The sequence below is a fragment of the Streptococcus infantis genome (assembly GCF_015546995.1).
Taxonomy (GTDB): Bacteria; Bacillota; Bacilli; order Lactobacillales; family Streptococcaceae; genus Streptococcus; species Streptococcus infantis_J.
In genome coordinates, this window is record NZ_JADMUH010000016.1 from 1 (window position 1) to 43,848 (window position 43,848).

General features: G+C 39.7%; 41 protein-coding genes and 3 pseudogenes. 40 read left to right on the forward strand and 4 right to left on the reverse strand.

Annotation, left to right across the window (positions count from 1 at the left end):
* Nucleotides 1–132 precede the first annotated feature (132 nt).
* The 7 genes and pseudogenes from I1J71_RS08715 to pyrE form a co-directional block, all read left to right on the forward strand.
* A pseudogene (locus I1J71_RS08715) lies at nt 133–280 on the forward strand (YSIRK-type signal peptide-containing protein); the annotation flags it as partial.
* A gap of 251 nt (nt 281–531) precedes the next feature.
* Nucleotides 532–7,056 (forward strand): annotated as a pseudogene (locus I1J71_RS06310) (SIALI-17 repeat-containing surface protein); the annotation flags it as partial.
* Nucleotides 7,057–7,316: 260 nt separating this feature from the next.
* Nucleotides 7,317–8,669, forward strand: a complete 1,353-nt coding sequence (murD, locus tag I1J71_RS06315; protein ID WP_036755420.1) for a UDP-N-acetylmuramoyl-L-alanine--D-glutamate ligase — start codon at nt 7,317–7,319, stop codon at nt 8,667–8,669.
* A gap of 1 nt (nt 8,670) precedes the next feature.
* Complete coding sequence (locus tag I1J71_RS06320) at nt 8,671–9,729, forward strand: UDP-N-acetylglucosamine--N-acetylmuramyl-(pentapeptide) pyrophosphoryl-undecaprenol N-acetylglucosamine transferase (protein WP_195184140.1); 1,059 nt, start codon at nt 8,671–8,673, stop codon at nt 9,727–9,729.
* Nucleotides 9,730–9,738: 9 nt separating this feature from the next.
* Entirely contained in the window at nt 9,739–11,004 is a 1,266-nt protein-coding gene (locus tag I1J71_RS06325; protein WP_006148103.1) for a cell division protein FtsQ/DivIB, read from the forward strand.
* Between the two features lie 207 nt (nt 11,005–11,211).
* Nucleotides 11,212–11,913 (forward strand): orotidine-5'-phosphate decarboxylase, encoded by a 702-nt coding sequence (pyrF, locus tag I1J71_RS06330; RefSeq protein WP_195184141.1) that lies wholly within the window; start codon nt 11,212–11,214, stop codon nt 11,911–11,913.
* A gap of 30 nt (nt 11,914–11,943) precedes the next feature.
* Nucleotides 11,944–12,576: an orotate phosphoribosyltransferase gene (gene pyrE / locus I1J71_RS06335; RefSeq protein WP_006148105.1), complete on the forward strand. Its 633-nt coding sequence runs from the start codon at nt 11,944–11,946 to the stop codon at nt 12,574–12,576.
* 208 nt (nt 12,577–12,784) lie between these two features.
* On the opposite strand, the gene I1J71_RS06340 is transcribed toward pyrE, so the two are convergent.
* Nucleotides 12,785–12,976, reverse strand: a complete 192-nt coding sequence (locus tag I1J71_RS06340) for a helix-turn-helix domain-containing protein (RefSeq protein WP_006155562.1) — start codon at nt 12,974–12,976, stop codon at nt 12,785–12,787.
* Nucleotides 12,977–13,108: 132 nt separating this feature from the next.
* On the opposite strand from I1J71_RS06340, the gene I1J71_RS06345 reads away from it, so the two are divergent.
* The 10 genes from I1J71_RS06345 (at nt 13,109) to I1J71_RS06390 (ending at nt 23,211) form a co-directional block, all read left to right on the forward strand.
* Nucleotides 13,109–14,014 (forward strand): hypothetical protein, encoded by a 906-nt coding sequence (locus tag I1J71_RS06345; RefSeq protein ID WP_006155569.1) that lies wholly within the window; start codon nt 13,109–13,111, stop codon nt 14,012–14,014.
* Between the two features lie 27 nt (nt 14,015–14,041).
* Nucleotides 14,042–14,473 (forward strand): hypothetical protein, encoded by a 432-nt coding sequence (locus I1J71_RS06350; RefSeq protein WP_195184142.1) that lies wholly within the window; start codon nt 14,042–14,044, stop codon nt 14,471–14,473.
* A gap of 416 nt (nt 14,474–14,889) precedes the next feature.
* Nucleotides 14,890–15,285 carry a CopY/TcrY family copper transport repressor gene (locus I1J71_RS06355; protein ID WP_006155565.1) on the forward strand — a complete coding sequence of 132 codons (396 nt, stop codon included), beginning with the start codon at nt 14,890–14,892 and terminating at the stop codon, nt 15,283–15,285.
* A 10-nt stretch (nt 15,286–15,295) separates the two neighbouring features.
* Nucleotides 15,296–15,667, forward strand: a complete 372-nt coding sequence (locus I1J71_RS06360) for a cupredoxin domain-containing protein (protein WP_195184143.1) — start codon at nt 15,296–15,298, stop codon at nt 15,665–15,667.
* A gap of 9 nt (nt 15,668–15,676) precedes the next feature.
* Nucleotides 15,677–17,899 carry a heavy metal translocating P-type ATPase gene (locus I1J71_RS06365; protein ID WP_195184144.1) on the forward strand — a complete coding sequence of 741 codons (2,223 nt, stop codon included), beginning with the start codon at nt 15,677–15,679 and terminating at the stop codon, nt 17,897–17,899.
* 332 nt (nt 17,900–18,231) lie between these two features.
* A complete protein-coding gene (spxB, locus tag I1J71_RS06370; protein ID WP_195184145.1) occupies nt 18,232–20,007 on the forward strand; it encodes a pyruvate oxidase in 1,776 nt (591 codons plus the stop codon).
* A 109-nt stretch (nt 20,008–20,116) separates the two neighbouring features.
* Entirely contained in the window at nt 20,117–20,464 is a 348-nt protein-coding gene (locus I1J71_RS06375; protein WP_195184146.1) for a VOC family protein, read from the forward strand.
* Nucleotides 20,465–20,612: 148 nt separating this feature from the next.
* Entirely contained in the window at nt 20,613–21,191 is a 579-nt protein-coding gene (locus tag I1J71_RS06380; RefSeq protein ID WP_195184147.1) for a DUF3592 domain-containing protein, read from the forward strand.
* Between the two features lie 139 nt (nt 21,192–21,330).
* A complete protein-coding gene (manA, locus tag I1J71_RS06385) occupies nt 21,331–22,275 on the forward strand; it encodes a mannose-6-phosphate isomerase, class I (RefSeq protein WP_195184148.1) in 945 nt (314 codons plus the stop codon).
* 195 nt (nt 22,276–22,470) lie between these two features.
* Nucleotides 22,471–23,211 carry a MerR family transcriptional regulator gene (locus I1J71_RS06390; protein WP_195184149.1) on the forward strand — a complete coding sequence of 247 codons (741 nt, stop codon included), beginning with the start codon at nt 22,471–22,473 and terminating at the stop codon, nt 23,209–23,211.
* Between the two features lie 41 nt (nt 23,212–23,252).
* On the opposite strand, the gene I1J71_RS06395 is transcribed toward I1J71_RS06390, so the two are convergent.
* Both I1J71_RS06395 and I1J71_RS06400 read right to left on the reverse strand, forming a co-directional pair.
* The gene (locus I1J71_RS06395) at nt 23,253–24,428 is read right to left on the reverse strand and encodes an NAD(P)/FAD-dependent oxidoreductase (RefSeq protein ID WP_195184150.1); all 1,176 of its coding nucleotides are present in this window, start codon (nt 24,426–24,428) and stop codon (nt 23,253–23,255) included.
* A gap of 56 nt (nt 24,429–24,484) precedes the next feature.
* Nucleotides 24,485–25,330, reverse strand: a complete 846-nt coding sequence (locus tag I1J71_RS06400) for a DegV family protein (protein WP_195184151.1) — start codon at nt 25,328–25,330, stop codon at nt 24,485–24,487.
* A 124-nt stretch (nt 25,331–25,454) separates the two neighbouring features.
* On the opposite strand from I1J71_RS06400, the gene I1J71_RS06405 reads away from it, so the two are divergent.
* From I1J71_RS06405 to I1J71_RS06505, 22 genes and pseudogenes are all read left to right on the forward strand, one after another.
* Nucleotides 25,455–26,012, forward strand: a complete 558-nt coding sequence (locus I1J71_RS06405) for a TetR/AcrR family transcriptional regulator (RefSeq protein WP_016466600.1) — start codon at nt 25,455–25,457, stop codon at nt 26,010–26,012.
* Nucleotides 26,013–26,030: 18 nt separating this feature from the next.
* Complete coding sequence (locus tag I1J71_RS06410) at nt 26,031–26,498, forward strand: deoxycytidylate deaminase (protein ID WP_195184152.1); 468 nt, start codon at nt 26,031–26,033, stop codon at nt 26,496–26,498.
* 89 nt (nt 26,499–26,587) lie between these two features.
* Nucleotides 26,588–27,217 (forward strand): uracil phosphoribosyltransferase, encoded by a 630-nt coding sequence (upp, locus tag I1J71_RS06415; protein WP_004252365.1) that lies wholly within the window; start codon nt 26,588–26,590, stop codon nt 27,215–27,217.
* 160 nt (nt 27,218–27,377) lie between these two features.
* Nucleotides 27,378–27,968, forward strand: a complete 591-nt coding sequence (clpP, locus tag I1J71_RS06420; protein ID WP_006148124.1) for an ATP-dependent Clp protease proteolytic subunit ClpP — start codon at nt 27,378–27,380, stop codon at nt 27,966–27,968.
* Between the two features lie 75 nt (nt 27,969–28,043).
* The gene (locus tag I1J71_RS06425) at nt 28,044–28,313 is read left to right on the forward strand and encodes a YlbG family protein (RefSeq protein ID WP_004252368.1); all 270 of its coding nucleotides are present in this window, start codon (nt 28,044–28,046) and stop codon (nt 28,311–28,313) included.
* An 87-nt stretch (nt 28,314–28,400) separates the two neighbouring features.
* Entirely contained in the window at nt 28,401–29,561 is a 1,161-nt protein-coding gene (locus I1J71_RS06430; protein ID WP_195184153.1) for an ABC transporter substrate-binding protein, read from the forward strand.
* A 114-nt stretch (nt 29,562–29,675) separates the two neighbouring features.
* Complete coding sequence (locus I1J71_RS06435; RefSeq protein WP_004252371.1) at nt 29,676–30,545, forward strand: branched-chain amino acid ABC transporter permease; 870 nt, start codon at nt 29,676–29,678, stop codon at nt 30,543–30,545.
* A gap of 3 nt (nt 30,546–30,548) precedes the next feature.
* On the forward strand, nt 30,549–31,505 hold the full coding sequence (locus I1J71_RS06440) for a branched-chain amino acid ABC transporter permease (RefSeq protein ID WP_195184154.1): 957 nt from the start codon (nt 30,549–30,551) through the stop codon (nt 31,503–31,505).
* Nucleotides 31,505–32,269: an ABC transporter ATP-binding protein gene (locus I1J71_RS06445; protein WP_195184155.1), complete on the forward strand. Its 765-nt coding sequence runs from the start codon at nt 31,505–31,507 to the stop codon at nt 32,267–32,269. Before I1J71_RS06440 ends, I1J71_RS06445 begins: the two co-directional genes overlap by 1 nt.
* A complete protein-coding gene (locus tag I1J71_RS06450; RefSeq protein WP_006151996.1) occupies nt 32,269–32,979 on the forward strand; it encodes an ABC transporter ATP-binding protein in 711 nt (236 codons plus the stop codon). Before I1J71_RS06445 ends, I1J71_RS06450 begins: the two co-directional genes overlap by 1 nt.
* A 261-nt stretch (nt 32,980–33,240) precedes the next feature.
* On the forward strand, nt 33,241–33,897 hold the full coding sequence (locus I1J71_RS06455; protein ID WP_006148127.1) for a CBS domain-containing protein: 657 nt from the start codon (nt 33,241–33,243) through the stop codon (nt 33,895–33,897).
* Nucleotides 33,898–34,026: 129 nt separating this feature from the next.
* A complete protein-coding gene (gene rpsF, locus I1J71_RS06460; protein ID WP_002896497.1) occupies nt 34,027–34,317 on the forward strand; it encodes a 30S ribosomal protein S6 in 291 nt (96 codons plus the stop codon).
* Nucleotides 34,318–34,328: 11 nt separating this feature from the next.
* Entirely contained in the window at nt 34,329–34,799 is a 471-nt protein-coding gene (gene ssbA / locus I1J71_RS06465; protein ID WP_016466131.1) for a single-stranded DNA-binding protein SsbA, read from the forward strand.
* Nucleotides 34,800–34,830: 31 nt separating this feature from the next.
* Nucleotides 34,831–35,070 (forward strand): 30S ribosomal protein S18, encoded by a 240-nt coding sequence (gene rpsR / locus I1J71_RS06470; protein ID WP_000068664.1) that lies wholly within the window; start codon nt 34,831–34,833, stop codon nt 35,068–35,070.
* A gap of 262 nt (nt 35,071–35,332) precedes the next feature.
* Nucleotides 35,333–35,401: pseudogene (locus I1J71_RS08610) on the forward strand (GNAT family N-acetyltransferase); the annotation flags it as partial.
* 80 nt (nt 35,402–35,481) lie between these two features.
* Nucleotides 35,482–36,882, forward strand: coding sequence for a bifunctional Cof-type HAD-IIB family hydrolase/peptidylprolyl isomerase (locus I1J71_RS06475; RefSeq protein WP_195184156.1), 1,401 nt, complete (start codon nt 35,482–35,484; stop codon nt 36,880–36,882).
* Between the two features lies 1 nt (nt 36,883).
* Entirely contained in the window at nt 36,884–37,246 is a 363-nt protein-coding gene (locus I1J71_RS06480; protein WP_004252382.1) for a S1 RNA-binding domain-containing protein, read from the forward strand.
* 49 nt (nt 37,247–37,295) lie between these two features.
* Nucleotides 37,296–38,045: a tRNA1(Val) (adenine(37)-N6)-methyltransferase gene (locus I1J71_RS06485; protein WP_195184157.1), complete on the forward strand. Its 750-nt coding sequence runs from the start codon at nt 37,296–37,298 to the stop codon at nt 38,043–38,045.
* Nucleotides 38,035–38,319: a GIY-YIG nuclease family protein gene (locus I1J71_RS06490; protein WP_195184158.1), complete on the forward strand. Its 285-nt coding sequence runs from the start codon at nt 38,035–38,037 to the stop codon at nt 38,317–38,319. Before I1J71_RS06485 ends, I1J71_RS06490 begins: the two co-directional genes overlap by 11 nt.
* An 84-nt stretch (nt 38,320–38,403) precedes the next feature.
* The gene (locus tag I1J71_RS06495; protein WP_195184159.1) at nt 38,404–39,339 is read left to right on the forward strand and encodes a manganese-dependent inorganic pyrophosphatase; all 936 of its coding nucleotides are present in this window, start codon (nt 38,404–38,406) and stop codon (nt 39,337–39,339) included.
* Between the two features lie 63 nt (nt 39,340–39,402).
* Complete coding sequence (locus I1J71_RS06500; RefSeq protein ID WP_195184160.1) at nt 39,403–39,915, forward strand: YiiX/YebB-like N1pC/P60 family cysteine hydrolase; 513 nt, start codon at nt 39,403–39,405, stop codon at nt 39,913–39,915.
* Entirely contained in the window at nt 39,899–40,549 is a 651-nt protein-coding gene (locus I1J71_RS06505; protein ID WP_195184161.1) for a DUF1803 domain-containing protein, read from the forward strand. Before I1J71_RS06500 ends, I1J71_RS06505 begins: the two co-directional genes overlap by 17 nt.
* A 38-nt stretch (nt 40,550–40,587) precedes the next feature.
* Here I1J71_RS06505 and I1J71_RS06510 read toward each other — a convergent pair whose 3' ends face one another.
* Nucleotides 40,588–42,033: a UDP-N-acetylmuramoyl-L-alanyl-D-glutamate--L-lysine ligase gene (locus I1J71_RS06510; RefSeq protein WP_195184162.1), complete on the reverse strand. Its 1,446-nt coding sequence runs from the start codon at nt 42,031–42,033 to the stop codon at nt 40,588–40,590.
* A 105-nt stretch (nt 42,034–42,138) separates the two neighbouring features.
* Here I1J71_RS06510 and I1J71_RS06515 point away from each other — a divergent pair, with 105 nt between their 5' ends.
* Complete coding sequence (locus I1J71_RS06515; RefSeq protein WP_195184163.1) at nt 42,139–43,761, forward strand: putative polysaccharide biosynthesis protein; 1,623 nt, start codon at nt 42,139–42,141, stop codon at nt 43,759–43,761.
* The last annotated feature ends 87 nt before the right edge of the window (nt 43,762–43,848 follow it).

Sequence of the window (43,848 nt, forward strand, 5' to 3'; positions counted from 1 at the left end):
AATCAAAAGTATGATTTTTACAGTCATAGTATTGAAGTTTCCTATATTATTTTATAAAATAGAAGTAATAATTACAAAAAAGTATAGCGCTTTCAATAAAAATGGAAGCGGTTACTTAACAAGGAGAACCCTATGGGAAAAGATTATTGGAATCGCAAAAGTATCTATAGCATCCGTAAATTTACGGTAGGAACATGCTCAGTGCTTATCGGGACATGCTCTGTTTTATTTGGAGCAAATCTAGCAGGTGTAAATTCTGTATCTGCGGATGAGACACCAGTCGCTGTTGCTACAGAAAAAGTGGAGAAAGAAACTCCTAAAGAGGAAGCTGTAGATTCAAAAGCTTCTGAACAACCTGTAACAACAGAAACTGTTAAAAGTGAAGCAGTAGAAACTAAGTATGAAGTAGAGAAAAAAGTGGAAGCCCCAACTACTGAGACTACTCCTGAGAAAAAAGAAACCTCTGATGTTGAAAAGCAAGCTCCAGCTGTGACTCAGGATCAATCTGCTCAAACAGAAAAACCAGAGCTCAAACCTGCAACTAATGATGAGGTAAAACAGTTGATTGAGGATAGAAAAGTAGAATTCAACCAAAACTGGCATTTCAAGCTCAATGCCAATGCTAAAGATGCGGTCAAGCCAGATGCCGATGTTTCTAGTTGGAAGAAATTAGACCTTCCTCATGACTGGAGTATCTACAATGACTTTGACCATGACTCACCTGCCCAAAACGAAGGTGGGCAACTCAATGGTGGTGATGCTTGGTATCGTAAGACCTTTAAACTTGATGAAGAAGACCTCAATAAGAATGTACGCATCACGTTTGATGGTGTTTACATGGATTCTCAGGTTTATGTAAATGGACAGCTAGTTGGTCACTATCCAAATGGTTACAACCAATTCTCATATGACATCACTGACTATCTCTATAAAGACGGTCGCGAGAATGTCGTAGCAGTGCATGCCATCAACAAACAACCAAGTAGCCGTTGGTACTCAGGAAGTGGGATTTACCGTGATGTTACCCTTCAAGTCACAGATAAGGTCCATACTGAGAAAAATGGAACAACTATCTTAACACCAGATCTTGAAAAACAACAGAATGGCAAGGTTGATACTCATGTAACAAGTAAGATTGTCAATACTGATGATAAAGATCATGAAATTCTTGCTGAGTATCAAATCATTGAACGTAATGGTCAAGCTGTAACGGATCTAGTTCGTACTGCTAGTCAAGTATTGAAAGCACATCAATCAGCCAGCTTGAATGCTATTTTACAAGTTGACAAACCAAAACTTTGGACAGTTCATAGCGACAAACCAGCTCTTTACGAATTAGTGACTCGTGTTTATCGTGATGGTCAATTGGTCGATGCAAAGAAGGACTTGTTTGGTTACCGTTACTATAACTGGACACCAAATGAAGGCTTCTCTTTGAATGGTGAACGCATTAAATTCCATGGGGTTTCTCTTCACCATGACCATGGAGCTCTTGGAGCTGAAGAAAACTATAAGGCAGAATATCGTCGTCTTAAACAAATGAAGGATATGGGAGTAAACTCTATCCGTACAACTCATAACCCAGCTAGTGAGCAGACTTTGCAGATTGCTGCTGAGCTTGGTTTGTTGGTCCAAGAAGAAGCCTTCGATACTTGGTATGGTGGTAAGAAACAGTATGACTACGGTCGCTTCTTTGATAAAGATGCTACTCACCCAGAAGCTAAAAAAGGTGAAAAATGGTCTGATTTTGACCTTCGTACCATGGTTGAACGAGGAAAGAACAACCCTGCTATCGTTATGTGGTCTATCGGTAATGAAATCGGTGAAGCAGACGGGAAACCTCGTTCTCTAGCAACAGTTAAACGCTTGGTTCAAGTTATCAAAGCTGTTGATAAGACACGCTATGTCACTATGGGAGCAGATAAGTTCCGTTTTGGTGATGGTAGTGGTGACCATGAAAAGATTGCCAATGAACTTGACGCGGTTGGATTTAACTATTCAGAAGACAACTACAAGAAACTTCGTGCGAAACATCCAAATTGGTTGATTTACGGTTCTGAAACTTCCTCAGCTACTCGTACACGTGGAAGTTATTTCCGTCCAGAACGTGAATTGGTCCACAGCAATCAGGCTTACCGTAATTACGAGCAATCAGACTACGGTAATGACCGTGTTGGTTGGGGTAAAACAGCTACAGCATCTTGGACTTTTGACCGTGACAATGCAGGTTATGCAGGTCAGTTCATCTGGACAGGTACGGACTATATCGGTGAACCGACTCCATGGCACAACCAAAACCAAACTCCAGTTAAGAGTTCTTACTTTGGTATCGTAGATACAGCTGGTATTCCAAAGAATGATTACTACTTGTACCAAAGCCAATGGGTTTCTGCTGAGAAGAAACCAATGGTTCACTTGCTTCCTCACTGGAACTGGGAAAATCCTACCCTAAAAGAGAATGTAGCGGATGCAGATGGTAATATTCCAGTCCGTGCCTATTCTAATGCGGCAAGTGTAGAACTATTCTTGAATGGTAATACTCTAGGCAAGAAGACATTTACTAAAAAACAAACAAGTGATGGACGTACTTACCAAGAAGGTGCCAACGCTAATGAACTTTACCTTGAATGGAAGGTTGCTTTTGAACCTGGTACTTTAGAAGCAGTAGCTCGTGACGAAGCTGGTAATATCATTGCTCGTGATAAGATTGTGACCGCTGGAGAACCTGCAGGGGTTCGTTTGGTCAAAGAAGAAAATGCTATCGCAGCTGACGGAAAAGACCTCACTTATATCTATTACGAAATTGTTGACAGTAAAGGTAACGTAGTTCCTACAGCCAATAATCTTGTTCGCTTCCAGTTGCATGGACAAGGTCAGATTGTCGGTGTGGATAACGGGGAACAAGCCAGCCGTGAACGTTACAAAGAACAAGCAGATGGTTCATGGATTCGCAAAGCCTTTAATGGTAAGGGTGTTGTGATTGTCAAATCAACTGAGCAAGCAGGTAAATTCACTTTGACTGCCCACTCTGATTTCTTGAAATCTGGTCAAACAACTATCTTCACAGGTAAGAAAGACCAAGAGGAAAAAACTGTTTTAGGTACAGAAGTTCCTAAAGTTCGTACAGTAATCGGTCAAGCAGCGAAAATGCCTTCAAAAGTAGGATTTATCTACAGTGATGGCAGTTGTGCAAAACTTCCGGTAGAATGGTCCGCAGTTGATGTCAACCAACCTGGTATTTTTACTGTTAAAGGTGTGGCAGAAGGAAGAGATGTAGAAGCGCGTGTTGAAGTCTTGGCACTCCAAGCAGAATTACCTGTAGTTAAGAGAATTGCACCAACTACAGATTTGAGTACGGTTGACCCATCTGTTAGCTATGTATTGTCGGATGGTACTCTAGGAAGCTATGACGTTGATAGGTGGGAAGTTGCAGCTGAAGATCAAGCTAAATTAACTATCCCAGGCTCTCGTATTCAAGCTAAAGGAATTTCAGGTGATGATGAAATCGCTGCTACATTCGTAGTTGCCGAAGGTCAAGCATCTTCACCAGTAGTACCGACTGTAACTGTTGCAGACCAGCCTGTAGAAGGGCTCTCAACTGACCAACCAGTTCTATATCATAAACTTGCCTATGGAGCTACTTTGCCTGAAGTCAAAGCTTTAGCTGAAAATGCGCAAGTTACTGTTATTCAAGCTAACGAAGCAAATGGTATGCGTGCTAGTATTTATGTTCAACCAAATGATGGTGGAGCACTTCAGACTTATGCTATCCAATTCTTACAAGAAGCTCCTCAGATTGAACGTTTAAGCCTAGAAGTTGAAAATGCAGACGCACTGAAAGAAGACCAAACAGTTGGTATCAAAGTCTTGGCTCATTATCAAGATGGAACTCAGGCCGTATTAAAAGCTGATAAGGTAACCTTCTCAACATCAGGTGAAGGAGACGTAGCTGTTCGTAAAGGTATGCTTGAATTGCACGAACCAGGTCAAGTAACTCTGAAAGCTCAATTTGAAGGAGCTGAAGGTCAGATTGACTTGAACATTCAAGCAAATACTGAAAGCAAAGTTGTCCAGGCCATTCGTCCAGTAAGTGTCGTGACAGGTTTGAACCAAGAACCAAGTCTACCTGATACAGTAACTGTAGAGTACGATAAAGGTTTTCCAAAAGTTCACAAGGTAACTTGGCAAGGAGTTGCTAAGGAAGACCTTGCTAAATACCACAGCTTTGATGTTCTAGGTAAAGTAGAAGGAATTGAAAACAAAGCTCATGCTAAAGTTTCTGTAGAAGGTATCATTGCAGTCGAAGAAGTGACTACAACAACTCCAGTTTCAGAAGCTCCTCAATTACCAGAAAGTGTTCGTACTTACCACTCAAACGGCCAAGTATCTTCAGCTAAAGTGACTTGGGATGCTATTGACCCAAGCCAATATGCAACTGAAGGTAGCTTTACCGTTACAGGGCATGTCGAAGGGACTCAGTTACCAACGAAACTTCATGTGCGTGTTTCTGCTCAGACAGAAACTGGTGCTAACATTTCTGACCAGTGGACAGGTTCAGAGTTGCCACTTGCCTTTGCATCAGACTCAAATCCAAGTGACTCAGTAGCCAATGTCAATGACAAACTAATCTCATTTAATGATCAACCGGCAAACCGCTGGACAAACTGGAAACGTACAAGTGAAGCATCAGTAGGAATCCTCTTTGGTGATTCTGGTATCCTGTCTAAACGTTCGGTTGACAATCTCAATGTTGCTTTCCACGAAGACCACGGTGTCGGTGCACCTAAGTCTTATGTCATCGAATACTATGTAGGAAAAGATGTTCCAACAGTTCCTAAGAACCCAAGCTTTGTAGCTAGTGAAGACCACGTCTTTAACGATGACAATAACTGGAAACGAGTGACAAATCTTAAAGCTCCAGATCAAGTAAGAGCTGGAGAAATGACTCACTTTAGCTTTGATAAAGTCAATACCTATGCGGTTCGTATCCGTATGGTTAGACCAGATGGTAAATGGGGTACTTCCATTACAGAAATTCAAATCTTCTCTAAACAAGTAGCTGCAGCTAAGAAAGCTCAAGCTCAAATCCAAGTAGATGGAAAAGATTTGCCAAACTTTAACCCTGGCTTGACTGACTATTATCTAGAAGCTAAAGAAGACCAAGCACCAACTGTAACAGCAAGTGTATCAGATAATGGTATTGCTACAGTGATTCCAAGCGTTCGTGAAGGGGATCCAGTTCGTGTTGTCGTTAAGGCTGAAAACGGAGATATTCTAGGTGAATACCGTCTCCACTTTACAAATGATAAAGACTTGCTAGCAAGTAAACCTGTTGTTGCTGTGAAATCATCACGCTTGGTTGCTAAGGACCATACACTTGAGTTACCTGCGAAAGTCGCTGTTTACTTCACAGGTAAAGATGGATATGAAGTCAAAGACTTGGCAGTTGAATGGGATGAAGTTCCAGCTGAAAATCTAGCGAATGCAGGTGAATTTACAGTTCGTGGTCGTGTTTTAGGTACTGATTTAACTGCTGAAGTGGCAGTACGTGTGACTGATAAACTCGGTGAAAACCTATCAGACAACCCAGACTTCGATGACGATAGCAACCGTTCATTTGCTTCTGCAACCAATGATATTGATCCAAATTCTCATGATCGTGTGGACTATGTTAACGATGGTTCTGATGATGAAACCCGTCGTTGGACCAACTGGTCTCCAGCTCCATCTGATAATCCAGAAGTTTCAGTAGGGGTTATCTTTAGAGAAGCTGGCAAGATTGTTGAACGTACAGTCGCTGAAGGAAGCATTCGATTCTTCTCAGATGGTGGTACAGATGCACCTTCTAAACTAGTCTTAGAGCGCTATGTGGGACCAGAATTTGACTCACCAGAATACTACTCTAACTACCAACCATACGATCCAGAACATCCATTCAACACTACTTCTAACTGGGAGAAGGTTGAATACCGTGCGGATCAAGAGATTCAAGCAGGTACTGATATCCATGTAACCTTTGCCCCAGTTAAAGCTAAAGCTATGAGATGGCGCATGGATAGAAAAGCTGATACCAAGGGTGTAGCTATTACAGAAATGGCCTTCATTGCTCCAAGTGAGGAATCTAAGGATAGTACAGCTGCAAAACTTCTTGTGGATGGTAAAGAGATTGCTGACTTCTCTGAAGATCGTGTGGATTACCAAGTAACCTACAGTGGAAATCGTCCTCAAGTAACAGTTGAAGCTGGCGAAAACGTAGCAGCAACTATTGTTGATAGTGGTGATGATAAACTTCCAGTCTTGATTCATCTTGTTTCAGAAAGTGGTAAACATATTAAGGAATACCGCATTCAATTGACTAAGGCAGATGCTGAGAGCGCTAAGACAGAACCAGCTGTACACGAAGTTCCAGAGTTCACAGGCGGTGTGAATGGAGAAGAACCAGCAGTACACGAAATTCCAGAATACACTGGAGGCGTGAATGGAGAAGAACCAGCAGTACATGAATTTCCAGAGTTCACAGGTGGCGTGAATGGAGTTGAAGCAGCAGTTCACGAAGTACCAGAACATACTTTAGGAGCGAATGTAGTCGAACCAGCAGTTCACGAAGTTCCAGAATACACTGGTGGTGTGAATGCAGTCGAAGCAGCGGTTAACGATGTGCCAGAGTACAAAGGTGGTGCCAATGCAGTCGAAGCAGCGGTGAACGAAGTTCCAGAATATACTGGTGGGGTGAACGCAGCCGAAGCAGCGGTCAACGATGTGCCAGAGTACAAAGGTGGTGCCAATGCAGTCTTTGCAGCGGTGAACGAAGTACCAGAATATACTGGTGGCGTGAACGCAGCCGAAGCAGCGGTCAATGAAGTACCGGAGTACAAAGATGAGCAGTCGATTGTAGCCCTTGCTATGTCACAAGACAAGACTTATCAGGCACCTGCAAGCCGTCAACATATTCTCCCTGAAACAGGTACTAAGGAAAATGCAACCCTTGCAACAGCAGGTGTTGTGGGAGCGCTTCTTGGACTCTTTGCAATGGGAAAGAAGAAAGACGAAGAATAAAATAATCTGACAGTATTTAGATTATAGAGATTGGACAAGAAAACAATCTAAACTATAAAAAGTGGACAAACTAGTTTCAAGAAACAGAACTAGATCTTGTCCGCTTTTTTATGTTTCTTGGTAGAAAAAAATCCTTAACAAAGATGCTAAACTTGATAATTGAGTTTTCAAATAACAAAAAACAAATAAGAAAGCCCTTTGTGGCTTTTTTATTTTCATAAAAATGGTAAAATAGTAAGAGTAGAAATGGAGTTCTAGATATGAAACGAATTGATCAATTTGAAAATAAGAAAGTATTAGTCCTAGGTTTAGCCAAATCAGGTGAGTCTGCAGCTCGTCTCTTGGACAAGTTGGGTGCCATTGTAACGGTTAATGATGGCAAGCCTTTTGAGGAAAATCCAGCAGCACAAAGTCTCTTGGAAGATGGTATCAAGGTTGTAACTGGTGGTCATCCCTTGGAATTGTTGGATGAAGATTTTGCCCTCATGGTGAAAAACCCTGGTATTCCTTATAGCAACCCTATGATTGAAAAAGCTCTAGAAAAAGGCATTCCAGTTTTGACTGAGGTTGAGTTGGCCTACTTGATTTCTGATGCACCCATTGTTGGAATTACTGGTTCAAATGGTAAGACAACGACCACAACCATGATTGGTGAAGTTCTGACTGCTGCAGGACAAAATGGACTCTTATCAGGTAACATCGGTTATCCTGCTAGTCAGGTTGCTCAAACTGCGACAGATAAGGACACCCTTGTCATGGAACTTTCTTCTTTCCAATTAATGGGAATTCAGGAATTCCATCCTGAAATTGCTGTTATCACCAACCTGATGCCAACGCATATTGACTATCACGGTTCTTTTGATGCCTATGTCGAAGCCAAGTGGAATATTCAAAGCAATATGACAGCAGATGATTACTTAGTATTGAACTTCAACCAGGAATTAGCTAAAGAGCTTGCTACAAAGACAAACGCGATTGTAGTACCATTCTCAACACTTGAAAAGGTTGACGGAGCATATCTTGACGATGGTCTTCTCTACTTCCGTGGTGAAAAAGTCATGGCAGCTGATGAAATCGGTGTTCCAGGTAGCCACAATGTGGAAAATGCTCTTGCAACCATTGCCGTTGCTAAACTGCGTGGTGTGGACAATAAAACCATCAAGGAAACCTTGTCAGCCTTTGGTGGTGTGAAGCACCGTCTCCAGTTTGTAGACCAAATCAATGGCGTTAAATTCTATAACGATAGTAAGTCAACCAATATTTTAGCAACTCAAAAAGCCTTGTCAGGATTTGATAATAGCAAGGTTATCTTGATTGCCGGTGGCTTGGACCGTGGTAATGAGTTTGACGAATTGGTTCCTGATATTACTGGACTTAAGAAAATGGTCATCCTCGGTCAATCTGCCGAACGTGTCAAGCGTGCAGCAGATAAAGCTGGTGTGGCTTATGTCGACGCGACTGATATTGCAGATGCGACTCGTAAGGCTTATGAACTTGCGGAAGAGGGAGATGTTGTTCTCCTCAGTCCTGCCAATGCGAGCTGGGATATGTATGCTAACTTTGAAGTACGTGGAGACCTTTTCATCGACACTGTAGCGGAATTAAAGGGATAATATGAAAAAAATAGTATTTACTGGTGGGGGAACGGTTGGACACGTTACCCTCAACCTTTTGTTAATGCCTAAGTTCATCGAAGATGGCTGGGAAGTCCACTATATTGGTGATAAAAATGGGATTGAGCATCATGAAATTCTCAAGTCAGGTTTAGATGTTACCTTCCATTCGATTGCAACAGGGAAATTACGTCGATATTTCTCATGGCAAAATATGGTTGACGTCTTTAAGGTTGCTTTTGGAATTCTTCAATCGCTCTTTATCATGCTTCGAGTTCGTCCACAAGCCCTCTTTTCTAAGGGTGGATTTGTATCTGTTCCGCCTGTTATCGCAGCGCGAGTATGCAGAGTACCAGTCTTCATCCACGAGTCTGACCTCTCTATGGGATTGGCCAATAAAATTGCCTATAAGTTTGCGACTAAGATGTACTCTACTTTCGAGCAAGCGTCTAGTCTCACTAAGGTAGAACATGTAGGAGCTGTGACCAAGGTTTCTGGTCCAGTTATGGAAGAACCTGAAGAAATGGTGGATATCCGAACTTCTTTCAACGACAAGTTACCAACTCTTCTATTTGTTGGAGGTTCTGCTGGGGCGCGTGTCTTTAACCAACTAGTAACAGACCACAAGGAAGAGCTGACTAGTCGCTATAATATCATCAACCTGACAGGTGATGCTAGTTTAAATGAACTAAGTTCAAACCTCTACCGTGTTGGCTATGCGACGGAACTCTATCAACCACTCATGAATATGGCTGATGTGGTCATCACTCGTGGTGGTGCCAATACGATTTTTGAACTCCTTGCTATGGCTAAATTGCACGTCATTGTGCCACTGGGTCGTGAAGCCAGCCGTGGAGACCAGATTGAAAATTCAGCCTATTTTGTGAAGAAAGGCTATGCTGAGGAGTTGCAAGAGAGCGATTTGACTTTGTCAACTTTAGAAGAAAAAGTAAATCAACTCTTGACCAACAAAGAGATTTACCAAAACAAGATGAAGAATTCTCAGGAATTAAAATCTGTGGCAGATTTTTATGAGTTACTAAAAAAAGATTTATCATAAGGAAAATTGATGTCAAAGGATAAAAAGAATCAGGACACTCAAGGCAAGGAATTGTCAGAGTGGCAAAAACGAAATCAAGAATATCTTCAAAAAAAGGCTGAAGAAGAGGCGAAACGTGCCGAAGAAGAAGCTCGTGAAAAAGAAGAACAAGTATCAGAGTCTTCTGAAAGCATTCAAGAAGTGTCAGAATGGCAAAAACAACACCAGGAGTATTTGAGCAAAAGAACGGAAGAAAACTCTACGAGTTCTGAAGAAGTGGACCAAGAATCCGAAAAATCTGAAGAGAAGGATTCGGATACTAGCGATGAGACTTCAAATGAAGAGAAAGATTCGGAGGAAACTCCTCAAGAAGACTCTAAGAGTCAGGATCAAGTAGAGAAAGAAAAAACTGACGAAAAGGTTAAGAAACAGAAAAAAGTAAAAACCAAGAGTAAACTTCCAAAACCAGCCATTCCTTCTATACATATCTGGCGAGCAGTTACAATCCTCGTCCCAAGTTTTATAATCTTATTCTTGTCTATTTATCTACTAAGTCCTCTAGCTACAATGAAACATATTGACGTTACAGGTACTGTTCAGACAAGTGCAGACCAAGTTAGAGAAGCGTCTGGCATTCGTGACAGTGACTATACAATCAGCTTGCTCTTAAATAAAGATAAGCATGCGGAAATGGTCAAATCAAATCACTGGATTGAATCTGCTAAGATAACTTATCAATTTCCAGTTCACTTCACCATTGAAGTTAAAGAATTTGAGATTGTAGCCTACTCTGTTTCTGGAGATAGCCATTATCCAATCTTATCTAGTGGAAGTATTGAATCAACTGCCGTTAGTTCTGACAACTTACCTGAGAAATACATATCTGTTTTATTTAACGATGATGAACAGATTAAAACCCTAATTTCTCAGCTAAATGAAGTTAGTCCAGAAATTAAGCAAGAGATTGAGAAGATTGAACTTGCACCAAGTAAGGTAACAAGTGACCTTCTAAAGATTACCATGTATGATACAGACGAGATTTTGGTGCCATTATCAGAACTAGGGAAGAAGTTACCTTACTATAGTAAGATAAAATCACAGTTGACAGTTCCTAGTGGTATTGACATGGAGGTCGGTATCTATAGCTATAGTCTAGTGGATAAGGCTCTGGATGACGAAAGAGTCAAAGCCAAAGAAGAGGAAAAGAAGAAGCAGGAAGAAGAGAAGAAAAAACAAGCTGAGCAAGGAAATCAAGATCAAACAACACAGACGACTCAAACAACACAGAGTCGCTAAGTTTCATGTGATTCGTTCAGTTACTTGTTTTTACTTGACAAGTACCGCTTTAAATAATAGAATAGTAAAAAACCTTTAAAGCAGTCCAGAGAGGCAGCTAAGGTTAGACGGTGAAAGGGTGGAGACTACCCATTTTTCGTGGAACCTTGCTGTAGGCAGGTTCCTTTTTTCATGCTCTCTAGCTAACAAAGGTAAAAGGAGAAAAGTATGCGTGAAGCTCGTCCAGTTATTGCTCTTGATTTTCCAAGTTTTGAGGCAGTCAAGCAATTTTTAGCTCTTTTTCCAGCAGGAGAGAGCCTCTATCTAAAGGTAGGTATGGAACTCTATTATGCTACAGGACCTGAGATTGTTTCTTATCTGAAAGGTTTGGGACATAGTGTCTTTCTAGATCTCAAACTCCATGATATTCCAAATACAGTCAAATCAGCCATGAAGGTTTTGTCTCATCTGGGTGTAGATATGACTAATGTTCATGCGGCAGGTGGTGTTGAGATGATGAGGGCTGCGCGTGAAGGACTTGGAAAAGAAGCCAAATTAATTGCTGTCACTCAGTTAACTTCAACCTCTGAGGAACAAATGAGAGACTTTCAAAATATTCAAACCAGTCTTCAAGAATCTGTTATTCACTATGCCAAAAAAACCGCTGAAGCGGGATTAGATGGTGTGGTTTGTTCAGCTCAAGAAGTAAAACTCATCAAGGAAGCTACCAGTCCAGACTTTATTTGCCTGACACCCGGCATTCGTCCATCAGGTGCTGCAGTAGGAGACCAAAAACGAGTCATGACACCAGCAGATGCTTATCATATTGGTAGTGACTATATCGTTGTTGGACGCCCAGTCACTCAAGCCCCTGATCCAGTAGTAGCTTATCATGCTATCAAGGATGAATGGACACAAGACTGGAAATAAGAATAAAGTAAAAATACAAAGGAGAATCCCATGACACTTGCTAAAGACATTGCTAGCCATCTATTGAAAATTCAAGCTGTTTACCTCAAACCAGAAGAGCCCTTCACTTGGGCATCAGGTATCAAGTCACCAATTTATACGGATAATCGTGTAACACTTGCCTACCCAGAGACACGTACCTTGATTGAGAATGGTTTTGTAGAAGCCATCAAGGCAGAATTCCCAGAAGTAGAAGTGATTGCAGGAACAGCGACTGCGGGTATCCCACACGGTGCTATCATCGCTGACAAGATGAACCTACCCTTTGCCTATATCCGCAGCAAACCAAAAGACCACGGAGCAGGAAACCAAATCGAAGGCCGTGTAGCTCAAGGACAAAAGATGGTTGTTGTTGAAGATTTGATTTCAACAGGGGGATCAGTTCTTGAAGCCGTAGCTGCTGCTAAACGTGAAGGAGCAGATGTGCTTGGTGTCGTGGCTATCTTCAGCTATCAATTACCAAAAGCAGATAAAAACTTTGCGGATGCTGGTGTCAAACTAGTGACTCTTTCAAACTACAGTGAGCTCATTCACCTAGCCCAAGAAGAAGGCTACATTACACCAGAAGGACTTGCTCTCCTTAAACGCTTTAAAGAAGACCAAGAAAATTGGCAAGAAGCCTAATAGATTGAAAATACAAAGGTTTAAACTCTAATTTGAACTGAAATATTATATCTAAAACAAAAAAACACATAAAATAAGATAATTCAAATCTATATTTTATGTGTTTTTTTTCTAGAATAATTTAACCAAGAGTTGATTACAATTATTGGTTAAATAACTCTATATAGTTATTTAATTACATTAAATATTTTAACTAACCAAGATGGTATTATTGATTTTGATTATAGTCAGGAGTTTCTTCGATAAATTCTACGATATCATTTGGAAGACAATCTAAAATACAACATAGCTTTTCTAATGTCAGTAAAGTTATGTTTTTATTTTTCTTCAAACTATCTAGGGTTTTGTTATCAATCCCTGATTTTAATAATCTATATTGAGAAATTTCTTTTTTCTTCATTGTAGCCCAAAGTGGGTTAAAACTTATAATCGTTATCAACTCCTTCAACTTAATTATAAGTAAAAATAACTCTTCTTCATATTGTGTATATAACCACAATATGTTAAAATATGTGTGGAAGGAGAATTTTATATGAAAAGTATTTTTTCTCAAGAGGAGAAGGAGTTAGATTATTTTTTAGGTCTTGTTCCTGAAGATTTTAAATCAGCTAGTTTTAATGATTGGACAATTTGGGATGCATATGCGAGGGGTAGGCTACCAAATAAACGTTGGTCAGAGGTATTTGATAATGGGGAATACCATTCAATGGAAATCATTACTAAAGACGATAAAACTTATAAATACTACCCAATTGCTAATCCACAACCATACCTGACGGTAATTCAAGAACATGTTTCAACTCTTGAAGAGCCTGAGCGAAGTAGAGAATTGCTCATCGATGCTGCAATTTGGTCAAAGCGTATTAAAGAAACGACAGATTATCTCTATAGTGTACATAGTAAATACGTTGATTTGATTCATCTAAAGCTAAGTGGATTTGGATGGGTTATTAGGCTATTAGGCTCTTTATTTTTGATATTATATATGCCTAGACTTGGTGAATTTAGCTCATCTGGCTTAGGTGTTTTTAGCAGACCTTTTGAATATTCTGTCTGGATAGGATTATGGCTGGCTCTTTGGTCCCCAATATATTTTGCTTTTCAACGAGTAAAGAAGGATAAGCCAAAAGCTGAACAGTTGATAAATCATAAGGATGAAATTATTGATGCTCGAAATTACTTTATAGAAAAATTTAATAGTCTTCCATTTGTTAATGCAAGACAACAAGCTGGCTTAGATGTTCATTTTAATGCTTTTATATACATGATTAATTTGATAGATCAAGGTAGAGCCCAAAATCTTGGTCAAGCTCAAAATTTATATGAAGAACTGAAAAGAAATGAGCAATTAAATCATCAGTTTCAAGAGTTACAAAGACAAGTTAGTTACAATAATAAATTGACAACGATCAATACATTTACAAACTTAATGAAATAATGGATGAAAAACTAAAGGAGAACTATTATGTCTAGAAAACCAAAATATCAACAAGATTACGAAGAAACAATGGAAGGAATGTGGTGGGGAGTTGCAGTATTTATTGGTGCAATGTACTTCTTGGTTAAAGTAACTTATTACATCGCATTACCATTTTATGCCCTATTTACTCATTTGTTTGAAGAAAAAATTCAACAAAAAGAATATCTAAATTGGATGAGATTTTTACCTTTTACTTGGTTTATTACAGGAGAGACAAAGGAGATGAGACGTGCAGCTGTAAGTAGTGTATTACTCCCTATCGTTCCACCTCTATTTTTACTATTTAATCATCTATTTAATAGTAAAGCAATCGGTGATGGGTTTGCACTGTTTATTTTTATTTTATTTGGTCTTAGCATAGGGAGTGTTATTGGTATGGTTCGAAATTACCAATTCTCGAAGAAATATATTGGATAAAATTGAAATATTACAAAACATACAACTAATAAGGCTATGCATATAATCTCTATGACTGGATTTACATATAACTGTAAAATTAAAACTCAGATAGGTATTGACTATCTGAGTTTATTTTATTTGTTCTAAAAAGAGTATTATTTTAATGATAATTGAATACAAATAATGATTATACTATCTTAGTAGTAGGAAGTTAAATAGTATCAAAAAATATTAAAATTTATTCATCTAGAAATGAAAAAAATTGTAGCTTTAAAAATCTCCTTTGAATAATATGTATTTTTTATCACAATGATAGACAAAATCTATTGGAAAGAGAAATTTAAAAAATTTTTAGGAAATTCAGTTGACAAATGTAGATTTTGAGAGTATACTGATAATTGTAATTGACAAATGTAGATTTTGGAGGTGTGCTGATGCAGATTTCGGATGCAGAATGGCAGGTCATGAAGATTATCTGGATGCAGGGAGAGCAGACTAGTACTGATCTCATAAAAGTATTAGAGAAAAGGTTTAGCTGGTCCAAATCCACGATCCAGACACTCTTGGCACGTTTGGTGGAGAAAGAATGTTTGACTCGGGAAAAACAGGGCAAGTCCTTTGTCTATTCGTCCCTTTTAACTCCAGATGATAGTAGGGGCTTAATGGTTCAGGATATCAAAGACAAGCTTTGTTCTCGAAGAATAAAGCTCTTGCTAGCTGATTTGATAGAAGAATGTGACTTTACCCTAGCCGACTTGGAAGGTTTGGAAGAAGTCATTTCTAAGAAAAAAGCAAGTGCTGTAACAGAAGTAAGATGTAATTGTATGTAAAGGAGACGCTATGTTAAATCTATTTGTATCTATTGTTGTTTTAGGAATGATTGCTTTTATCCTCTTTTGGTTTTTCAAAAAACCGCAAGAAGATGCTAAGAGAGCCCAGCAAAAAAATGACTATCAAGAAATTCGAGTGGAAGTCATGGGAGGATACACTCCAGGAACCATTATCCTCAAAAAATCGCAACCTGCTCGCATTATTTTTGATCGAAAAGATCCTTCGCCTTGCTTGGATCAAATCGTTTTTCCAGACTTTGGAGTGCATGCTGATCTGCCTATGGGAGACCAATATGTGGTTGAAATCACTCCTGAAGAAGCAGGTGAGTATGGTTTCTCTTGTGGCATGAATATGATGCACGGTAAGATGATTGTAGAATAGGAGAACAATATGACAGAAATTGTGAAAGCAAGCCTTGAAAATGGTGTTCAAAAAATCCGTATCACGGCAGACAAAGGCTACCATCCAGCCCATATTCAACTACAAAAAGGGATTCCTGCTGAGATTACCTTTCATCGTGTGACACCTTCAAACTGCTATAAGGAGATTCTCTTCGAAGAAGAAGGGATTCTAGAACCAATCGCTCAAGACGAGGAAAAAGTCATTCGCTTTACGCCTCAAGACTTGGGCGAGCATGAATTTTCATGTGGCATGAAGATGCAAAAGGGGACCTACACCGTTGTTGAAAAAACTAAAAAGTCTCTCAGTCTTTTTCAGCGTTTTTGGATTACTAGTATCTTTACTGTGCCTCTTGTGATTCTCATGATTGGGATGTCTACAGGAGGAATTAGTCACCAAGTCATGCGTTGGGGCACCTTTTTAGCCACAACACCCATTATGCTGGTAGCTGGAGTTCCATATATCAGAAGCGCCTGGGCTAGTTTTAAAAAGCACAATTCCAACATGGATACCTTGGTTGCTCTGGGAACCCTAGTGGCCTATTTCTATAGCTTAGTTGCCCTCTTCACTGGTCTGCCCGTTTACTTTGAAAGTGCTGCATTTATCCTCTTCTTCATTCTTTTGGGAGCAGTTTTTGAGGAAAAAATGCGAAAAAATACTTCGCAGGCAGTCGAAAAATTATTAGACCTACAAGCAAAAACAGCAGAGGTTTTGCGTGATGATGTTTATGTTCAAATACCTCTAGAACAAGTCAAAGTTGGGGATCTCATTCGCGTTCGACCAGGTGAAAAAATTGCCGTTGATGGGACTGTCTTAGAAGGTGAAACGAGTATTGATGAATCAATGGTGACTGGGGAAAGTATTCCAGTCGATAAATCAGTTGGAGATGCTGTCATTGGTTCAACCATCAATAATAGTGGTACGATCATTTTTAGAGCCGAAAAAGTGGGCTCTGAGACTATGTTGGCTCAGATTGTGGACTTTGTGAAAAAAGCGCAAACGAGTCGTGCTCCTATTCAAGATTTGACAGACAAGATTTCTGGGATTTTTGTACCAGCAGTTGTCATTTTAGGACTTCTTACTTTTTGGATCTGGTTTGTTTTCCTAGGAGAAAGCTTTGTGACTTCACTTCTCTACGGAGTTGCTGTTTTGATTATTGCCTGCCCTTGTGCACTAGGACTCGCGACACCGACAGCACTCATGGTTGGAACAGGACGAAGTGCCAAGATGGGGATTCTTCTCAAAAATGGTACAGTTTTACAGGAAATCCAAAAAGTCCAAACAGTTGTTTTTGATAAGACAGGAACCTTGACCGAAGGGAAGCCAGTGGTAACAGATGTTGTCGGAGATGAAGGAGAAGTGCTAAGTTTGGCTGCTTCACTGGAAGATGTATCTCAACACCCGCTAGCTCAAGCTATTGTTAATCGTGCATCTGAACTAGGAATTAGCCTTTACCCAGTGGAAAACTTCCAAGCCTTGCATGGAAAAGGTGTGACTGGGATTATTAATGGTAAACAAGTCTTGCTGGGGAATGCCAAACTTTTAGCTGACCTAGCTATTCCACATGATTATCAAGAACGATTTGATTTGCTTGAGAAAGAAGCAAAAACAGTTGTCTTCCTATCCGTAGATGGTCAGTTAAAAGGCTTAATTGCCTTGCAGGATGTCCCTAAGGAAAATGCCAAAGAAGCTATTGCCAAATTGAAAAAACGTGGCCTTAGAACTGTTATGCTTACCGGAGATAATGCTGGAGTAGCCCATGCGATTGCAGAGCAAATTGGAATCGAAGAAGTGATCGCAAATGTCTTGCCAGAGGAAAAGGCACATGAAATTCACAAGCTTCAAAAGAATGGCAAATTGGCCTTTGTTGGAGATGGTATCAATGATGCGCCGGCCCTCAGTGTAGCCGATGTCGGAATTGCCATGGGCTCTGGTACAGATATTGCTATCGAATCAGCAGATCTTGTCCTTACAACCAACAATTTACTAGGATTGGCACGTGCTTTTGATATGAGTAAGAAGACCTTTAATCGTATTCTACTCAATCTTTTCTGGGCTTCTATCTATAACCTCATTGGTATTCCGATTGCAGCAGGAGTCTTTTCAGGACTTGGTTTAGTGCTCAATCCAGAACTTGCAGGATTGGCCATGGCCTTTAGTTCAGTATCTGTTTTAATCAGCTCTCTTATGCTTAATTTTACTAAAGTCGATTAATACTCTTCGAAAATCAAATTCAAACCACGTCAGCTTCACCTGCAACCTCAAAGCTGTGCTTTGAGCAACCTGCGGCTAGCTTCCTAGTTTGCTCTTTGATTTTCATTGAGTATAAAAAGGCGGTCTTAACCGCTTTTTTCTATTCTAAAACAGATTTTCAAAAAGCTTCCAAACTGTACTGTAATAGAGAATGAAAGTTTCTGAGCATATACTTAGAAATCTAAAATCAAATGTGATAAATTAGGATTGTAAATTTACTGAATCGTTTTCAAATAACATATAAAAGCGTTTTTTGTAAATATATGAAATTATTTTGAAGGAGAGTTATCATTATGACTCAAGGGAAAATTACTGCATCTGCAGCAATGCTCAACGTATTGAAAACATGGGGCGTAGATACTATCTACGGTATCCCATCAGGAACACTCAGCTCATTGATGGACGCTTTGGCTGAAGACAAAGATATCCGTTTCTTGCAAGTTCGTCACGAAGAAACAGGTGCTCTTGCAGCGGTTATGCAAGCTAAATTTGGCGGATCTCTCGGTGTTGCAGTTGGTTCAGGTGGACCAGGTGCAACTCACTTGATCAACGGTGTTTACGATGCAGCTATGGATAACACTCCATTCCTTGCTATTCTTGGATCACGTCCAGTTAACGAATTGAACATGGATGCCTTCCAAGAATTGAACCAAAACCCAATGTACAACGGTATCGCTGTTTACAACAAACGTGTAGCTTACGCAGAACAATTACCAAAAGTCATTGACGAAGCTTGCCGTGCTGCCGTTTCTAAAAAAGGTCCAGCTGTCGTTGAAATTCCAGTAAACTTTGGTTTTCAAGAAATCGACGAAAACTCATACTACGGTTCAGGTTCATACGACCGTTCATTCATCGCTCCTGCTTTGAACGAAGTTGAAATCGACAAAGCTGTTGAAATTTTGAACAACGCTGAACGTCCAGTTATCTACGCTGGTTACGGTGGTGTGAAAGCTGGTGAAGTAATCACTGAATTGTCACGTAAAATCAAAGCACCAATCATCACAACTGGTAAAAACTTCGAAGCTTTCGAATGGAACTACGAAGGTTTGACAGGTTCTGCTTACCGTGTTGGTTGGAAGCCAGCCAACGAAGTGGTCTTTGAAGCAGACACAGTTCTTTTCCTTGGTTCAAACTTCCCATTTGCTGAAGTTTACCAAGCATTCAAGAACACTGAAAAATTCATCCAAGTGGATATTGACCCTTACAAACTTGGTAAACGTCACGCCCTTGACGCTTCAATCCTTGGTGATGCAGGTCAAGCAGCTAAAGCTATCCTCGACAAAGTGAACCCAGTTGAATCTACTCCATGGTGGCGTGCAAACGTGAAGAACAACCAAAACTGGCGTGATTACATGAACAAACTCGAAGGTAAAACTGAGGGTGAATTGCAATTGTATCAAGTTTACAATGCAATCAACAAACATGCTGATCAAGATGCTATCTACTCAATCGACGTAGGTGACACTACTCAAACATCTACTCGTCACCTTCACATGACACCTAAGAACATGTGGCGTACATCTCCACTCTTTGCGACAATGGGTATTGCCCTTCCTGGTGGTATCGCTGCTAAGAAAGACAATCCAGATCGCCAAGTATGGAACATCATGGGTGACGGTGCATTCAACATGTGCTACCCAGACGTTATCACAAACGTTCAATACGACCTTCCAGTTATCAACGTTGTCTTCTCAAATGGTAAATATGCCTTCATCAAGGACAAATACGAAGACACAAACAAACACTTGTTTGGTTGTGACTTCCCTAATGCTGACTATGCGAAAATCGCTGAAGCGCAAGGTGCTGTAGGGTTCACTGTAAACCGTATCGAAGATATCGATGCAGTTGTTGCAGAAGCTGTTAAATTGAACAAAGAAGGTAAAACTGTTGTTATTGATGCTCACATCACACCACACCGTCCACTTCCAGTAGAAGTACTTGAGTTGGATCCAAAACAACACTCAGAAGAAGCAATCAAAGCCTTCAAGGAAAAATACGAAGCTGAAGAGCTTGTACCATTCCGCCTCTTCTTAGAAGAAGAAGGATTGCAATCACGCGCAATTAAATAATTCCTCTCGTCGAAAATCAAAAGTAAACATTGTAGATTTTATGCATTGATTTTCTTAGAGAGAAACTTAAAAGATCGGAGCAATCCGGTCTTTTTGTGGAGGACAGTAAATGAATTTAAATCAATTAGATATTATCGTGTCAGATGTTCCCCAAGTCTGTGCTGAATTAGAGAGTATCTTGGATAAAAAGGCGGACTATGTAGATAACAGTTTTGCTCAGTTCACGATTGGCAGTCACTGTCTCATGTTATCCCAAAATCATTTGATTCCTTTGAACAATTTTCAGTCAGGAATCATTCTACACATTGAGGTTGAGGATGTCGACCAGAACCAAAAGCGGTTAAAAGAGATTGGTGTCGAGATTTTACATGGTCCTTGTGAAACGGATTGGGGAACAGAGTCCTTATTAGTTAAAGGCCCTACTGGTCTAGTCATTGATTTTTATAGAATGAAATAAGGGCGCTTAGTCATTTGAAGTTAACCTTAGCTATTTTTAAAACAGAAATTGAGAACATAAACTATTAAAAGATCGGAGCAATCCGGTCTTTTTTTCCCCCATCTTTTCTGTTAAAATAGAGTCATCATCATGTTTGAAGGAGAAAAAGATGCCAACAAGTTTCTTTTTATTATTTGGTTTAATGGATTTAGGCTTTGCTGTCTTTACCTATTTTATGTTTGACTATTTTATATTAAGTAATTATAGAAATGCCAAGAGATGCACCGAAAAAACGGAAGGAGTTATTATCCGATATTCCTATGCTCTTTATAACGGAATTAGCCTTCCAGTGGTTGAGTACACTTTTGATGGGAACCGATATAAGGTCGTCGGGCCAAAATTTCGATCTGCTATTTCAAATACAATCAGTACTCCCTTAGGTTCAATCGTATCTGATGTCAAAATGGACAATTTTGAAGATGGGGAAATTCCTCAGGTTTTAAGATATAAAATTTATAGGAACAGTTTCATCTCTTTAACCAAATCACCTTTAGAAGAGTATTTCCCAGTAGGTAGTAAGGTTGCTGTTTATTATGACCCTAAAAAACCAAAATATTCCTACGTAGAAAGACCTTTAAAACCAGGTCGTTTTACATGGTTGTTCAAATATTCTGTCTACCTGTTTGTATTTATGATGATTGCCATGGCTTTCTTTACGGTGTTTATTCTTCCAAATCTTGTTAATTGAGTTTCTCGATAGAATAAGAAGTCCATATCGTTACTAATTTTATAAAATCTTCTCCCTACTTTATAATATATGAAAAAGAGTTCAATCAGAACTCTTTTTTTGCTATAATGAAGGGAGAAAAATCAGACAGGAGATCAAGATGTCAGAACCGTTATTTTTAAATTCTGTAATGCAAGAAAAAATCTGGGGTGGGACTAAACTACGTGATGAGTTTGGATACGACATTCCAAGCGAAAAAATCGGAGAATATTGGGCAATCTCAGCTCACCCAAATGGTGTGTCTAAGGTAGCCAATGGTCGCTTTGAGGGAATCGATCTAGCTACCTTGTATGCGGAACACCGTGAGTTATTTGGTAACCGTCCGGAACCAGTATTTCCACTCTTGACTAAAATCCTCGATGCCAATGACTGGCTCAGTGTTCAAGTTCACCCAGATGATGCTTATGGATTAGAGCATGAAGGCGAACTTGGAAAGACAGAGTGCTGGTATATCATCGCTGCAGATGAGGGTTCAGAGATTATCTATGGTCACAATGCCAAGTCAAAAGAAGAACTCCGCCAGCAAATCGAAGATAAAAACTGGGATTCCTTGTTAACAAAAGTTCCTGTAAAAGCTGGAGATTTCTTTTATGTACCAAGTGGAACTATGCATGCTATCGGAGCAGGTATCTTGATCCTTGAAACACAACAGTCTAGTGATACAACTTATCGTGTCTATGACTTTGACCGCAAGGATGATAATGGCAACTTGCGTGAGCTTCACCTTGAAAAATCTATCGATGTTTTGAATATCGGAGAACCCGCTAATAGCAGACCTGTAACAGTTAAAGCAGATGATTTGCGTTCAACTCTTCTTGTATCTAATGATTTTTTTGCAGTTTACAAGTGGGAAATCACAGGAAAAGTTGACTTTGAAAAAACAGCTGACTACAGCTTATTTAGCATCTTGGCTGGTCAAGGGAAACTGACTGTTGACGGAAAAGATTATCCAATTCAAAAAGGCAGTCACTTTATCTTACCAAGTGATGTTGAAGCTTGGACCTTGGAAGGGCAAGGTCTAGAATTGATTGTCAGCCATCCATAAAAAGAAAAGACTTGAGAGATATTCTTAAGTCCTTTTTTAACTTGGAATTCTCCGAATCTGAGGACAATAGGTCAAAGTTTGACAATGGCTTAGACCGATTATCTTCCCCAAATTTAAAAATAGTTAAACTTTTATAAAAAAATCTTGACTCTGACCTAAGGGAAGGGTGTATACTATCAATGTGAGGAGAAAATCATGTACCATATTAAAGAAGCTGCGCAGCTTTCAGGCGTCTCTGTCAAGACCCTGCATCATTACGATAAGATAGGACTCTTGGTTCCTTTAAAGTCGGAAAACGGCTATCGAACCTATAGTCAGGATGATTTGGAACGACTTCAGGTCATTCTTTATTACAAATATCTAGGTTTTTCTTTAGAAAAAATAGCAGAGCTGTTAGAACAAGAAACTTCAGAATTATTGCCCCATCTGATCAGGCAACTGGACTATCTAACTCGAGAAAGGCAACATCTGGATACCTTGATATCTACCTTGCAAAAAACCATACAAGAACAAAAAGGAGAAAGAAAAATGACTATTGAGGAAAAATTCACTGGATTTAGCTATCAAGACAATCAAAAATACCACCAAGAGGCAGTAGAGAAATATGGCCAAGAAGTCATGGACCAGGCTCTCGAGCGTCAAAAAGGACGAGAGGATGAGGTTACATCAGCCTTTAATCAAGTCTTTCAAGCCTTGGCTCAAAATCTCAAAGCTGGTCTACCTGCAACAGCAATTGAAAACCAAGAGCAAGCAGCCAAGCTCTTACAAGCTATTCGTACTTATGGATTTGACTGCTCTATCGAGGTCTTCGGTTATATCGGCCAAGGCTATGTCTATAATCCAGAGTTCAAGGAAAACATTGATAAGTTTGGAAAGGGAACAGCTCAATACACTTCAGATGTTATTGCCCACTATGTTAGAACTCAGACAAAATAAAAATCGGCGGAGTAATCTCTGCCGATTTCTTACTTTAAAGTTTAATCATAATGTAGACTTCCTGCAACCCAGCCGGTGCAGAGGGCAGAAGTGATGTTAAAGCCACCTGTGTGGGCATTAATATCTAGTACCTCGCCAGCAAAGTGAAGTCCAGGAACCAATTTACTTTCCAGTGTTTTAGGATTGATTTCCTTGAGACTAACGCCACCTTTAGTGACAAAGGATTTAGCAAGGGACATTTTGCTAGTTACTGGAATTTTAAGAGCTTTGATAGACTGGACAAGTTGGTACCGTTCTTTCTCAGTTAGCTGTTTAACTTTTTCAGGGTAGCCTTGCACCAAGAATTCTGCCAAGCGTTCTGGCAACAAAGATTTCAAGGCATTTTTTAAGGATTTTTCACGGTTTTCTTCTAGAAAATTTATTAAGTCGCCTTCAGAAAGTTGTGGCAAGACATCTAAAGAGAGGATTTCGCCACCCTTGACAAAGCTAGACATACGCAAAGCAGCAGGACCAGATAAACCAAAGTGGGTAAAGAGCAGATCATGAGTAATGACGTGCTTGCCATAGCTGAGAGTCACATCGTCTAACGAAATTCCCTGCAAGGCCTTATGAGGAAAATCTGTCAATAAGGGACTTTCAGCAGCCTCAAGTTCGGTAATGGTATGTTTGAAATGACGGGCAATCTCGTGGCCAAAACCAGTCGAACCAGTCGAAGGATAAGACTTACCACCTGTTGTGACGATGAGTTTATCACAAGTGAAGGTTTGGTCTGCGGACTTAAGGACAAACTGGTTGTCTATCTTTTTAACCGAAACAATCTCTGTTTGAGTGGCAATTTGCCCGCCTAGTTCCGTAATTTTCTTCTCCAGAGTCTCGATTATGGTTCGCGATTTATCGCTGGCTGGGAAGACACGTCCGTGGTCTTCTACCTTGAGTTTGACTCCATTTTCCGTGAAAAAGTTGATGATATCATGGTTATCAAACTGGGAGAAGACACTGTAAAGAAATCGCCCATTTCCAGGGATGCCAGCGAGTAGATCGTCTAGAGTTCCGTTGTTAGTCACGTTACAGCGACCACCGCCAGTTCCAGCTAATTTTTTCCCAAGTTTTCGATTTTTTTCGATGAGTAGAGTTTTCTGACCATAAAAACTACTGGAAATCGTAGCCATCATGCCAGCAGGTCCACCACCGATGACAATAGTATCAAAATGTTTCATAGCTCTATTGTACCATAAAAAAACAAGAGATGATTAGACATCTCTTGTCAGATTTATTAGTTGATTTCGTATCCCATGAGGAGCCCGCCTTCTTCCGCATAGAAACTGCAGAGTCCAGAAGTTGGGATGATTCTAATGTCAGCTTGTGGGTATTTTTCTCGCAAGAGCTCTGAGAGCTGTTGGCAGAATTTTTCATTGCTACGGTGAGCCATGACGATACGCCCACCAGTGTAGCCAGCTTTGATTAACTCTTCATAGGCTGCTTGAAGAGATTTTTTAGCACCACGAGCTTTTTGGAGGAGTTCTAAGGTTCCGGTTTCGCTTGCTTCTCCAACCATACGAATATTGAGGAGCCCGACAACTGTACCGATAAGCTTACTCAATCGACCGTTTTTAACCAGGTTATCCACTTTAGCAAGAACGAACAACAACTTCGTTTTTTCTTGGTAAGTAGTAATCACTTCAACGACTTCTTCAAAAGAAAGTCCTTGGTTGATCAAATCATTGATTTTTTCGACGATTAGGTCAACTTCCCCACCAGCTGATAAGCTATCGATGACATGAATCTGAGTATCAGGGTGTTCTTCGAGATAGATATTCTTAGCTAATTGAGCACTATTGTGGCTACCAGAGAGAGTTCCAGTGATAGTCACTACAAAAATATGTTTGGCGCCTTCGAATGCTCGTAAGTAATCATCAGGACTAGGGCAGGCTGATTTTGAAGCTTCAGAAGTCGCATACATAGTTTCCATCATCTTATCGATATCCAGATTGGCATCATCGACAAAGACTTGATCTGCTACCTGAATCTTTAAGGGAACACTGACAAATTCAGTATCAAAAGCGGGGTTTGCCAGTTGGCGATAATCACAACCAGAGTCAGCTACAATCTTCCAAGTCATAGAAATTCTCCATCTTTATCACTTATACATTGACAAAGGTTCTGTCTTTTTTTACAATTATATCATGAAAGCCCTTGAAACAAAAGTAGTACCTCTCTGTTGTCACAAGTAGAAAGAAATTGTTATGTCTGAACGTAAAATATCTGAAAAATCGCTTGAAAACCTTAGAAAATCAAATCAAGAATCTAATTTGCTAACCAGAGAAGCGATTGAAACAGCTCTTTTGCAACTCTTGGAGAAAAAGGAGTTGGCTAAGATTAGCATTTCTGAGTTAGTCAAGCGTGCTGGCGTTTCTCGTGCAGCTTTTTATCGAAACTATGATTCAAAAGAAGAGATTTTAGAAAGTGTCTTTAAACGTAGCGTCCATAACATCATGGAGCAATTAGGCCATTACGATGTTAAAACAGACCTTTATCTCGTATGGGTTCATCTCTTTAGAGAAGCCAAGAAAGAAGCCAAAGTTATTCAGCTTGCCCTAGACTATCACTTAGAAAAAATCTTTGTGCAAGCCATGCAAGAATTTCTAGAAAAATACTATGGGAAATCAAAGGGTGTCAGTTCTTACCTGCATTCATTTTGGAGTTCGGCCATCGTATCGGTCTTGCTTAAATGGATCAAGGATGGGATGAAGGTTCCTGCTGAAAAAATCGCAGATCTACGCCTGCCATTTTTCAAAAAATAAAACATGAGGAGAAATGCTATGACAGAAAAAAGACTAGCTTGGGATGAGTATTTTGCTGCTCAAGCTCTATTGATTGCCAATCGCTCAACCTGTAAACGTGCCAAGGTAGGAGCTGTTTTAGTCAAGGATAACAAGGTTATTTCAACAGGGTATAATGGTTCTGTATCAGGAACAGAGCATTGTATAGATCATGACTGTCTAGTGATTGAAGGCCACTGTGTCCGCACTCTTCATGCAGAAGTGAATGCTATCTTACAAGGGTCAGAGCGTGGCGTTCCAAAAGGTTTCACAGCCTATGTCACTCATTTTCCATGCCTCAACTGTACAAAACAACTGCTTCAGGTAGGATGTGAGCGTGTGGTTTATATTAATCAATATCGCATGGACGATTATGCCCAATACCTTTATAAAGAAAAAGGGACAGAATTAACACATTTGCCACTTGAGACAGTTCAAGCAGCTCTTCAAGCAGCAGATTTGATCTAGAGTTATAAAAAAAATAAATGGTTTAGAAAGATTTTTAAACCATTTTTTGGTATAATAAGTAGAATAAATTGAAAGAAGGAATTCAGAAAATGGGAAAACTTGAAGTTATTAATCATCCACTGATTCAACACAAATTATCAATCTTGCGTCGCACTGACACTTCTACAAAAGCTTTTCGTGAACTAGTAGACGAGATTGCAATGTTGATGGGATATGAAGTGCTTCGTGATCTTCCACTTGAAGATGTAGAAATCGAAACACCGATCACAAAAACAGTTCAAAAACAGTTGGCTGGTAAAAAATTGGCGATTGTCCCAATCTTGCGTGCAGGTATTGGTATGGTTGATGGACTATTGAGTTTGGTTCCAGCAGCAAAAGTTGGTCACATTGGTATGTACCGTGACGAAGAAACCCTTCAACCAGTAGAATACTTGGTAAAATTACCTGAAGATATTGACCAACGTCAAATTTTTGTAGTTGATCCTATGCTTGCAACAGGTGGATCAGCGATTTTGGCTGTTGACTCCCTCAAAAAACGTGGTGCTTCAAACATCAAGTTTGTCTGCCTTGTATCAGCTCCAGAAGGTGTGAAGGCACTTCAAGCAGCACACCCTGATGTAGAAATCTTTACAGCAGCTTTGGATGAACGCTTGAACGAACATGGTTACATCGTTCCAGGTCTTGGAGACGCTGGAGACCGCTTGTTCGGAACAAAATAAGATTCTAAGGATAGACTAAAACTGCTTTTGGTTTTAGTTTTAAAAGGAGGTTGAATTTTTGTGTCTGTCTATAAGAATAGAGCAAAAATTTGACCTTTTTTGACCAAAGATATATAATAATCCTATTAACAAAGAAATTAGAAATCAAAAGGAGAAATGAATGATTCCTGTAGTTATTGAACAAACAAGTCGTGGAGAACGCTCGTATGACATTTACTCACGTCTTCTTAAGGACCGCATTATCATGTTGACTGGACCAGTCGAAGACAATATGGCAAACTCAGTTATCGCCCAATTGCTTTTCTTGGATGCCCAAGATAGTACAAAAGATATTTACCTTTATGTAAACACTCCTGGAGGTTCTGTATCAGCTGGTTTGGCAATCGTTGATACTATGAACTTTATCAAGGCAGATGTCCAAACTATCGTTATGGGGATGGCAGCCTCAATGGGTACAATTATTGCTTCAAGTGGAGCAAAGGGCAAACGTTTCATGCTTCCAAATGCAGAATACATGATTCACCAACCAATGGGTGGTACAGGTGGTGGTACTCAGCAGACTGATATGGCCATCGCTGCTGAACACTTGCTTAAAACTCGTAAGACTTTGGAGCAAATCCTAGCAGATAATTCTGGCAAATCTGTTGAGCAAATTCATAAAGATGCTGAACGTGATTACTGGATGAGCGCTCAAGAAACTCTTGACTACGGTTTTATTGACGAAATTATGGCTAATAATTCTTTGAATTAAACTACTAAAGCAAGCTCGACTGAGCTTGTTTTTTTTGATATAATAGAAGGAAGATTGTTAGAAGGAAGTTGAATTATGTTTCAAAAAGAGAATCGGTCTGGTCTGATTATCTATTTATACTATAATCGCGATGCTAAAAAACTCGCAAATTATGGTGATATTTGTTACCACTCAAAAAAACATCGTTACCTACAACTTTATGTCCCAACAGAGGAAGTAGAAGAGCTGGTAAATCGTTTAGGAAAAGAGAAATTTATCAAGAAAGTGAGAGTTTGTCATATCCAAGAATTGGAAACTCCTTTCGTTGGGAACCTATATAAAACTAGCGAAAACGTTATCATTTAAAAAGTGAGAGAAACTTGTTGACAATTTTCTGATAATTCGGTATATTCTTAACATGTAATTTAAATTGAACATTAAAAGGAGATAAACATGAAGAAAAAATTTGCATTGTCACTTGTAGCTCTTGCAAGTACAGCTCTTTTAGCAGCTTGTGGGGAAGTGAAGTCAGGAGCTTCAAACACAACTGGTAACCCAATCGATGAAAAAGTTGTAAAAATTGGTTTCAACTTCGAAGAAACTGGTGCTGTAGCATCTTACGGTACTTCTGAGCAAAAGGGTGCTCAACTTGCAGTTGATGAAATCAACGCAGCAGGTGGTATCGATGGAAAACAAATCGAAGTAGTCGACAAAGATAACAAATCTGAAACTGCTGAAGCTGCTTCTGTTTCAACAAACCTTGTGACTCAATCTAAGGTAGCAGCTATCGTAGGACCTGCGACTTCAGGTGCAACTGCAGCGGCAGTAGCAAATGCTACACAAGCTGGAGTCCCATTGATTTCTCCAAGTGCTACTCAAGATGGTTTGACAAAAGGTCAAGATTTCCTCTTCATCGGAACATTCCAAGATAGTTTCCAAGGAAAAATCATCTCAAACTACGTTTCAAACAAATTGAACGCTAAGAAAGTGGTCTTGTATACAGATAACTCAAGTGACTACGCTAAAGGTATTGCAAAATCTTTCCGTGATTCATTCACAGGTGAAATCGTAGCAGATGAAACATTTGTATCAGGTGATACAGACTTCCAAGCAGCTTTGACAAAAATCAAAGATAAAGACTTTGATGCAATCGTATTGCCAGGTTACTACACAGAAGCTGGTAAGATTGTAAACCAAGCTCGTGGTATGGGAATTGATAAGCCAATCATCGGTGGTGACGGATTTAACGGTGCAGAATTTGTTCAACAAGCAACTGCTGAACGCGCATCAAATATCTACTTCATCTCAGGATTCTCAACTACTGTTGATGTTTCAGATAAAGCAAAAGCCTTCCTTGAAGCTTATCGTGCAAAATATAACGAAGATCCTTCAACATTTGCAGCTCTTGCTTATGACTCAGTTTACCTTGTAGCTAATGCAGCAAAAGGTGCAAAAACTTCAGTTGATATCAAGAACAATCTTGCTAAAACACAAAACTTCGAAGGTGTTACAGGTCAAACAAGCTTTGATGCAGATCATAACACTGTGAAAACAGCCTTCATGATGACCATGAATAATGGTAAAGTAGATGCGGCAGAAGTCGTAAAACCATAATTTTATAGATATCGTAAATGGGGAATGAGCTTTTACTCACTCCCTGTTTCGGTATTTATAAAGGGATTATTTTTTATAAAATCCTAAAAATAAAACTTAGAAAGAGTGAACCATATGCTTCAACAACTTGTCAATGGTTTAATCTTGGGTAGTGTCTATGCCTTGCTAGCCCTGGGTTATACTATGGTTTATGGAATTATCAAGCTTATTAACTTTGCCCATGGTGATATCTATATGATGGGTGCCTTCATGGGTTATTTCTTGATTAATGCCCTCCATTTAAATTTCTTTTTAGCCTTAATTTTGTCCATGATTGGTTCAGCAATTCTCGGTGTTATCATCGAGTTTCTAGCCTACCGTCCACTCCGACATTCAACTCGTATCTCTGTATTGATTACTGCTATCGGGGTATCCTTCTTGCTTGAGTATGGAATGGTCTATCTAGTAGGTGCCAATACACGTGCCTTCCCTCAAGCAATCCAAACAGTTCGTTATGACTTGGGTCCAATCAGTCTAACAAATATTCAATTGTTGATTTTGACGGTTTCGATTGTTTTGATGATTCTTTTGCAACTCATCGTGCAAAAAACAAAAATGGGGAAAGCCATGCGTGCCGTATCTGTAGATAGTGATGCAGCTCAGTTAATGGGGATCAACGTAAACCGTACAATCAGTTTCACCTTTGCCTTAGGTTCAGCTCTGGCTGGTGCAGCAGGTGTCTTGATTGCCCTTTACTACAACTCTCTTGAACCATTGATGGGAATGACTCCGGGTATTAAATCATTCGTGGCTGCTGTTCTTGGTGGTATCGGAATCATCCCTGGTGCTGCTCTTGGAGGTTTTGTAATCGGACTATTGGAAACTTTTGCAACAGCCTTCGGAATGTCAGATTTCCGTGATGCTATCGTGTACGGAATCTTGCTATTGATCTTGATTGTTCGTCCAGCTGGTATCCTTGGTAAGAATGTGAAAGAGAAGGTGTAAACAATGAAAGAAAATTTAAAAGTTAATATTCTCTGGTTGCTCCTTTTGTTGCTTGGATATGGTGTGATTAGCTTATTAGTTTCGTTTGGTATTTTAAACCTTTTCCATATTCAGATTTTAGAACAAATCGGTATCAATATTATTCTTGCAGTAGGACTTAACCTTATCGTTGGTTTTTCTGGTCAATTTTCTCTTGGACATGCTGGGTTCATGGCTATCGGTGCCTATGCAGCAGCCATTATTGGTTCTAAATCTCCAACTTATGGTGCCTTTTTTGGAGCTATGTTGCTTGGTGCTATCATTGCTGGTTTGGTTGCCTTGGTCGTTGGAATTCCTACCCTTCGTTTGAAGGGGGACTACCTTGCAGTTGCGACACTTGGGGTTGCTGAAATTATCCGTATCCTAATCGTCAATGGTGGTGATTTAACAAACGGAGCTGCTGGTATCCTTGGTATTCCAAACTTTACTAATTGGCAAATGGTATACATTTTTGCCGTGATTACGACACTTGCAACGCTGAATTTCCTTCGTAGTCCAATCGGTCGTTTAACCTTGTCTGTTCGTGAAGATGAAATTGCAGCTGAATCTGTCGGGGTCAATACAACAAAAATCAAAATTATCGCATTTGTCTTTGGAGCTATGACTGCAAGTATTGCAGGTTCCCTTCAAGCAGGATTTATCGGTTCTGTTGTGCCAAAAGATTATAGCTTTATCAACTCTATCAACGTTTTAATTATCGTTGTATTTGGTGGCTTGGGATCAATTACAGGAGCAATTGTCGCTGCGATTGTTCTTGGTATTTTGAATATGTTCCTTCAAGATGTGGCTAGCGTTCGTATGATTATCTATGCTTTGGCCTTGGTACTCGTTATGATTTTCAGACCAGGTGGTCTTCTTGGAACCTGGGAATTGAGCCTATCAAGACTCTTTAAAAAAGGTAAGAAGGAGGGACAAAACTAATGGCATTACTTGAAGTAAAACAGTTAACCAAGCATTTTGGTGGTCTGACTGCTGTTGGAGATGTAACTCTAGAATTGAACGAAGGTGAACTTGTTGGCTTGATTGGACCGAACGGAGCTGGGAAAACAACTCTTTTCAACTTGCTGACAGGAGTTTATGAACCAAGCGAAGGAACAGTAACCTTAGATGGCCACTTATTAAATGGTAAGCAACCTTATAAAATCGCATCTCTTGGTTTAGGGCGTACCTTCCAAAACATTCGTCTCTTTAAAGACTTGACAGTTTTGGATAACGTTCTTATTGCATTTAGTAACCATCACAAACAACATGTTTTTGCAAGTTTCTTGCGTTTACCAGCTTTTTATAAGAATGAAAAAGAATTAAAAGCTAAAGCCTTAGAATTACTAAAAATCTTTGATTTAGATGGTGATGCTGAAACCTTAGCTAAAAACTTAGCCTATGGCCAACAACGTCGTTTGGAAATTGTTCGTGCCCTTGCCACTGAACCTAAAATCCTCTTCTTGGATGAGCCTGCAGCAGGTATGAACCCACAAGAAACTGCAGAATTGACTGAGTTGATTCGTCGCATCAAGGATGAATTCAAGATCACTATCATGCTGATTGAACATGATATGAACTTGGTCATGGAAGTCACTGAACGTATCTACGTACTTGAGTACGGTCGTTTGATTGCTCATGGGACACCAGATGAAATCAAGAACAATAAACGAGTTATCGAAGCTTATCTTGGAGGTGAAGCCTAATGTCTATGTTAAAAGTTGAAAACCTCTCAGTACACTACGGCATGATTCAAGCTGTACGTGATGTGAGCTTTGAAGTCAATGAAGGGGAAGTTGTTTCTCTTATCGGTGCTAACGGTGCTGGTAAAACAACTATCCTTCGTACCCTATCAGGCCTTGTTCGTCCAAGCTCTGGTCGAATTGAATTTTTGGGACAAGAAATCCAAAAGATGCCTGCGCAAAAGATTGTGGCATCAGGACTTTCTCAAGTACCAGAAGGACGTCATGTCTTCCCTGGTTTGACTGTTTTGGAAAACTTGGAGATGGGAGCCTTTCTTAAGAAAAATCGTGAAGAGAATCAAGCAAATTTGAAGAAAGTCTTCTCTCGTTTCCCTCGTTTGGAAGAACGTAAAAATCAAGATGCGGCTACTCTATCTGGTGGTGAACAGCAGATGCTTGCCATGGGACGTGCACTCATGTCAACGCCTAAACTACTTTTATTAGATGAACCATCAATGGGTCTTGCTCCGATTTTTATCCAAGAAATTTTTGATATCATCCAAGATATTCAAAAACAAGGAACAACAGTTCTCTTGATTGAGCAAAATGCTAATAAAGCACTAGCTATCGCTGACCGAGGATATGTTCTTGAAACAGGAAAGATTGTCCTATCAGGAACAGGAAAAGAACTCGCAGCATCAGACGAAGTCAGAAAAGCATATCTAGGTGGCTAAAAAGGTCTGGGGGACCTTTTTAGTCGGCGGATAAAAATTGCGTCAGCAATTAACATCTAGTCTGGGGGACCTTTTTAGTCGGCGGATAAAGATTGCAAAGCAATCATACAATCTACATAAGTATAAGATTAAGGGCTCTAAGTTGAGCTCTTTTTCGTAAAGTCCTTCAGATTTTTCTGAATCTTGAAAAAGAAATGAAAGCGTTTGATAGCTTTCCGTAAAAAGTGTATAATAAAACTATAAACATAAAGGAGATTTCCTATGGCAGTTAAAGATTTTATGACACGCAAGGTCGTTTATATCAGTCCTGATACAACTGTTGCACACGCAGCAGATTTGATGCGCGAACAAGGCTTGCACCGTCTCCCTGTTATTGAGAATGATAAATTAGTAGGCTTGGTAACAGAAGGGACAATCGCTGAAGCTAGTCCTTCAAAAGCGACTAGTCTTTCAATCTTCGAGATGAATTATCTACTTAATAAGACAAAAGTAAAAGACGTCATGATTCGAGATGTTGTTACTGTCTCAGGCTATGCAAGTTTAGAAGATGCAACTTATCTCATGCTTAAAAATAAGATTGGTATTTTGCCAGTTGTTGACAACGGACAATTGTATGGAGTCATTACAGATCGTGATGTATTCAGTGCCTTTCTTGAAATCGCTGGATATGGTGAAGAAGGAATCCGTGTTCGTTTTATCACAGAAAATGAAGTTGGAGTTTTAGGTAAGATTGTTTCTTTAATCGTTGAGGAAAATCTTAATATCTCTCATACCGTTAATATTCCACGTAAGGATGGTAAAATTGTTATTGAAGTACAAATTGAGGGAAGCATTGATCTTTCATCATTGAAAAAGAAATTCGAGGATGAAAATATTCTCGTAGATGAAATTACAAAAACTTCTGCAAAAAAACTCTAAAAAGAAAAATATAACTTACTTTAAGCTTGCGAAAAAAATTTTTTTCTAGTATAATAGTTTATTGTGAGCAAACCTCACTTACCCCATGCAATGACTTGGGGTCATTAGACCAAAAGGAGGAACATATCAATGGCTAAATACGAAATTCTTTATATCATTCGTCCAAACATTGAAGAAGAAGCGAAAAACGCTTTGGTAGCACGTTTTGACTCTATCTTGACTGACAACGGTGCAACTGTTGTTGAATCAAAAGATTGGGAAAAACGTCGTCTTGCATACGAAATCCAAGATTTCCGTGAAGGACTTTACCACATCGTTAACGTTGAAGCAAACGACGACGCAGCTCTTAAAGAGTTTGACCGTCTTTCAAAAATCAACGCTGACATTCTTCGTCACATGATCGTCAAACTTGACGCGTAAGAAGGTAGATTATGATTAACAATGTTGTACTTGTAGGGCGTATGACACGTGACGCTGAGTTACGTTATACCCCATCAAATGTAGCAGTTGCGACTTTTACTCTTGCAGTAAACCGTACATTCAAGAGTCAAAATGGCGAACGTGAGGCTGATTTTATCAATGTCGTTATGTGGCGCCAACAGGCTGAAAATCTTGCTAACTGGGCTAAAAAAGGCTCTCTTGTCGGGATTACAGGTCGTATTCAGACTCGTAGTTACGATAACCAGCAAGGACAACGTGTCTACGTGACAGAAGTCGTAGCTGAGAATTTCCAAATGTTGGAAAGCCGTAGTGCTCGTGAAGGACAAAGTGGTGGAGCTTATTCTGCACCAACTGCCAGTCATTCAGCACCTACAAATTCAGTACCAGACTTTTCACGTGATGAAAATCCATTTGGATCAACCAATCCTTTGGATATTTCAGATGATGATTTACCATTCTAATGGACAATTAATACTATAAAGGAGAAAAAACATGGCTCAACAACGTCGTGGCGGATTCAAACGCCGTAAAAAAGTTGATTACATCGCAGCAAATAAAATTGAATATGTTGATTACAAAGATACTGAGCTTCTTAGCCGTTTCGTTTCAGAACGTGGGAAAATCCTTCCACGTCGTGTAACTGGAACTTCAGCTAAAAACCAACGTAAAGTAACAACAGCTATCAAACGCGCTCGCGTAATGGCTTTGATGCCTTTCGTAAACGAAGATTAAAGAAAAGACCCTTATGGGTCTTTTTTTCACGAGCATTGAAATGTGAGAGCGAGTTGAGGTCCGGTGGACCTCTTTTTCATGAGCTTGAAAATAAGAAAGCGAATTAAGATCCCGACGGGTCTTTTTTTCACGAGCATTGAAATGTGAGAGCGAGTTGGGGTCCGGTGGACCTATTTTTCATGAGATAGTTTTTTTTGACCTTGGCGTGCTATAATGCTAATAGAAAGAGTAAAGGTGGGTAAGTCAAAGATGAATTGTACGATTGGAAATGAATGCAACTAGCCAAAATAATGATGATTTGGTTTTGTATCTAGTAAAGGAATTCGGATAAGAGACAAGGATTTTATTGGGGATGTGGGATTTCTCTACTTTATGGTATAATGGAAGGAGTGAATTGAAGGAGGTATTATAATGGATGTCAAGTTAAGATACAAGGCTAAGAAGATTAAGATTATCTTTTTTGATATAGATGATACTTTACGAAATTCAAAGACTGGCTTTATTCCAAGCACTATTCCAACAGCCTTTAAACAATTACGTGATAAAGGAATTTTGACAGGAATTGCGACTGGTCGAGGTATTTTTGGTGTCGTCCCAGAGATTAAAGCCCTCAAACCTGATTTCTTTGTAACCTTGAATGGTGCTTATATTGAGGACAAAAAGGGCAATGTCATTTATAGTAACAAAATTGCTAAAGATAAGGTTGAAGAGTATATTACTTGGACCAAAGAAGTTGGGATTGATTATGGTTTGGTGGGAAGTCATGCTACTAAACTATCAAGGCGAACAGAGATGATTAGCCAGGCGATTGACCCGATTTATCCTGATTTAGAGGTGGACCCTGATTTTTACCAAAAAGAAGATATTTATCAGATGTGGACCTTTGAGGAGCAGGGTGATGACCTTGTCTTGCCTGAAAGCTTAGCATCGACTTTGCGTATGGTACGCTGGCATGAACATTCGTCAGATGTGGTGCCGATTTCCGGTTCAAAAGCAGCTGGAGTTGCCAAAGTGGTAGACCAATTAGGTCTTAAACCTGAAAATGTGATGGTTTTTGGGGACGGACTTAACGATTTAGAGCTCTTTGATTATGCAGGCATTAGTGTCGCTATGGGTGTTTCTCATGACAAAATCAAAGAAAAAGCAGATTATATTACAAAAACATTAGAAGAAGATGGCATCTTTGATGCCTTAGAAGGATTTGGTATGGTAGAAAAAGAATTACATTTTCCACAAGTAGACATTGAAGCAGTAGAAGGTCCAATTGCGACTATTAAGACAAATCATGGGGATATGCGTATCAAACTTTTCCCTGATCACGCACCAAAAACAGTAGCCAACTTTATTGCTCTATCAAAAGACGGTTACTATGACGGTGTGATTTTCCACCGTATTATTAAAGATTTTATGATTCAAGGTGGAGACCCAACTGGAACCGGTATGGGTGGTGAATCTATCTATGGTGAGTCATTTGAGGATGAGTTTTCAGAAGAACTTTACAATGTCCGTGGAGCCCTTTCTATGGCTAATGCTGGGCCGAATACAAATGGTAGCCAGTTCTTTATCGTGCAGAATCAACACTTGCCATATTCTAAGAAAGAAATTGCTCGTGGTGGTTGGCCAGAGCCAATTGCGGAGATTTATGCAGAACAAGGTGGAACTCCTCACCTAGACCGTCGTCATACTGTATTCGGTCAACTTGCGGATGAAGCTTCTTATGAAGTTCTGGATGCAATTGCAGGTGTCGAAACAGGTGCAATGGACAAGCCAGTTGAAGATGTCGTAATTGAAACTATTGAAATTGAGGACTAAAATGAAAATCGGTGATAAGCTAAATGGCCGTATTACTGGGATTCAGCCCTATGGAGCTTTTGTTGAGTTAGAAACAGGAGTGACAGGACTGATTCATATTTCGGAGATTCGGACAGGATTTATCGAGAATATTTACGAGGTTTTAAAAATCGGTGATGAAGTCCAGGTACAAGTAGTAGATTTTGACGAATACACAGGGAAGGCTAGTCTTTCCATTCGTACCTTGGAAGAAGAAAAACATCAACTTCCTAGACGGAGACGTTTTTCGAATGATCGCATCAAACATGGATTCGCGCCGCTTGGTCGCATGATGCCTGTTTGGACACGAGAAGCCTTGGAACATTTAAAGAAAAACAGTAATTGATATCCCCTAAAATCATTGTGATGTTATTATATTTTGCTATAATAGAAGTATGAACGAAGAACAATTATTAAAAACAGGAGAGCGCATTAACCAACTCTTCTCTACTGACATCAAAATTATTCAAAATAGTGAGGTTTTCAGCTATTCAGTGGATAGTGTACTTTTGTCACGCTTTCCTCGTTTTCCGAAAAATGGTTTGATAGTAGATTTCTGTGCGGGCAATGGAGCTGTTGGACTGTTTGCCAGTAGTCGGACCAAGGCTAAAATTCTATCTGTAGAAATTCAGGAACGTCTTGCTGATATGGCTGAACGCTCAGTGCGTTTAAATGGGCTGGACGGACAGATGCAGGTCATCTGTGATGATTTGAAGAATATGCCTAGTCACATTCAGGGGAGCAAGGTTGATTTGATTTTATGCAATCCGCCTTATTTTAAAGTGGATCCAAATTCTAATCTGAACGAAAGTGAGCATTACCTTTTAGCTCGGCATGAAATTACAACCAATCTTAAGGAAATCTGTCGTAGTGCCCAGAGTATTCTCAAATCAAATGGACGTTTGGCAATGGTTCATCGTCCTGATCGATTATTAGATATCTTAGATACGCTCCAACAGCATAATCTGGCTCCAAAACGTCTGCAATTTGTTTATCCTAAACGGGAGAAGGAAGCTAATATGCTTTTGATTGAAGCTATCAAGGACGGCTCCACTAGTGGCTTTAAGGTTTTACCACCACTCATTGTTCATAATAGTGATGGTACTTATACACCAGAAATTCAAAAGATTTACTATGGATCATAAGGCTTATATGTATGTGGTAGAGTGCCGTGATGGTTCCTACTATACAGGCTATACAACAGATGTGAAGAAGCGGATTGCCGTGCACAATAGCGGTAAAGGTGCCAAGTATACACGCGCTCGTTTGCCAGTAAAACTCATCTTTGCAGAAGGTTTTGACAGCAAGGAAGAGGCCATGTCTGCTGAAGCTCTTTTCAAGCGCAAGACACGCATGCAAAAAGAACATTATCTCAAAGAATGTCAAAATAAGAATTTAGTCGATACTTTTGAAATGTAATGAGGAGTCCTTTGGCTCCTCTTACTTTTGTCAAAAATTGAAAAAAATGCTACAATAAAGAGAATAAAGAAACGAGGTATTATCATGTCTAAGATTCTAGTATTTGGTCACCAAAATCCAGACTCAGATGCTATTGGTTCATCTGTAGCTTTTGCTTATCTTGCAAAAGAAGCATACGGTTTGGATACAGAAGCGGTTGCTCTTGGAACTCCAAATGAAGAAACAGCTTTCGTCTTGAACTATTTTGGTGTAGAAGCACCGCGCGTGATCACATCTGCTAAAGCAGAAGGTGCAGAGCAAGTCATCTTAACAGACCACAATGAATTCCAACAATCTGTTTCAGATATCGCTGAAGTAGAAGTTTATGGTGTTGTAGACCACCACCGTGTGGCTAATTTTGAAACTGCAAGCCCACTATACATGCGTTTGGAGCCTGTTGGATCAGCATCTTCTATCGTTTACCGCATGTTCAAAGAACATGGTGTAGCTGTACCAAAAGAAATCGCAGGTTTGATGCTATCTGGTTTGATTTCAGATACCCTTCTTTTGAAATCACCAACAACCCACCCATCTGATAAGGTCATTGCGCCTGAATTGGCTGAATTGGCTGGTGTGAACTTAGAGGAATACGGTCTTGCTATGCTCAAGGCTGGTACAAACTTGTCAAGCAAATCTGCTGAAGAATTGATTGATATCGATGCCAAGACATTTGAACTCAACGGAAACAATGTCCGTGTGGCTCAAGTGAATACAGTTGATATTGCTGAAGTCTTGGAACGCCAAGCTGAAATCGAAGCAGCTATCCAAGCCGCAAATGCAGCTAACGGATACTCTGACTTTGTCTTGATGATTACTGATATTGTGAATTCAAACTCAGAAATCTTGGCTCTTGGTGCTAATATGGACAAGGTAGAAGCAGCTTTCAACTTCAAACTTGAAAACAACCATGCTTTCCTTCCGGGTGCTGTTTCACGTAAGAAACAAGTGGTACCTCAATTAACTGAAAGCTTTAATGCTTAATGATAAAGGGGATAACCCATTGTTAAAAAGGAGTTTCGGCTCCTTTTTTGCTAGGAGGAGACCATGTTAGAATCTGGCGATTTGATTTTTGTGAAAGAAAATACGGAAATGGGACAGGCCATCCAGGCATCTACTGGGAACTATAGCCATGTAGCCATCTTTTTGGACGGGAAGGTCTATCATGCTACGGCGGAAGGTGGCGTCCTAGCCCAGTCCCCTGAAGATTTCTTTGAAGTTGAGAAAGTCTATGACCTTTATCGCTATCCGAAAATCGATCACAAAGAAGTCAAAAAGCAGGCAGAGAGCCTTTTGGGTTCGCCCTACAATTCTTCCTTTTATCCGGATGGAGATGGTTTCTATTGTTCCCAATTTATTGCAGAAATCCTCCCTATTTTTGAGACCATTCCCATGAAGTTTGGTGAAGGAGAACAAGAGATTAGTTCGTTTTGGGAAGATTACTACCGAGAACTAGGACTAACTACGCCTCTGAATCAGCCAGGAACCAATCCCAGTCAGTTGGCCCAGTCTCCCCGTCTACAGTTTAAAGAAAGATATACGGATGATTACAATTATTAATCCCACACGCTTGACGCGTCAGCCTTTTTTTAAGGACTTGATCAACTATCTAGACCAGCAGGATGATGTAATTTTGCGGCAAATCAAGGCCCAATTTCCAGATCAGCCAGTGGACAAGCTGATGGAGGAATATATTAAAGCGGGCCTCATCCTTCGAGAAAATAAACGCTATTATCTCAATCTCCCTTTTCTAGAATCTACAGAATCTCTTGAACTAGACCAGGAAGTTTTTGTGAGAGATGATAGTCCAATCTATCAAGAAATCTTAGGGAAACATTTTCAGACTGAATTGCGCAATCAAACCAATGCAACTATTTTAGAAGAGTATACGGATTTTGCAAGGGAAAAGATGACCTTGTCTAATTACTTTTACAAGGTCAAGCACCAATATCCGCTGACAAAAGAACAGCAGAGACTGTATGACATTTTAGGAGACGTCAATCCCGAGTATGCTCTCAAGTATATGACAACCTTCTTGCTCAAGTTTCTCAAAAAATATGAAGTCCAGCAAAAGCGCAGAGACATCTTTGTCGATAGTTTAGAAGTCTTAGGATATATCCGAAAAAATGATGAAGGCAAATATGAATTAGCAGTGGACTTGGACAAGGAAAGACTGATATTTATGAAACAATAGAAAAGGCTAGGAAAATTTCCTAGCCTTCTTTTGATTTATTATAGGTAACGTTCTGCGATTGCTGCATCTCCAGGGTAGTCTTCCTTCTTACCTTGGACGATTTGGTAGCAGTCAGCTCCTTTGCCAGCGATAATGACCGCATCTAGTTCTTGACTTGTAACAGACATCGCAGTCTTGATGGCTTGTTCACGGTCAGCAATCTTTTCAACAGGACGATGGATGTAACTACTAATTTCATCAGCAATGGCCATTGGATCTTCATAGTTTGGATCGTCAGCCGTTAGAAATACTTGAATTTCAGGATGTTGATCGAGGAGAAGTCCAAAGTCCTTACGACGGCTTTCTCCCTTGTTTCCAGTAGAACCAAGAACTAGAGCAATTTTTCCAGTCTGATGTGTTTCAACGACTGAGATCAATTTCTTCAAGCTATCACCATTATGGGCGTAATCAATGAAAACTTTTGCGCCATTTTTCTGAGTGAGAACCTCCATGCGGCCAGGAACGCGTGTTGCAGCAATCCCTTTTTTGATGTCATCCAGACTAGCACCTAAACGAAGGCAAGCAAGTCCAGCAGCGACAGCATTTTCTTGGTTGAAATGTCCAATCAACTGGATATCATAATCTCCAGCTAATTTACCAGTAGCTGAGAAGCTAAAGGCTTTGGAGTTTTCGATTTGGTTATCAGATTGGCTACCGTAGAAGTCATGTTCTTGATTTTCTACTTGTTCTTTTAGAACAGAGAAGTGGTCCATATCGCTATTAATGACAACTGCTCGGCTATTTTTCATCAAGAGACGCTTGTGGTAGAAGTAATCTTCAAAAGTTGGATGCTCAATAGGACCAATATGGTCAGGACTGATATTGAGGAACACTCCTACATCAAAAGTAAGACCGTAAACTCGTTTCACCAAGTAGGCTTGACTGGAAACTTCCATAATAAGGTGGCTTCTTCCATTATCAACTGCCTGCGCCATCATATCAAAGAGGTCGATGCTTTCAGGTGTTGTCAGAGCAGACTTGAAGAAAGTTTTTCCGTCCAAAGTCGTATTCATAGTTGATAACATAGCTGGACGATGTTGCTGATTTAAGATATTGTAAGCGAAGTAAGCTGCCGTAGTTTTTCCTTTAGTACCAGTGAAAGCAAGTAATTTTAATTTCTCCTGAGGGTTGCCATAAAACTCCATGGCAATCAAACTCATAGCCTTTTTAATATCGCTAACGACAATAACAGGAATGCCTACTTCGTAGTCCTGCTCGGCTACATACCAACCGAGTCCTTGTGAGATTGCTGAAAGAAGAAATTCCTTCTTAAAAGCAGCTCCTTTTACAAAAAAGAGGCTATTATCTTTTGCTTTTCGGCTATCGTAGCAGATGCTATCAAAAGTTACATCACTGAAATGATAGTGGTAATGTCCTTGGTCGATAATCTCACGGAAGAGATCGTCTTTCTTTAAAATATCTAATACGGTTTCAATCTTTATCATACTTTCTATTGTAAACTGAAAGTCTGAATTTTACAAGTAACAAGGAAAAGTTTATAATGGAAGGTAAGGAACATTTCCTAGTGATTAAAAATGAATGAGGAAGTTATGTCTAACGAAAATAATCATCAGCAGGCCCAGATGTTACGAGGGACTGCCTGGCTTACAGCTAGTAACTTTATTAGTCGCCTGCTCGGAGCTATTTACATTATTCCCTGGTATATCTGGATGGGGACTTATGCTGCAACGGCTAACGGTCTCTTTACCATGGGTTATAATATCTACGCCTGGTTCTTGTTGATTTCGACAGCAGGTATTCCAGTTGCAGTTGCTAAGCAGGTCGCTAAATACAATACCATGCATGAGGAAGAGCATAGTTTTGCCCTGATTCGAAGTTTCTTAGGCTTTATGACGGTATTGGGACTTGCCTTTGCTTTGATCTTATATCTCTTTGCGCCTTGGTTAGCGGATCTTTCGGGTGTCGGTAAGGACTTGATTCCCATTATGCAGAGTTTAGCTTGGGCTGTCTTGATTTTCCCGTCTATGAGTGTTATCCGTGGATTTTTCCAAGGGATGAATAATCTTAAACCTTATGCCATGAGTCAAATTGCTGAGCAGGTTATCCGTGTGATTTGGATGCTCTTAGCAACCTTTATCATCATGAAGCTCGGTTCAAAAGATTATCTATCAGCGGTTACCCAATCAACTTTTGCTGCTTTTGTGGGAATGGTAGCTAGTTTTGCAGTCTTGCTTTATTTCCTTTATAAGGAAGGATTGCTCCAAAAAGTTTTTGAAACACGAGATAAGATTGATAGTAAGAGTCTTCTAATTGATACGATTAAGGAAGCTATTCCTTTTATCATAACTGGTTCTGCCATTCAGCTTTTCCAAATCTTGGACCAAATGACCTTTATCAATAGCATGAAGTGGTTTACCAACTATAGTAATGAAGATTTGGTTGTCATGTTTTCTTATTTCTCTGCCAATCCTAATAAAATCACCATGATTTTGATTTCCGTAGGAGTATCAATCGGTAGCGTTGGTTTGCCCCTCTTGACCGAGAACTATGTCAAGGGTGATTTACCAGCAGCTTCTCGGTTGGTGCAAGATAGTATTACCATGCTCTTCTTATTCCTACTACCTGCAACGGTTGGAGTAGTCATGGTAGGGGAACCCCTCTATACAGTCTTTTACGGTAAACCTGATAGTTTGGCTTTGGGCTTGTTTGTCTTTGCAGTCTTGCAGTCAACAATCCTAGGTTTGTACATGGTCTTGTCTCCAATGCTTCAGGCTATGTTCCGTAACCGTAAGGCAGTTCTATATTTTATCTATGGTTCGCTTGCTAAGATCGTTTTACAACTACCATCAATAGCTATTTTCCACAGTTATGGACCATTAATTTCAACGACCATCGGTCTCATCATCCCAATTGTTTTAATGTACCGTGAAATCTGTCAGATTACAGGTGCTCGCCGAAAGATTATCTTGAAGAGAACAATCTTAGTCACTATTTTAACTTTAGTCATGTTTATCCTTGTTGGATTCTTGCAATGGATTTTTGGACTTGTCTTCCATCCAACTGGACGTTTCTGGAGCTTCATATATGTCGCCTTAATTGGTACAATTGGTGGTGGGCTCTATGGATTCATGAGTCTCTATACTCGTCTCTTAGATAAGGTTATTGGAAAGGCAAAAGCTGACCAGTTACGAGCGCGCTTAAAATTATCATAATATTTAATAAATAAAACGAACGATTTGAACTTTTTACGTAAAAAGGTCTAAATTGTTCTTTTTTTCTTGAAAAAATACAAAAAAATA

What these genes read in the sequence shown, in the direction of transcription:
- I1J71_RS06510 (WP_195184162.1), bottom strand. Translation starts at nt 42,033, where the DNA reads ATGATAAAGATTGAAACCGTATTAGATATTTTAAAGAAAGACGATCTC.
- I1J71_RS06490 (WP_195184158.1), top strand. Translation starts at nt 38,035, where the DNA reads ATGGATCATAAGGCTTATATGTATGTGGTAGAGTGCCGTGATGGTTCC.
- I1J71_RS06380 (WP_195184147.1), top strand. Translation starts at nt 20,613, where the DNA reads ATGCCAACAAGTTTCTTTTTATTATTTGGTTTAATGGATTTAGGCTTT.
- rpsR (WP_000068664.1), top strand. Translation starts at nt 34,831, where the DNA reads ATGGCTCAACAACGTCGTGGCGGATTCAAACGCCGTAAAAAAGTTGAT.
- I1J71_RS06360 (WP_195184143.1), top strand. Translation starts at nt 15,296, where the DNA reads ATGTTAAATCTATTTGTATCTATTGTTGTTTTAGGAATGATTGCTTTT.
- pyrE (WP_006148105.1), top strand. Translation starts at nt 11,944, where the DNA reads ATGACACTTGCTAAAGACATTGCTAGCCATCTATTGAAAATTCAAGCT.
- I1J71_RS06480 (WP_004252382.1), top strand. Translation starts at nt 36,884, where the DNA reads ATGAAAATCGGTGATAAGCTAAATGGCCGTATTACTGGGATTCAGCCC.
- ssbA (WP_016466131.1), top strand. Translation starts at nt 34,329, where the DNA reads ATGATTAACAATGTTGTACTTGTAGGGCGTATGACACGTGACGCTGAG.
- I1J71_RS06340 (WP_006155562.1), bottom strand. Translation starts at nt 12,976, where the DNA reads ATGAAGAAAAAAGAAATTTCTCAATATAGATTATTAAAATCAGGGATT.
- I1J71_RS06485 (WP_195184157.1), top strand. Translation starts at nt 37,296, where the DNA reads ATGAACGAAGAACAATTATTAAAAACAGGAGAGCGCATTAACCAACTC.
- I1J71_RS06445 (WP_195184155.1), top strand. Translation starts at nt 31,505, where the DNA reads ATGGCATTACTTGAAGTAAAACAGTTAACCAAGCATTTTGGTGGTCTG.
- I1J71_RS06350 (WP_195184142.1), top strand. Translation starts at nt 14,042, where the DNA reads ATGTCTAGAAAACCAAAATATCAACAAGATTACGAAGAAACAATGGAA.
- I1J71_RS06320 (WP_195184140.1), top strand. Translation starts at nt 8,671, where the DNA reads ATGAAAAAAATAGTATTTACTGGTGGGGGAACGGTTGGACACGTTACC.
- I1J71_RS06325 (WP_006148103.1), top strand. Translation starts at nt 9,739, where the DNA reads ATGTCAAAGGATAAAAAGAATCAGGACACTCAAGGCAAGGAATTGTCA.
- I1J71_RS06515 (WP_195184163.1), top strand. Translation starts at nt 42,139, where the DNA reads ATGTCTAACGAAAATAATCATCAGCAGGCCCAGATGTTACGAGGGACT.
- I1J71_RS06410 (WP_195184152.1), top strand. Translation starts at nt 26,031, where the DNA reads ATGACAGAAAAAAGACTAGCTTGGGATGAGTATTTTGCTGCTCAAGCT.
- I1J71_RS06345 (WP_006155569.1), top strand. Translation starts at nt 13,109, where the DNA reads ATGAAAAGTATTTTTTCTCAAGAGGAGAAGGAGTTAGATTATTTTTTA.
- I1J71_RS06355 (WP_006155565.1), top strand. Translation starts at nt 14,890, where the DNA reads ATGCAGATTTCGGATGCAGAATGGCAGGTCATGAAGATTATCTGGATG.
- I1J71_RS06450 (WP_006151996.1), top strand. Translation starts at nt 32,269, where the DNA reads ATGTCTATGTTAAAAGTTGAAAACCTCTCAGTACACTACGGCATGATT.
- I1J71_RS06365 (WP_195184144.1), top strand. Translation starts at nt 15,677, where the DNA reads ATGACAGAAATTGTGAAAGCAAGCCTTGAAAATGGTGTTCAAAAAATC.
- I1J71_RS06495 (WP_195184159.1), top strand. Translation starts at nt 38,404, where the DNA reads ATGTCTAAGATTCTAGTATTTGGTCACCAAAATCCAGACTCAGATGCT.
- I1J71_RS06395 (WP_195184150.1), bottom strand. Translation starts at nt 24,428, where the DNA reads ATGAAACATTTTGATACTATTGTCATCGGTGGTGGACCTGCTGGCATG.
- I1J71_RS06390 (WP_195184149.1), top strand. Translation starts at nt 22,471, where the DNA reads ATGTACCATATTAAAGAAGCTGCGCAGCTTTCAGGCGTCTCTGTCAAG.
- I1J71_RS06430 (WP_195184153.1), top strand. Translation starts at nt 28,401, where the DNA reads ATGAAGAAAAAATTTGCATTGTCACTTGTAGCTCTTGCAAGTACAGCT.
- I1J71_RS06475 (WP_195184156.1), top strand. Translation starts at nt 35,482, where the DNA reads ATGGATGTCAAGTTAAGATACAAGGCTAAGAAGATTAAGATTATCTTT.
- I1J71_RS06505 (WP_195184161.1), top strand. Translation starts at nt 39,899, where the DNA reads ATGATTACAATTATTAATCCCACACGCTTGACGCGTCAGCCTTTTTTT.
- I1J71_RS06455 (WP_006148127.1), top strand. Translation starts at nt 33,241, where the DNA reads ATGGCAGTTAAAGATTTTATGACACGCAAGGTCGTTTATATCAGTCCT.
- pyrF (WP_195184141.1), top strand. Translation starts at nt 11,212, where the DNA reads ATGCGTGAAGCTCGTCCAGTTATTGCTCTTGATTTTCCAAGTTTTGAG.
- manA (WP_195184148.1), top strand. Translation starts at nt 21,331, where the DNA reads ATGTCAGAACCGTTATTTTTAAATTCTGTAATGCAAGAAAAAATCTGG.
- I1J71_RS06500 (WP_195184160.1), top strand. Translation starts at nt 39,403, where the DNA reads ATGTTAGAATCTGGCGATTTGATTTTTGTGAAAGAAAATACGGAAATG.
- I1J71_RS06375 (WP_195184146.1), top strand. Translation starts at nt 20,117, where the DNA reads ATGAATTTAAATCAATTAGATATTATCGTGTCAGATGTTCCCCAAGTC.
- I1J71_RS06400 (WP_195184151.1), bottom strand. Translation starts at nt 25,330, where the DNA reads ATGACTTGGAAGATTGTAGCTGACTCTGGTTGTGATTATCGCCAACTG.
- rpsF (WP_002896497.1), top strand. Translation starts at nt 34,027, where the DNA reads ATGGCTAAATACGAAATTCTTTATATCATTCGTCCAAACATTGAAGAA.
- I1J71_RS06425 (WP_004252368.1), top strand. Translation starts at nt 28,044, where the DNA reads ATGTTTCAAAAAGAGAATCGGTCTGGTCTGATTATCTATTTATACTAT.
- upp (WP_004252365.1), top strand. Translation starts at nt 26,588, where the DNA reads ATGGGAAAACTTGAAGTTATTAATCATCCACTGATTCAACACAAATTA.
- murD (WP_036755420.1), top strand. Translation starts at nt 7,317, where the DNA reads ATGAAACGAATTGATCAATTTGAAAATAAGAAAGTATTAGTCCTAGGT.
- spxB (WP_195184145.1), top strand. Translation starts at nt 18,232, where the DNA reads ATGACTCAAGGGAAAATTACTGCATCTGCAGCAATGCTCAACGTATTG.
- I1J71_RS06440 (WP_195184154.1), top strand. Translation starts at nt 30,549, where the DNA reads ATGAAAGAAAATTTAAAAGTTAATATTCTCTGGTTGCTCCTTTTGTTG.
- I1J71_RS06405 (WP_016466600.1), top strand. Translation starts at nt 25,455, where the DNA reads ATGTCTGAACGTAAAATATCTGAAAAATCGCTTGAAAACCTTAGAAAA.
- I1J71_RS06435 (WP_004252371.1), top strand. Translation starts at nt 29,676, where the DNA reads ATGCTTCAACAACTTGTCAATGGTTTAATCTTGGGTAGTGTCTATGCC.
- clpP (WP_006148124.1), top strand. Translation starts at nt 27,378, where the DNA reads ATGATTCCTGTAGTTATTGAACAAACAAGTCGTGGAGAACGCTCGTAT.